Source organism: Bradyrhizobium vignae (assembly GCF_900324035.1).
GTDB classification, from domain to species: Bacteria; Pseudomonadota; Alphaproteobacteria; order Rhizobiales; family Xanthobacteraceae; genus Bradyrhizobium; species Bradyrhizobium vignae.
The window spans coordinates 5,477,714-5,534,331 of record NZ_LS398110.1 but is presented as its reverse complement, the minus strand read 5'-3'; the positions used below and the strand labels follow the sequence as shown (position 1 = coordinate 5,534,331).

The 56,618-nt window shown below is 63.8% G+C and carries 49 protein-coding genes and 1 pseudogene (1 of these 50 cut by a window edge); 32 read left to right on the top strand and 18 right to left on the bottom strand.

Annotation, left to right across the window (positions count from 1 at the left end; genetic code table 11):
• Positions 1-317, top strand: partial view of a cytochrome c biogenesis CcdA family protein gene (locus BRAD3257_RS26850; protein WP_122404380.1) — the 3' end only. Its footprint begins 415 nt before the window's first position; 317 of the gene's 732 nt are visible here — the last part of the coding sequence; the start codon falls outside the window, past its left edge; its stop codon occupies positions 315-317.
• On the opposite strand, the pseudogene BRAD3257_RS41165 reads toward BRAD3257_RS26850, so the two are convergent.
• Together BRAD3257_RS41165 and BRAD3257_RS26840 are read right to left on the bottom strand one after the other, a co-directional pair.
• A pseudogene (locus BRAD3257_RS41165) lies at positions 315-746 on the bottom strand (sensor histidine kinase); the annotation flags it as partial. The gene BRAD3257_RS26850 and the pseudogene BRAD3257_RS41165 overlap by 3 nt on opposite strands.
• A 306-nt stretch (positions 747-1,052) precedes the next feature.
• The gene (locus BRAD3257_RS26840; RefSeq protein ID WP_122404379.1) at positions 1,053-1,394 is read right to left on the bottom strand and encodes a DUF1236 domain-containing protein; all 342 of its coding nucleotides are present in this window, start codon (positions 1,392-1,394) and stop codon (positions 1,053-1,055) included.
• A gap of 137 nt (positions 1,395-1,531) precedes the next feature.
• On the opposite strand from BRAD3257_RS26840, the gene BRAD3257_RS26835 reads away from it, so the two are divergent.
• Complete coding sequence (locus tag BRAD3257_RS26835; protein WP_122404378.1) at positions 1,532-1,765, top strand: hypothetical protein; 234 nt, start codon at positions 1,532-1,534, stop codon at positions 1,763-1,765.
• A 206-nt stretch (positions 1,766-1,971) separates the two neighbouring features.
• On the opposite strand, the gene BRAD3257_RS26830 is transcribed toward BRAD3257_RS26835, so the two are convergent.
• Positions 1,972-3,246, bottom strand: coding sequence for a serine hydrolase domain-containing protein (locus BRAD3257_RS26830; RefSeq protein ID WP_122404377.1), 1,275 nt, complete (start codon positions 3,244-3,246; stop codon positions 1,972-1,974).
• Between the two features lie 163 nt (positions 3,247-3,409).
• On the opposite strand from BRAD3257_RS26830, the gene BRAD3257_RS26825 reads away from it, so the two are divergent.
• The gene (locus BRAD3257_RS26825) at positions 3,410-4,327 is read left to right on the top strand and encodes an intradiol ring-cleavage dioxygenase (protein ID WP_122404376.1); all 918 of its coding nucleotides are present in this window, start codon (positions 3,410-3,412) and stop codon (positions 4,325-4,327) included.
• Between the two features lie 15 nt (positions 4,328-4,342).
• Here BRAD3257_RS26825 and BRAD3257_RS26820 read toward each other — a convergent pair whose 3' ends face one another.
• Complete coding sequence (locus BRAD3257_RS26820) at positions 4,343-6,076, bottom strand: bifunctional protein-serine/threonine kinase/phosphatase (RefSeq protein WP_162500622.1); 1,734 nt, start codon at positions 6,074-6,076, stop codon at positions 4,343-4,345.
• Positions 6,077-6,135: 59 nt separating this feature from the next.
• Positions 6,136-6,975, bottom strand: a complete 840-nt coding sequence (locus BRAD3257_RS26815) for a formate/nitrite transporter family protein (RefSeq protein ID WP_122404375.1) — start codon at positions 6,973-6,975, stop codon at positions 6,136-6,138.
• Between the two features lie 677 nt (positions 6,976-7,652).
• Here BRAD3257_RS26815 and BRAD3257_RS26805 point away from each other — a divergent pair.
• The 11 genes from BRAD3257_RS26805 to BRAD3257_RS26755 all read left to right on the top strand — a co-directional run bounded on the left by BRAD3257_RS26805 (position 7,653) and on the right by BRAD3257_RS26755 (position 21,252).
• Positions 7,653-8,969: a CmpA/NrtA family ABC transporter substrate-binding protein gene (locus BRAD3257_RS26805; RefSeq protein ID WP_122404373.1), complete on the top strand. Its 1,317-nt coding sequence runs from the start codon at positions 7,653-7,655 to the stop codon at positions 8,967-8,969.
• Between the two features lie 59 nt (positions 8,970-9,028).
• Positions 9,029-9,925: a nitrate ABC transporter permease gene (gene ntrB / locus BRAD3257_RS26800; protein ID WP_122404372.1), complete on the top strand. Its 897-nt coding sequence runs from the start codon at positions 9,029-9,031 to the stop codon at positions 9,923-9,925.
• An 11-nt stretch (positions 9,926-9,936) separates the two neighbouring features.
• The gene (locus BRAD3257_RS26795; protein WP_122404371.1) at positions 9,937-10,731 is read left to right on the top strand and encodes an ABC transporter ATP-binding protein; all 795 of its coding nucleotides are present in this window, start codon (positions 9,937-9,939) and stop codon (positions 10,729-10,731) included.
• A gap of 340 nt (positions 10,732-11,071) precedes the next feature.
• Positions 11,072-12,451, top strand: a complete 1,380-nt coding sequence (locus BRAD3257_RS26790; protein ID WP_122404370.1) for an MFS transporter — start codon at positions 11,072-11,074, stop codon at positions 12,449-12,451.
• Between the two features lie 180 nt (positions 12,452-12,631).
• Entirely contained in the window at positions 12,632-13,060 is a 429-nt protein-coding gene (locus BRAD3257_RS26785; protein WP_122406770.1) for a globin family protein, read from the top strand.
• Between the two features lie 10 nt (positions 13,061-13,070).
• Positions 13,071-14,288 (top strand): NAD(P)/FAD-dependent oxidoreductase, encoded by a 1,218-nt coding sequence (locus BRAD3257_RS26780; RefSeq protein WP_122404369.1) that lies wholly within the window; start codon positions 13,071-13,073, stop codon positions 14,286-14,288.
• A gap of 1 nt (position 14,289) precedes the next feature.
• A complete protein-coding gene (locus BRAD3257_RS26775; RefSeq protein ID WP_122404368.1) occupies positions 14,290-16,995 on the top strand; it encodes a nitrate reductase in 2,706 nt (901 codons plus the stop codon).
• Between the two features lie 232 nt (positions 16,996-17,227).
• On the top strand, positions 17,228-18,124 hold the full coding sequence (locus BRAD3257_RS26770; protein ID WP_122404367.1) for an SMP-30/gluconolactonase/LRE family protein: 897 nt from the start codon (positions 17,228-17,230) through the stop codon (positions 18,122-18,124).
• Positions 18,125-18,143: 19 nt separating this feature from the next.
• Positions 18,144-18,983, top strand: a complete 840-nt coding sequence (locus BRAD3257_RS26765; protein WP_122404366.1) for an aldo/keto reductase — start codon at positions 18,144-18,146, stop codon at positions 18,981-18,983.
• A gap of 142 nt (positions 18,984-19,125) precedes the next feature.
• A complete protein-coding gene (locus tag BRAD3257_RS26760) occupies positions 19,126-20,112 on the top strand; it encodes a DMT family transporter (RefSeq protein WP_122404365.1) in 987 nt (328 codons plus the stop codon).
• Between the two features lie 60 nt (positions 20,113-20,172).
• A complete protein-coding gene (locus BRAD3257_RS26755; protein WP_122404364.1) occupies positions 20,173-21,252 on the top strand; it encodes a zinc-binding dehydrogenase in 1,080 nt (359 codons plus the stop codon).
• 86 nt (positions 21,253-21,338) lie between these two features.
• Here the strand turns inward: BRAD3257_RS26755 and BRAD3257_RS26750 are convergent, their stop codons facing one another.
• Positions 21,339-21,800, bottom strand: coding sequence for an Lrp/AsnC family transcriptional regulator (locus tag BRAD3257_RS26750; protein WP_027571162.1), 462 nt, complete (start codon positions 21,798-21,800; stop codon positions 21,339-21,341).
• Between the two features lie 132 nt (positions 21,801-21,932).
• Here BRAD3257_RS26750 and BRAD3257_RS26745 point away from each other — a divergent pair, with 132 nt between their 5' ends.
• On the top strand, positions 21,933-24,293 hold the full coding sequence (locus BRAD3257_RS26745; protein WP_122404363.1) for a transketolase: 2,361 nt from the start codon (positions 21,933-21,935) through the stop codon (positions 24,291-24,293).
• A gap of 320 nt (positions 24,294-24,613) precedes the next feature.
• Positions 24,614-26,044: an aldehyde dehydrogenase family protein gene (locus tag BRAD3257_RS26740; protein ID WP_122404362.1), complete on the top strand. Its 1,431-nt coding sequence runs from the start codon at positions 24,614-24,616 to the stop codon at positions 26,042-26,044.
• 273 nt (positions 26,045-26,317) lie between these two features.
• On the opposite strand, the gene BRAD3257_RS26735 is transcribed toward BRAD3257_RS26740, so the two are convergent.
• The gene (locus tag BRAD3257_RS26735) at positions 26,318-27,286 is read right to left on the bottom strand and encodes an SMP-30/gluconolactonase/LRE family protein (protein ID WP_122404361.1); all 969 of its coding nucleotides are present in this window, start codon (positions 27,284-27,286) and stop codon (positions 26,318-26,320) included.
• A 90-nt stretch (positions 27,287-27,376) separates the two neighbouring features.
• Between BRAD3257_RS26735 and BRAD3257_RS26730 the strand changes: the two genes are divergently transcribed.
• On the top strand, positions 27,377-28,198 hold the full coding sequence (locus BRAD3257_RS26730; protein WP_122404360.1) for an NAD-dependent epimerase/dehydratase family protein: 822 nt from the start codon (positions 27,377-27,379) through the stop codon (positions 28,196-28,198).
• A gap of 35 nt (positions 28,199-28,233) precedes the next feature.
• Here BRAD3257_RS26730 and BRAD3257_RS26725 read toward each other — a convergent pair whose 3' ends face one another.
• Together BRAD3257_RS26725 and BRAD3257_RS26720 are read right to left on the bottom strand one after the other, a co-directional pair.
• Entirely contained in the window at positions 28,234-28,797 is a 564-nt protein-coding gene (locus tag BRAD3257_RS26725) for a hypothetical protein (RefSeq protein WP_122406769.1), read from the bottom strand.
• A 33-nt stretch (positions 28,798-28,830) separates the two neighbouring features.
• Complete coding sequence (locus tag BRAD3257_RS26720) at positions 28,831-30,006, bottom strand: TAXI family TRAP transporter solute-binding subunit (protein WP_122404359.1); 1,176 nt, start codon at positions 30,004-30,006, stop codon at positions 28,831-28,833.
• Positions 30,007-30,314: 308 nt separating this feature from the next.
• Here BRAD3257_RS26720 and BRAD3257_RS26715 point away from each other — a divergent pair, with 308 nt between their 5' ends.
• Positions 30,315-32,027, top strand: coding sequence for an IlvD/Edd family dehydratase (locus BRAD3257_RS26715; RefSeq protein WP_162500620.1), 1,713 nt, complete (start codon positions 30,315-30,317; stop codon positions 32,025-32,027).
• 19 nt (positions 32,028-32,046) lie between these two features.
• Here BRAD3257_RS26715 and BRAD3257_RS26710 read toward each other — a convergent pair whose 3' ends face one another.
• Positions 32,047-32,841 carry an enoyl-CoA hydratase/isomerase family protein gene (locus BRAD3257_RS26710; RefSeq protein WP_162500382.1) on the bottom strand — a complete coding sequence of 265 codons (795 nt, stop codon included), beginning with the start codon at positions 32,839-32,841 and terminating at the stop codon, positions 32,047-32,049.
• A 228-nt stretch (positions 32,842-33,069) separates the two neighbouring features.
• Here BRAD3257_RS26710 and BRAD3257_RS26705 point away from each other — a divergent pair, with 228 nt between their 5' ends.
• Positions 33,070-34,290, top strand: a complete 1,221-nt coding sequence (locus tag BRAD3257_RS26705) for an NAD(P)/FAD-dependent oxidoreductase (protein ID WP_122404356.1) — start codon at positions 33,070-33,072, stop codon at positions 34,288-34,290.
• A 10-nt stretch (positions 34,291-34,300) separates the two neighbouring features.
• Here the strand turns inward: BRAD3257_RS26705 and BRAD3257_RS26700 are convergent, their stop codons facing one another.
• Both BRAD3257_RS26700 and BRAD3257_RS26695 read right to left on the bottom strand, forming a co-directional pair.
• Positions 34,301-35,209 carry a ribokinase gene (locus BRAD3257_RS26700; protein ID WP_122404355.1) on the bottom strand — a complete coding sequence of 303 codons (909 nt, stop codon included), beginning with the start codon at positions 35,207-35,209 and terminating at the stop codon, positions 34,301-34,303.
• Between the two features lie 18 nt (positions 35,210-35,227).
• Positions 35,228-36,121, bottom strand: a complete 894-nt coding sequence (locus BRAD3257_RS26695; RefSeq protein WP_122404354.1) for a sugar kinase — start codon at positions 36,119-36,121, stop codon at positions 35,228-35,230.
• A 210-nt stretch (positions 36,122-36,331) separates the two neighbouring features.
• On the opposite strand from BRAD3257_RS26695, the gene BRAD3257_RS26690 reads away from it, so the two are divergent.
• From BRAD3257_RS26690 to BRAD3257_RS26650, 9 genes are all read left to right on the top strand, one after another.
• Positions 36,332-37,180 (top strand): VOC family protein, encoded by an 849-nt coding sequence (locus tag BRAD3257_RS26690; RefSeq protein ID WP_122404353.1) that lies wholly within the window; start codon positions 36,332-36,334, stop codon positions 37,178-37,180.
• A gap of 239 nt (positions 37,181-37,419) precedes the next feature.
• Positions 37,420-38,079 carry a TetR family transcriptional regulator gene (locus BRAD3257_RS26685; protein WP_122404352.1) on the top strand — a complete coding sequence of 220 codons (660 nt, stop codon included), beginning with the start codon at positions 37,420-37,422 and terminating at the stop codon, positions 38,077-38,079.
• Positions 38,080-38,443: 364 nt separating this feature from the next.
• Positions 38,444-39,253, top strand: a complete 810-nt coding sequence (locus BRAD3257_RS26680) for an ABC transporter permease (RefSeq protein WP_122404351.1) — start codon at positions 38,444-38,446, stop codon at positions 39,251-39,253.
• Between the two features lie 51 nt (positions 39,254-39,304).
• Positions 39,305-40,297 (top strand): ABC transporter substrate-binding protein, encoded by a 993-nt coding sequence (locus tag BRAD3257_RS26675; RefSeq protein ID WP_162500381.1) that lies wholly within the window; start codon positions 39,305-39,307, stop codon positions 40,295-40,297.
• Between the two features lie 14 nt (positions 40,298-40,311).
• Positions 40,312-41,139: an ABC transporter ATP-binding protein gene (locus tag BRAD3257_RS26670; protein WP_245162990.1), complete on the top strand. Its 828-nt coding sequence runs from the start codon at positions 40,312-40,314 to the stop codon at positions 41,137-41,139.
• A 5-nt stretch (positions 41,140-41,144) separates the two neighbouring features.
• Entirely contained in the window at positions 41,145-42,542 is a 1,398-nt protein-coding gene (locus BRAD3257_RS26665; protein ID WP_122404348.1) for a hypothetical protein, read from the top strand.
• Positions 42,539-43,690: a Gfo/Idh/MocA family protein gene (locus BRAD3257_RS26660; protein WP_122404347.1), complete on the top strand. Its 1,152-nt coding sequence runs from the start codon at positions 42,539-42,541 to the stop codon at positions 43,688-43,690. Before BRAD3257_RS26665 ends, BRAD3257_RS26660 begins: the two co-directional genes overlap by 4 nt.
• Positions 43,691-43,811: 121 nt before the next feature.
• Positions 43,812-45,002, top strand: a complete 1,191-nt coding sequence (locus BRAD3257_RS26655) for a dihydrodipicolinate synthase family protein (RefSeq protein WP_122404346.1) — start codon at positions 43,812-43,814, stop codon at positions 45,000-45,002.
• On the top strand, positions 45,002-45,865 hold the full coding sequence (locus tag BRAD3257_RS26650; RefSeq protein WP_122404345.1) for a sugar phosphate isomerase/epimerase family protein: 864 nt from the start codon (positions 45,002-45,004) through the stop codon (positions 45,863-45,865). The genes BRAD3257_RS26655 and BRAD3257_RS26650 overlap by 1 nt, the downstream gene beginning before the upstream one ends.
• A 105-nt stretch (positions 45,866-45,970) precedes the next feature.
• On the opposite strand, the gene BRAD3257_RS26645 is transcribed toward BRAD3257_RS26650, so the two are convergent.
• Entirely contained in the window at positions 45,971-47,356 is a 1,386-nt protein-coding gene (locus BRAD3257_RS26645) for an FAD-binding oxidoreductase (RefSeq protein WP_122404344.1), read from the bottom strand.
• 451 nt (positions 47,357-47,807) lie between these two features.
• Here BRAD3257_RS26645 and BRAD3257_RS40115 point away from each other — a divergent pair, with 451 nt between their 5' ends.
• Together BRAD3257_RS40115 and BRAD3257_RS26640 are read left to right on the top strand one after the other, a co-directional pair.
• Positions 47,808-48,104, top strand: coding sequence for a hypothetical protein (locus tag BRAD3257_RS40115; RefSeq protein ID WP_162500380.1), 297 nt, complete (start codon positions 47,808-47,810; stop codon positions 48,102-48,104).
• Positions 48,105-48,131: 27 nt separating this feature from the next.
• Positions 48,132-48,350: a hypothetical protein gene (locus BRAD3257_RS26640; protein ID WP_122404343.1), complete on the top strand. Its 219-nt coding sequence runs from the start codon at positions 48,132-48,134 to the stop codon at positions 48,348-48,350.
• A 35-nt stretch (positions 48,351-48,385) separates the two neighbouring features.
• Here the strand turns inward: BRAD3257_RS26640 and BRAD3257_RS26635 are convergent, their stop codons facing one another.
• The gene (locus BRAD3257_RS26635; RefSeq protein WP_244607690.1) at positions 48,386-49,369 is read right to left on the bottom strand and encodes a Spy/CpxP family protein refolding chaperone; all 984 of its coding nucleotides are present in this window, start codon (positions 49,367-49,369) and stop codon (positions 48,386-48,388) included.
• 9 nt (positions 49,370-49,378) lie between these two features.
• Between BRAD3257_RS26635 and BRAD3257_RS41160 the strand changes: the two genes are divergently transcribed.
• Both BRAD3257_RS41160 and BRAD3257_RS40110 read left to right on the top strand, forming a co-directional pair.
• Positions 49,379-49,834: a hypothetical protein gene (locus BRAD3257_RS41160; RefSeq protein ID WP_244607689.1), complete on the top strand. Its 456-nt coding sequence runs from the start codon at positions 49,379-49,381 to the stop codon at positions 49,832-49,834.
• 125 nt (positions 49,835-49,959) lie between these two features.
• On the top strand, positions 49,960-50,148 hold the full coding sequence (locus BRAD3257_RS40110; protein WP_162500378.1) for a hypothetical protein: 189 nt from the start codon (positions 49,960-49,962) through the stop codon (positions 50,146-50,148).
• 220 nt (positions 50,149-50,368) lie between these two features.
• Here the strand turns inward: BRAD3257_RS40110 and BRAD3257_RS26630 are convergent, their stop codons facing one another.
• The 4 genes from BRAD3257_RS26630 to BRAD3257_RS26615 all read right to left on the bottom strand — a co-directional run bounded on the left by BRAD3257_RS26630 (position 50,369) and on the right by BRAD3257_RS26615 (position 56,313).
• Entirely contained in the window at positions 50,369-51,556 is a 1,188-nt protein-coding gene (locus tag BRAD3257_RS26630; protein ID WP_162500377.1) for a 6-phosphofructokinase, read from the bottom strand.
• Positions 51,557-51,646: 90 nt separating this feature from the next.
• The gene (locus BRAD3257_RS26625; protein ID WP_122406768.1) at positions 51,647-52,792 is read right to left on the bottom strand and encodes a fructose-1,6-bisphosphatase; all 1,146 of its coding nucleotides are present in this window, start codon (positions 52,790-52,792) and stop codon (positions 51,647-51,649) included.
• A gap of 381 nt (positions 52,793-53,173) precedes the next feature.
• A complete protein-coding gene (locus BRAD3257_RS26620) occupies positions 53,174-54,190 on the bottom strand; it encodes an ABC transporter substrate-binding protein (RefSeq protein WP_122404340.1) in 1,017 nt (338 codons plus the stop codon).
• Positions 54,187-56,313 (bottom strand): adenylate/guanylate cyclase domain-containing protein, encoded by a 2,127-nt coding sequence (locus BRAD3257_RS26615; RefSeq protein WP_122404339.1) that lies wholly within the window; start codon positions 56,311-56,313, stop codon positions 54,187-54,189. The genes BRAD3257_RS26620 and BRAD3257_RS26615 overlap by 4 nt, the downstream gene beginning before the upstream one ends.
• Between the last annotated feature and the right edge of the window lie 305 nt (positions 56,314-56,618).

The following is a 56,618-nucleotide window of genomic DNA, read 5'->3' as shown; positions in this document are numbered from 1 at the left end:
CCTTCGGCTGGACGCCTTGCATCGGTCCGATCCTCGCCGCGATCCTCTCGATCGCCGCGGCGGAAGCCACGGTGACGAAGGGCGCCGGCCTGCTCGCGGTCTACTCCGCGGGCCTCGGCATTCCCTTTCTGATCGCCGCGCTGATGATCGAAAAGTTCTCCGCGCTGTTCGCGCGCATGAAGGGGCACCTCGTCAACGTCGAGCGCGCCATGGGCGTCTTGATGGTGATCACCGGCATCGGCTTTCTCACCGGCGCTGTCTCCAATGTGAGCATCTGGCTGCTGGAGACGTTTCCGGCGCTGCAGACGATCGGGTAGGTCGGAATATTGCGGCGCCTTGCTTGCAAACACCCGCTCGACGATCTCCCGATTGTTGCGCAGTGGAAGATTCGCCGTTTCCGTCGTGACGGTCGAAAACAGCTGGCGGCCGGATCTGTCGGCCAGCAGAAGAACGCTGTCTCCGCCGTATTGGCTGATGAACCCGACTGCGAGGCGGCGGAAGCCGTCGAAATCACCGACTTGCAGGGATTCGCTGAGGGCGAGCACCTGCAAGCCGCCGGTTATCCGCTGCACTTCGGAATCGAGCGCGATGCGCATGCTGCGCACCGTCTCCAGCACCCGGCGCGTCGCCTCGCTGCGATCCTGGCGATAGTTGGAATAGGCAAGGCCAACGGCAAAGACGATCAGCGGCAACATCGTTCCCGCGACGAGGAGAGCGAGCCGGACCGGCAGGGTGAGCTTCGACAAACGCAGACGTCCCGGTGCGAGCGCGGCGGCGCCGGATCATGGCTTTGGCAGACCATACGGTCGCCAGCTACGCTGCGCCACGATTTTCGCGACTCGGCGAACAGTCCCGAACAGTCCGGAGACGGGATTTTCGCAGCGCTGTCGGCGACTCTTGCGCCTCAGCTCATGCCGGCCGCGGTCAGTAGCAGACACACGGCATAGATGGCCGCCAGGCTAAGTCCGGCGATCCGCGCCTCGCGATGCGATGTCATGCGCTCAACTCCGCGAGGACGGCCGCCGTCGCGACGGCCGTCCGTTTCGTCCTGATCAATCGATTTCCTGCACGACAGTGCGTGAGCCGGGATCCACCAGCATCACGCGATCCCCGGAATAGACGTAGCGATACTTCGTCAGCGACGGGCCCCAGTCCGCCGGAACGGCCTCGAGCTCGACGTCGCTCGGCACCGTCGCGCCGACAACGATCTTTTCCTTCGTCGTCACCGGACGGATGCGGTGCTCGGTGACGTAGGATTTGATCTTGGTTCGGTATTGCGGCTCGATCTGAACTACCGCCGCGTGACCGGTTCCGGTGGTCGTCACGGTGGATTGCGCGAATGCGCCGGTCGAAATCAGGACCGCCGTCGCGGACAGCAGGAACAGCTTTTTCATCTTGTCCTCCTCACGGGAATAAGCGCGGCAACAACACCCTCGCCATGCGCGGTGTTCCCCCGGCGTAGGAACAAATTGCTATTTTTTCCCGTTACTGAATCGACCGGGCCGAAGCCCGGGAATCTGAGGAGGAGAGAATGACGCTGAGAATAGCGAGTGCAGCGCTGATCGTTGCTGCATTGTCCTTGCCGGCGTTCGCGGCCGACGAGTTCTACGTGGTCCAGGACGTCAAGACCAAGAAGTGCACTGTCGTCGATAAGAAGCCGACAGACGCCTCGATGACCGTCGTCAGCCCTTCGGGCACGGTCTACAAGACACGCACCGAGGCTGAAAGCAGCATGAAGACCGTCAAGGTCTGCACGTCCAATTAGGGAGAGCTGTGATGCCGGTATTTATTCTCTGGGCCGTGCCCGCGATCATCGTGATCGGCGGCGGCATCTATCTGATTGGTCATATGCACTAGCTCCGTTTTCGAAGCCGAGCGGGCGTGTGCGTGCAGTGCACAGGCCCGCAAGTTTTCCGCCTTGCTCAAATGAGCGCGATCCCGCAGCCGGTGGCCGCGGGATCGCGCGATCGGTTACAGATTGCTCTCGGTGATTGCGGCGTAGACCATACTGCGCAGCTCGCGCCGGATCGGGTAGGCGCTCGACGGCAGCACCTGCGTCATGAAGATGGTGATCAGCTCCTCGGCCGGGTCGATCCAGAACGAGGTCGTGGCCGCGCCGCCCCAATTGTATTCGCCGGGGCTGCCGGCGATCAGCGTCTCGGCCGGGCGCATGGTCACGGCGAAGCCGAGGCCGAAGCCGATGCCGTTGTAGGTGGCTTCGGAGAACAGCGAGCGCGACACCTCGGGCAGCGCCCCGCCGCCCGGAATATGGTTGGTCGTCATCAGCGCCAGCGTCTTCGGCCCGATCAGCCTGACGCCGCCGAGCTCGCCGCCATTGAGCAGCGCGCGGCAGAAGGTGAGATAGTCGGCGACCGTCGAACACAGGCCGCCGCCGCCGGAGATGAAGGAGGGCGGTGACAGGAACGAGCTCGTGGTCGGATCGTCCTGGAGCGTCAGGCCCTCGCGGCGCTGGCCCGCGTGGAAGGTCATGCCCCCGCCTGGGTCCGCCGAGTAGCAGGCTGCGAAGCGATGAACCTTCGAGGCCGGCACGTGGAAGTCGGTGTCGATCATGCCGAGCGGATCGAGGATGCGTGATTTAAGGAACTGCTCGAACGGCACGCCCGAGATCTTGCCGACGAGGTAGCCGATCACGTCGGTCGCAACCGAGTAATTCCAGGCCTCGCCCGGAGAGAACTCCAGCGGGATCTTTGCGAGGCCCTCGATCATGGTCTGCAGCGTGCCTGATTTCTCGACCTCGCCGATCTTTACAGCGCGATAAGCGGCATCGACATTGGAGCGCTGCTGGAAGCCGTAGGTCAGCCCGGACGTGTGGCGCAGCAGGTCCACGATCAGCATGGGCCGCGACGGCGGCCGCGTCAGGAAGGCCGGGTACGTGCCGGCGACGAACACGCCGAGATCCTTCCATTCCGGAATGTATTTGGCGACCGGCTCGTCGATCGCGACGAGGCCTTCCTCCACCAGCATCATGAAGGCGACGCTGGTGAGCGGCTTGGTCATGGAATAGATGCGGTAGATGGTGTCGTCCTTCACCGGCACCTTGCGCTCGACATCGGCAAAGCCCTGCACCGAACTATGAACCACTTTGCCTCGACGATAGACCAAAAGCTGGGTTCCGGGGAAACGGCCGGCATCGATGTAACGGTTCTTCAGGTGCGCATCGATGCGGTCGAGCGCAGCTTGGGACATGCCGACGGATTCGGGGGAGGCTGGAGTGGGGGCTAGCATGGGAAATCCTCGGGCGGTTCTTGTCGTAAGCCTGATAGCCGAAATCGCCCCCCTCTTCCAAGCCGGTTGCGCTTAACTCCAGCTGGCCTGCTGGTGTAGCCTCTGGCTGAACGCCCCAAGGAAACCGAGAATCCGAAAGCAGAAAAACGGGAAGCACAGCATCATGACCCAGTTCAACGAGAGCGAGCTCACCGAAGCCGTGATCCGGAGCTTCGACAACACGCCGAACCCACGCGCGAAATTCCTGCTCCAGGAGCTGATCAAGTCGCTGCACGATTACGTGAGCAAGACCGGTCTCACCTTCGCGGAATGGGAATATGCCATCGATTTCCTGACCCGAACCGGCCAGAAGTGCACCGATACCCGCCAGGAATTCATCCTGCTGTCCGACGTGCTCGGCGTCTCCATGCTGGTCGACGCGGTCAATCATCGCGACCGCGAGGGCGCGACAGAGACCACCGTGCTTGGCCCGTTCTATGTCGGCGAGCACAAGGTGACCGCGCACGGCACCGACATTTCGTCGAACAATCAGACGGGCGAGCGGATGTTCGTGCAGAGCCGCGTCACCGACCTCAAGGGCAATCCGCTTGCCGGCGTTCCCGTCGATGTCTGGCATGCCGATGATGACGGCTTCTATGATTCTCAGAAGCCGAACTATGACGAGGTCGGCGCCTCGGCACGGGCGCGCTTCATCACCGATGATGATGGACGCTTCTTCTTCGGCACCATCCTGCCGTGCAGTTACCCGATCCCGACCGACGGTCCCGTTGGCGAGATGATCGTGCAGACCAATCGCCACCCGATGCGCCCGGCGCATGTGCACTTCCTGGTGAATGCGAAGGGCTATGAGCCGCTGATCACCCACGTCTTCATCGGTGGCGACAAATATCTGGATTCCGACGTGGTGTTCGGGGTCAAGGACGATCTCATCGCCAAGGTCGAGCCGCGCAACGATCCCGAGATGCCCGACGGCACCAAGACGAGCGGGCGATGGCACCTGATGAGCTACGAATTCCACCTCAAGCCGGGTGGCGGCATGGCGCCGAAGCCACTGGGCGTGAAGGCGGCAGAGCCGGCGTGATCCGGTTTTGTTCGGCTATCGCAGTCGGAGCGCTGCGAGCAGCACGATGACGGCGCAGGCCAGGATCGCCGTGGTCAGCTTCCAGAACAGCAGCGGATTGCGCTCCAGAAGTGGCGTGGTCCGCGTGGCGAGATAGGCCGGATTGGGATTTCGGAGCTCGAAGACGAACTCGGAGAGATCCTCGTGGCGCTTGTAGGGATCGGGATGCAGCGCCTTCCTGAGTGCGCCATCGATCCAGCCCGGGATGCCCCGCTCGGCATCGACCGCAGGGCGGTATCTCAATTTCCACGCGTCCGATCGTCCCCGGATCTTGGCGAGCTGGGCGCCGTAGGGCAGATGCCCGGTGAGCATCTGGTAACAGATGGCGGCCAGCGAGAACATGTCGGATCGGGGCGATCCGCCTTCGCCGAGGAAATACTCCGGCGCCGTATATTGAACGGTGCCGAGAATTTCCGTGTCGGCCGATCTCGGCGCCGCTTCGGCAACCCCTGCGACCCTGACCGATCCGAAGTCGATGATCTTCGCGGTGCCGGTCTTGTCGATCAGGACGTTGTCCGGCCTGAGATCCTGATGCAGCATCTCCATGCGATGGAAGGCGCGAAGCCCGGTGGCGATCTGCTCGACGATCCTGCGCACCGTCTCCAGATCGGGGCGCGGGTTGTCCAGCATCCACTGCCGCAGCGTCTGTCCCTCGACGAACTCGGTCGCGACGTAGAGATAGTTGCGCCGCGTCGATTTCGACCGCGGTTTGAGCACGTACGGACTGTCGATCCGCCGCGCGATCCATTCCTCCATGAGGAAACGTTTCAGATAGGCCTGGTTGTCGCGCAGGTCGATCGACGGAATCTTGAGCGCGACCGTTTCCTCGGTCTCCGTATCGACCGCGAGATAGATGTGGCTGCGGCTGCTGCCGTGGATCTCCCGGATGATCCGGTAGCCATCGAACACAGCCCGGGGCTCCAACAGAGGCGGTAGGGGCAGCGTCGAGGTCCGATCGAAGACCCCCGTTTCCTCCGGCACCGCATCGATCCGTAGGATCTGGACAGTGATGTTGTCGTCGCTGCCGCGCCGGTAAGCTTCCTCGACGATGGCTTTTGCAGCACGATCGAGGTCGCCGGCAAGTTCGGCGATGACGCCGGTCACGAAACGCTGATCGACGAATTCGTAGGCGCCGTCGGTCGCCAGCAGGAAGGTGTCGCCGGCCTGGATCTCGAGGGTCTGGTAGTCGATCTCGAGCTGCGGATTGATGCCGAGCGCACGGCCGAGATAGGTCTGCTCCGACGACACGATGATGCGGTGATCGTCGGTCAGCTGCTCGAGCGCCCTGCCGGCGACGCGGTAGATGCGGCAGTCGCCGACGTGGAAGATGTGCGCGGTGGCCGTCTTGATGACCATGGCGCTGAGCGTGCAGACATAGCCCTTGTCGCGGTCATAGGCATATTGGCTCCTGCGCGTCTGCGCATGCAGCCAGGAATTGGTCGCCTCCAGCACACGCCGGGCGGAGGTCTTCACCGTCCAGGATTCCGACGTGCAGTAATAGTCCATCAGGAAGCTCTTGACCGCCGACTCGCTGGCGATCTGGCTCACGCTGCTGCTGGAGATGCCGTCGGCGAGGACAGCTGCGATGCCCTTCAGGCTGAGCAGCGGCTCCTCCGGAATCAGGACGCCGTGAAAATCCTGATTGAGGGGCTTGCGACCCTTGTCGGAATGTTGGCCGACCGAAATCAGGAGTCCGCGGGGCATCGTCATCACCGGCAAAGGGGAGCCTCACCCTGATCGGGCGAGGCCGCCCGTCGAGACGTCTTCGATCAGGCCGCAACGCGGGGCTTCGCAGCCTTGTCGGCCTGGCGCTTCGGCAGGGTCAGGACGTGGGTGGCGTAGAGCGTCATGCCGGTGAAGGCGAGGCCGCCGACGAGGTTGCCGAGCACGGTCGGGATCTCGTTCCAGATCAGATAGTCCATGATCGAGAACTTGGCGTGCAGCATCAGGCCCGACGGGAACAGGAACATGTTCACCACGGAATGCTCGAACACCATGTAGAAGAACACCAGGATCGGCATCCACATTGCGATGACCTTGCCGGAGACCGAGCTCGAGATCATGGCGCCGACGACGCCGGTGGAGACCATCCAGTTGCAGAGCATGCCGCGCATGAACAGCGTCGCCATGCCGGCCGCACCATGCGCGGCATAGCCCAGCGTTCGGCCTTCGCCGATATTGCCGATGGCGGTGCCGATCTTGTCGGGCGCCTGTGTGAAGCCGAAGGTCGTGACGAAGGCCATCATGAAGGCCACGGTGAAGGCGCCGGCGAAATTGCCGACGAAGACGAGGCCCCAGTTGCGCAGCACGCCACCGAGCGTGACGCCCGGGCGCTTGTCGATCAAGGCGAGCGGAGAGAGCACGAACACGCCGGTCAGGAGGTCGAAGCCCAGCAGATAGAGCATGACGAAGCCGACCGGAAACAGCAGCGCGCCGACCAGCGGCTGGCCGGTGTTCACGTTGATGGTGACGGCGAACCAGGCGGCGAGCGCGAGGATGGCGCCGGCCATATAGGCCCGGATGACGGTATCCCGGGTGGACATGAAGATCTTGGACTCGCCTGCATCCACCATCTTGGTGACGAATTCCGAAGGCGCGAGATACGACATCAATGGTTCCTTTGCTTCGTAAGTGAGATCGACACGCCCCTGGCGAGAGCGCGGCTGAACGTCATCGGCCGTGCGGGCTGGCCTGCCGCGCACGAGGATTATGGAATGTCTGGAAGCCTTGGGAATCGCGTCACGAGGACTGAGCCGGGAGGGCCGCGAAGCAGTTGAGCTTCCGGGATGCAGCCGCCAGAGGCTGCAACAATGCGGCAAGCCGCAGTCTTCGTTGACGCCAATGAAGAAGCAAGTTGCGTGCCGCCGAGACGCGCAGGAAAAATAAAGTCATATCAAAGTGATGCGTCTCTCGCCGACTTCGGTCGGAGGCGCTCGGCAGCCTCCTGCTTAAGCGACTGCACAAGCTTTGTGCGTCGCACAAGGATTGAGCAGTGCGCAAATTTCGCAAGCGGGACCAGCCTGCGACAGTCTGGCACCGTGCATCTAAGTTACTAAATTTCTTGATATTTTGGCAGCGCTGAGCTTGGCACGAAGCTTGAATAGTTCCAGGCCGACGCCATTGAAGCCGTCCCGCGAGACTTCTCATCCGATTTTGCTGACGCCACCCGAACGGGGGACTCCCCCGTCATGCGTTCGCATGCGCCTTTTTCTGGCGTCACGGACGGACGGGCTGCTCGTGCGCACTGACGCAATCATTCGCAACGACGCAAAGGACGACACCACCGATGACCAAGCGCATTCGCCGGCCCTCCGAGACTGGCCTCAGCCGCCGTCAATTGTTGAAAGCCGCCGGCTCTACCGCTGCCCTTCTCGCCGCCGCCAAGTTCAATTTCCCCGCCGGCGCCTTCGCGCAGGATGCGGGCCCGGAGGTCAAGGGCGCCAAGCTCGGCTTCATTGCGCTGTCCGATGCCGGCCCGCTGTTTGTCGCCAAGGACAAGGGTCTCTTCGCCAAATACGGTATGCCTGATGTCGACGTGCAGAAGCAGGCCTCCTGGGGCACCACGCGCGACAACCTCGTGCTCGGCTCCGAGGGCAACGGCATCGACGGCGCGCATATCCTCACACCGATGCCGTATCTGATCTCGGCCGGCAAGGTGACGCAGAACAACCAGCCGACGCCGATGTACATCCTGGCGCGGCTCAATCTCGACGCCCAATGCATCTCGGTCGCCAAGGAATATGCCGATCTCAAGCTCGGCACCGATGCTGCGCCGTTCAAAGCGGCGCTGGAAAAGAAGAAGGCCTCCGGCAAGGCCGTAAAGGCCGCGATGACCTTCCCCGGCGGCACGCACGACCTCTGGATCCGGTATTGGCTCGCCGCCGGCGGTATCGACCCCGACAAGGACATCGAGACCATTGTGGTGCCGCCGCCGCAGATGGTGGCCAACATGAAGGTCGGTACCATGGACTGCTTCTGCGTTGGCGAGCCGTGGAATCTCCAGCTCGTCCACCAGGACATCGGCTACACCGCGGTCAATACCGGCGAGATCTGGAACAAGCATCCGGAGAAATCGTTCGGCATGCGCGCCGCCTTCGTCGACAAATATCCGAAGGCGACCAAGGCGATCCTGATGGCGGTACTGGAGGCCCAGCAATGGGCTGACAAGGCCGAGAACAAGCAGGAGCTCGCCACCATCATGGCCAAGCGGCAGTGGATCAACTGCCCGGTCGAGGACGTCTACGACCGTACCGCCGGCAAGTTCGACTACGGCAACGGCAAGGTGGTCGAGAACTCTCCGCACATCATGAAGTACTGGCGCGATCATGCCTCCTATCCATTCCAGAGCCACGATCTCTGGTTCCTCACCGAGGACATCCGCTGGGGCAAGTACGAGGCGAACTTCGACACCAAGGCGCTGATCGCCAAGGTCAACCGCGAGGACATGTGGCGCGATGCGGCCAAGACTCTCGGCGTCGCCGCTGCCGACATTCCCACCTCCACCTCGCGCGGCAAGGAGACCTTCTTCGACGGCAAGGTGTTCGATCCCGAAAATCCGGCTGCCTATCTGAAGTCGCTCGCGATCAAGCGCGTCGAAGTCTGATGGAGCCAGCGGCCGCCCATTGGGCGGCCGCGTCCTTGCCAAGCCGGAGAGAGATAGCGATGAACATGACTGCCACGAAGATCGAGGGTGAGACCGCGACGCCTGCCGCAACCGTCGCGCCAGTCGTCGCGCTGACGCCGAAGCGTCCTCCGCGCACTGAGGCTTACGCACGCATGGCACGCGAGACGGCCGTGCGCGTGATCCCGCCGCTGGTCGTGATCGCGCTGCTCACGCTGGTGTGGGAGCTGGTCTGCCGGAGAGCCGGCTCGGCACTGCCGCCGCCGTCAAAAGTGTTTGCGGACACCAGGGAGCTGATCTTCGATCCGTTCTTCGATCATGGCGGCATCGACAAAGGCTTGTTCTGGCATCTGTCCGCCAGTCTTCAGCGCGTCGCTTTCGGCTACTCGCTCTCGGCGGTCGCAGGCATCGCGCTCGGCGTTCTGGTCGGGCAGTCGGTCTGGGCGATGCGCGGGCTCGATCCGTTGTTCCAGGTGCTCCGCACCATTCCGCCGCTGGCCTGGCTGCCGCTCTCGCTCGCGGCATTCCGCGACGGCCAGCCCTCGGCGATCTTCGTCATCTTCATCACCTCGATCTGGCCGATCATCATCAACACCGCGGTCGGCATCCGAAACATTCCTCAGGATTACCGCAACGTCGCCGCGGTGGTGCAGCTCAACCCGCTCGAGTTCTTCGCAAAGATCATGATCCCGGCGGCGGCGCCCTACATCTTCACCGGCCTTCGCATCGGCATCGGCCTGTCGTGGCTTGCGATCGTCGCAGCCGAAATGCTGATCGGCGGCGTCGGCATCGGCTTCTTCATCTGGGACGCGTGGAACTCCTCGCATATCGGCGAGATCATCCTGGCGCTGTTCTATGTCGGCATCGTCGGCTTCGTGCTGGACCGCCTGATCGCGGGCCTCGGCAAGTTCGTCACCCGCGGCACCGCGCAGAACTGAGGAGAAGGTACATGACCGCCTATCTGAAGCTCGACCACATCGACAAGGTCTTCACCCGCGGCGTCGCCTCCACGGAGGTGCTGAAGGACATCAATCTCACGATCGAAAAGGGCGAATACGTCTCGATCATCGGCCATTCCGGCTGCGGCAAGTCGACCCTGCTCAACATCATCGCAGGGCTGACCGGCGCCACCACGGGCGGCGTGCTGCTGGAGAACCGCGAGGTGAACTCGCCGGGGCCTGATCGCGCCGTGGTGTTTCAGAACCACAGCCTGCTGCCGTGGCTGACCGTCTACGAGAACGTCAAGCTCGGCGTCGACAAAGTCTTCGCCAAGACCAAGTCGCGCGCCGAGCGCGAGGCCTGGGTGATGCACAATCTCAACCTCGTGCAGATGGCCCATGCCAGGGACAAGCGTCCTTCGGAAATCTCCGGCGGCATGAAGCAGCGCGTCGGCATCGCGCGGGCGCTGGCCATGGAGCCGAAGGTGCTGCTGCTGGACGAGCCGTTCGGCGCGCTCGACGCGCTGACCCGCGCCCATCTGCAGGACTCGGTGATGGCGCTGCATCAGAAGCTCGGCAACACCATTCTGATGATCACCCACGACGTCGACGAGGCCGTGCTGTTGTCCGACCGCATCGTGATGATGACGAACGGGCCGAGCGCGCGCATCGGCGAGGTGTTGGAGGTGCCGCTGGCGCGCCCCCGCAAGCGGCTCGAGCTCGCGACCAACACCACGTATTTGAAGTGCCGGCAGCGCGTGCTCGAATTCCTCTACGAGCGTCACCGCTTCGTAGAGGCCGCGTAAGCCAAGGTTTAATGCGCGAAACGTCCGCGCCTAAATAATCGACACCTCGCTCAATCCTTGTGCGGCGCACAAGGATTGAGCGAATCGCAAATTTTGCGAGCGAAAAAGCCCTGCAAGAATTTCGGGCAATACGAATAACATCCTGAAATCCCTGCATTTCCAGCGTGCGCGCAATTGGCACGGAAATTGAACCGTCTTTGCGCGACGCCAACGAAGACGTCCCTCAACATCATCAATCAGCATCGTGAACTCGCCACCGAGGTGAAGCCTCGGAGCGTGCCTCCGTGGCCCGGAGGCCAAGCCTGCAACGACGCAGCGGTGAGCCTAGAAGGGATACTCAATGACGAAGAATCCTACTTGGATTTCAGACTGGCGCCCCGAAGATGAGGCGTTCTGGAATGCGACTGGCAAGACCATCGCGCGACGCAACCTGATCTGGTCGATTGTGGCCGAGCATATTGGCTTCTCGGTCTGGCTGATCTGGAGCATCGTGACCACCAAACTTCCGCTGGCGGGCTTCCACTACACCACGGACCAGCTGTTCCAGCTCGTCGCGGTGCCGGGCCTGATCGGCGCCTTGATGCGCTTTCCCTACACCTTCGCGGTGACGACGTTCGGCGGCCGTAACTGGACCATCTTCAGCGCGGCGATCCTGTTCATCCCGACGCTGTCGCTCGCCTATTTCGTCAGCCAGCCCGACACGCCGTTCTGGCTGATGTTGCTGATCGCGTCGACCGCCGGTCTTGGTGGCGGCAACTTCGCCTCAAGCATGACCAACATCTCCTTCTTCTTCCCCGACCGGATGAAGGGATGGGCGCTGGGCCTCAACGCCGCCGGCGGCAATATCGGCGTTTCCAGCGTGCAGCTCTTGACCCCGATCCTGATGACGCTCGCCGTCTTCAATCTGTTCCAAGCCACTCCCGTTGACGGCATCTTCCTCCAGAATGCCGGCCTGATGTGGGTGCTGCCGATCGCGATCGCGGTGTTCGGTGCGGTGTTTTTCATGAACAATCTCACCACGGCCAAGTCTTCGGTGAAGAACCAGCTCGCCATCGTCAAGCGCAAGCACACCTGGATCATGGCGTATCTCTACATCGGTACGTTCGGGTCCTTCATCGGCTACTCCGCGGCATTTCCGCTGCTGATCAAGACGCAGTTTCCGACGGTGACGATCGCGATCGCCTTCCTCGGCCCGCTGGTCGGCTCGCTGTCGCGTCCGCTCGGCGGCTGGCTTGCCGACAGGATCGGCGGTTCGATCATCACCTTCTGGAATTTCATCGTTATGGCGGGCGCCACCATCGGCGTGCTCTACTTCGTCGGGCAGAAGGATTTCATCGGCTTCCTGTCGATGTTCCTGATCCTGTTTGTGACGACGGGCATCGGCAACGGCTCCACCTACCGCATGATCCCCTCGATCTTCCGCGAGGAGAGCCTGTTCAAGGTGCGCGGTAAGGGCGATGTCGCGCGTGCGGCTGCCCTGAAGGCCGCGGGCATCGAGAGCGGCGCGGCGGTCGGCTTCATCGGCGCGATTGGTGCCGTCGGCGGCTATCTGATCCCGAGCGGTTTCGGCAAGTCGATCGCCATGACCGGCGGGCCGCAGCTCGCGCTCGCAATCTATCTCGCCTTCTACGGATCCTGCCTCGCTCTGACCTGGTGGTTCTACCTGCGTCGCGGCCCGCAGGGGGAAGGCGCGCCAAGCCTCGCCGAAGCGCGTGTGTAGAGCATGATCCGGAAAAGTGTGAAGCGGTTTTCCGACCAGATCATGCTCAGAAGATAGACACTTGGCACGAATGTCGCTTCTCCCCGTACGCGGGGAGGAGTCCCTCTGGTGACGTTTGACCCATGAACTTTTTCCGCAATGGCGCGGACGAAGGCAGACCGAAACGGACAGGAGAACATCATGACGCCAGAACAGATCACTCTCATTCAGCAGAGCTTTTCCAAGGTTGCGCCGATGTCGGAGCAGGCCGCGGTTCTGTTCTACGATCGTCTGTTCGAGGTGGCTCCGTCCGTGCGCGCGATGTTTCCCGAGGACATGACCGAACAGCGCAAGAAGCTGATGGGCATGCTCGCCGCCGTCGTCGGCGGCCTGTCGAACCTCGAGACGATTCTTCCCGCGGCCTCGGCGCTCGCCAAGCGTCACGTCGCCTATGGCGCCAAAGCCGAGCACTACCCCGTGGTCGGCGCCACCTTGCTGTGGACCCTGGAGAAGGGGCTTGGCCAAGCCTGGACGCCCGAACTCGCCACTGCCTGGACCGACGCCTATGGCGTGTTGTCCGGTTACATGATTTCCGAGGCCTACGGCGCACAAGCGCAGGCCGCCGAATAGGAGATGCCTTGTGAGTGAACCGCTGGTCATCGTCGGTAACGGTATGGCGGCCGCGCGTCTGGTCGACGAGCTCGCCAAGACCGCGCTCGGCCGCTACGCGGTCGCCGTGATCGGTGACGAACCGCGGCTCGCTTACAACCGCGTGCTGCTCTCCTCCGTGCTGGCCGGTGAGACCGGCTCGCACGAGATCGAGCTCAGGCCGGCGGACTGGTGGCGTCATCGCGGCGTCACGGTGCGCTACGGCTATCGCGTGACCGAGATCGATGTCGGCCGCCGCGAGCTCAAGATCGCCGGCGAAGAGAGCATGGAATATTCCAAGCTGGTACTCGCCACGGGATCGACGCCGCTGCGGCTCAACGTGCCGGGCGCCGATCTCGCCGGCGTGCACACCTTTCGCGATACGCGCGACGTCGACCTGCTGTTGACGCTGGCTGCGGCGAAGAAGCGCGTCGTCGTCATCGGTGGCGGACTGCTCGGACTCGAGGCTGCCTACGGTCTCGCCAAGGCCGGTGCCCCCGTGACGCTGCTGCATCTGATGGACCGGCTGATGGAGCGCCAGCTCGATGCGCCCGCGGCCGACCTGCTCAAGATGTTGGTCGAGCGCAAGGGCATCCGCATCCTGCTCAACGCCAGCACGAAGTGCATCCACGGCGACGGTCATGTCCAGGCTGTCGAGCTCGCCGACGGCAGCCGCATCGAGGCCGATGCGGTGATCTTCGCCGCCGGCATCAAGCCGAACGTCGCGCTGGCGAAAGAGGCGGGGATCGCGGTCAATCGCGGCGTCGTCGTCAACGACGTCATGCAGACCTCCTCGTCCGACATTTTCGCGCTCGGCGAATGCGCCGAGCATCGCGGCACCTGCTACGGCCTGGTCGAGCCCGCCTATGAGCAGGCTCGCGTGCTGGCACGGCATCTCGCCGGCCGGCCCGCCGCTTATCAGGGCAGCGTGGTCTCGACCAACCTCAAGGTCTCCGGCGTCAGCGTGTTCTCCGCCGGTGACTTCATGGGCGGGGAGGGCAGCGAGAGCCTCGTGCTGTCGGACCGCAGGCGCGGCACCTACAAGAAGCTCGTCATCGCCGACGGCCGGCTCACCGGCGCGGTGCTGATCGGCGATACCGTCGATGCGCTCTGGTACCTCGAGCTGATCCGCAATCGCGACAAGGTGGCGGCGATCCGCACCGACATGATGTTCGGCCGCGCGCTGGCGCTCCCTTCGAAAGCGGCTTGATATGACGGCGATCGATCCAAATCTCCGCACCACCAAGACGACGTGCCCCTATTGCGGAGTCGGCTGCGGCGTGCTGGCGACGCCGGACGGCAGGGGCGGCGCGGCGATCGCGGGCGATCCTGATCATCCCGCCAATTTCGGCCGGCTGTGCTCCAAGGGCTCTGCGCTCGGCGAGACCGTCGGGCTCGAAAGCCGGCTGCTCTACCCGATGATCCGCTGCAAGGGCGTGCTGGAGCGGGTCGCCTGGAGCGATGCGCTCGACCATGTCGCCCACCGCATGCAGCACATCGTGGCGCGCGACGGCGCCGATGCGGTCGCCTTCTATCTCTCCGGCCAGCTCCTCACCGAGGACTATTACGTTGCCAACAAGCTGATGAAAGGCTTTGTCGGCACGGCGAACGTAGATACCAACTCGCGGCTGTGCATGTCGTCCTCGGTTGCCGGCCATCGCCGCGCCTTCGGCGCCGACACCGTGCCCGGCTGCTACGAGGATCTCGACCAGGCCGACTTGCTCGTCTTCGTCGGCTCGAATGCGGCCTGGTGCCATCCGGTGCTGTTCCAGCGCATGCTGAAGAACCGTGGGGAGCGCGGCGCGCGCATGATCGTGATCGATCCGCGCCGCACCGACACCGCGAGCGATGTCGATCTCTTCCTCGGCCTCAAGCCCGGCACCGACACCGCGCTGTTCTCCGGCCTGTTCGTCCATCTCGCCGACAACGGCGCGCTCGATCAGGATTACATCGCGCAGAACACGAGCGGATTCGACGATGCGCTGGCGCGTGCGCGGGGCATTGCCGGCAGCGTCACCGCGACGGCGCTTGCCACGGGCCTGTCCGAGCAGGACGTCGCCAACTTCTTCAAGATGTTTCGCGAGACCGCGAAGGTCGTCACGCTCTATTCGCAGGGGGTCAACCAGTCGGCGCAGGGCACCGACAAGGTCAACGCGATCCTGAACTGCCATCTTGCCACGGGCCGCATCGGCAAGCCTGGTGCCTCGCCGTTCTCGCTCACGGGCCAGCCCAACGCGATGGGCGGCCGCGAGGTCGGCGGCCTCGCCAACATGCTCGCCGCTCACATGGGTTTCACGCCGCCCGACATCGATCGTGTCAGGCGGTTCTGGAAGGCGCCGCGCATTGCGACCCATGAGGGATTGAAGGCGGTGCAGCTGTTCGAGGCGATCAACCGCGGCGAGGTCAAGGCGCTGTGGGTGATGGGCACCAACCCGGCGGTGTCGCTGCCAGATGCCGACATGGTTCGCAATGCGCTGAAGAAGCTCGAACTGTTCGTCATCTCCGAGAACGTGCTCTCCAACGACACCGTCGAGGCCGGCCCGCACGTGCTGCTCCCGGCGCTGGCCTGGGGCGAGAAATCGGGCACGGTGACGAATTCCGAGCGGCGCATCTCGCGCCAGCGCTCGTTCCTGCCGGCGCCGGGCGAGGCGCGCCCCGATTGGTGGATCTTGAGCGAGACCGCAAAGCGCCTCGGCTTCGGCGACAGTTTCAACTACAAATCCGCCGCGGACATATTCCGCGAGCATGCCGCGCTCTCGGCCTTCGAGAACGACGGCAGCCGCGATTTCGACATCGGCGCGCTGACCTCGCTGTCGGACGAAGCGTTCGATGCGTTGAGGCCGGTGCAGTGGCCGGTGCGGGAAGGCGGGCTGCCTGGCGAGCGGTTCTTCGCGCAAGGCGGCTTCTTCACCAATGACGGCAAGGGCCGCTTCGTCGCGCCGGAGGTGCCGGCGCTGCGCGGCGAGACGGGGCCGGCGCGCCCCTTGCGGCTCAACACCGGGCGCATCCGCGACCAATGGCACACCATGACGCGCACGGGTCTCAGCCAGCGGCTGGGCGCGCATCTGCCCGAGCCGTTTGTCGAGATCCATCCCGACGACGCCAGCAAATACGGCATCGCTCATGACAGCTATGCCCGGATCACCACCGATTACGGCCAGTGCATCCTGAAGGCTGTCGTCAGCGAAGGGCAGCAGCGCGGCACGCTGTTCGTGCCGATCCACTGGAGCGCGATGAACACCTCGCATGGCCGGGTTGGTGCGCTGGTGCAGTCCTTCACCGACCCGTTCTCCGGGCAGCCGGAATCCAAAGCGACGCCGGCTGCGATCGTGCCCTATGAATTCGTGTTCCGCGGGTTTGCGCTGTCGCGCAAGCAGCTGGACCTGCCGCCAAACCTGTTGTGGACCCGCGTCACGGTCGCCGGCGGCTTCGGCTATCTGTTCGCCGACAACGCAGATCTTTCGCGCTGGCCCGCCTGGCTCGAGAACGTCGCGGGCGAAGACGTTGCCGAATATCGCGACTTCGGCGGCGGGGTCTATCGCGCCGCCTCGTTCGCGGGCGACCGCATCGACACCTGCCTGTTCGTCGGGCCCGCGCACGACGCCGGCGATTGGGAGGTGGTCAAGAGCCTGTTCGTCGCCGATCAAGTCAACGACGATCAGCGCCGCATGCTGCTATCGGGCAAGTCCAGCGAAGGCGCCGCCTCGACCGGCCCGATCGTCTGCGCCTGCTTCGGCGTCGGCCGCGGCACCATCTGCGACACCATTGCTGGCGGCGCGCGCACCGCCGCCGAGATCGGCGCCAAGCTCAAGGCAGGTACCAATTGCGGCTCCTGCATCCCCGAGCTGAAGCGTTTGATTGCGGCGACGGAGGTCGTGCCGGCGAAGCAGGCGAAGGTCGCGGGCGCGGCGGGGTAGGGGCGTCGTTCCCGGTCGTCGCCGCGGACTCTGCTGTCATCGCCCGGCTTTGACCGGGTGATCCAGTACTCCGAGACGGCAGTGGGTCATCGAGAAGCTGCGGCGTACTGGATTCCCCGCCTTCGCGGGGAATGACAGTGAGGGCGGGGCGGCCATGCCCCGCCCCAATCGACGCGCCCCCCGATTGTGCCCTATGCTGCCGCGCTCCGCCTCAACATCCATAACAACAATCATGTACCTGGAAACGCCGCCGCGCCTGATCGAGACCAGGCTGTTCTCCGCAATGCCGGACAAGTTTCGCCGCAAGGGCGTGCGAACCGATTGGGCCGATGCCAACCGGCCGAACATCCCGACCGATAGTTTCATCGAGGGGCCGTCATTCGACAGGGACGGCAATCTCTACATCGTCGACATTCCCTTCGGTCGCATTTTCCGTATCGCGCCCGATGGCGATTGGTCGCTCGTAGTCGAATATGAGGGCTGGCCGAACGGGCTGAAGATCGCAGCCGGCGGCCGCATCCTGGTGGCCGACTACATGCACGGCATCATGGAGCTCGATGCCAGAGCCGGGCGCGTCAAGCCCATCCTGACCGCGCGCAATTCGGAATCGTTCCGCGGCTGCAACGACCTGCACCTTGCGTCCAATGGCGACATTTATTTCACCGACCAGGGCCAGACCGGCCTGCATGATCCCAGCGGCCGGGTCTATCGGCTCGCATCGAATGGACGGCTCGATTGCCTGATCGACACCGGCATCAGCCCGAACGGCCTCGTGCTCGACCCGACCGAGACCGTGCTGTTCGTCGCCATGACGCGCGACAACGCGGTGTGGCGGATGCCGTTCATGAAGGATGGCAGCGTGTCGAAGGTCGGTCGCTTCTGCTCGCTGTTCGGCACCAGCGGCCCCGATGGCATGACCATGGATGCCAAGGGCCGGCTGTTCGTCGGCCACGCTTCGCTCGGCCACGTCTTCGTATTCGCGCCTAACGGCGAACTGATCGCGCGGATCAAGTCCTGCGCGGGACCGAATTGCACCAATGTGGCGATTGGTGGCGAAAACAAGGATCGGCTCTATATCACGGAGTCCTCGACCGGCAGCGTGCTGGTCGCGGATATCAGCGGTCTCTAGAGCACCTGAAGGAATAAACATGAACACAAACCCTTTCGGCAAGACCGGCGCCAACGTTTCCGTCATCGGGCAGGGCACCTGGTATCTCGACCACGGCGACCGCAAGCGCGCGATCGCGGCGCTTCAGCGCGGGCTCGATCTCGGCATGACTCATATTGACACTGCCGAAATGTATGGCGATGCCGAGCTCGTCATTGCGGATGCGATTGCAGGCCGGCGCGATGAGGTGTTCCTCGTTTCAAAAGTGCTGCCGAGCAACGCCTCGCGCCGGGGAACCATCACGGCGTGCGAGCGCTCGCTGAAGCGGCTCAAGACCGATCGTCTCGATTGCTACCTGCTGCACTGGCGCGGTTCCTATCCGCTGGAAGACACCGTCGCGGCATTCGAGGAACTGGTGAAATCAGGCAAAGTCAAATCCTGGGGCGTCTCAAATTTCGATGCCGACGATCTGGACGAGATTCTCGCTGTCTCCGGCGAAGGGCGGATCGCCTGCAATCAGGTGCTCTATCATCTGAAGGAACGCGCCATCGAGCATGCCGTGATCCCGTGGTGCGTGCAGCATGGCGTGGCCGTCGTCGCCTATTCGCCATTCGGCCACGACGATTTTCCGGCGAGCAACACCAGGGGCGGCGCGGTGCTCGCGCGCATCGCGGAGGCGCGTCGTGCGACGCCGCGTCAGGTCGCGCTGAGCTTCCTCACCCGTGCGACTACGGTGTTTGCGATCCCGAAGGCGTCATCCGCGGAACACGCCGGGGAAAACGCGGAGGCTGGCGATCTCGTGCTGACGAAAGAGGAGATTGCGGCGCTCGATGCGGCGTTTCCGCGCGGGCCGCAGCCGCGCAGCCTGCCAATGTTGTAGTGCAGCAAACGCGCATTATTAATGGAGCATTGACGCGCGCGGCGATCAGCGCATATCGGCATCCTGTTTTCGGAAGTTGTGAACGCGGCGCATTTGTCGTTTTTTAGAGGCGCTCGATTCGCTTTTTTCCCGAGTTCCAGTCGTGACCCCGCCGCCAGCCGCAGCCGCAAGGCTCGACAGTATTTCCGTGCCCGTCCCCGAGAAGAAGCATGTCGGCCGCCGCGCACCTGCGCGCGTCGACCATCCCTTCAAGGGCATCGCACTGATCTTGCTTTCGACCGTGTTTCTCGGCTGCTCCGACACCGCCGCGAAATATCTCTCGACCAGCCTGCCTTCGATCGAGATCACCTGGATCCGCTTCCTCACCTTCGCGCTGATCTTCACGCCGGTGATGCTGCGGTCCTCGCCGTACTACGCGATGCGCACCGAGCGTCCCGGATTGCACGTGATGCGCGGCGCGGTGCTGCTCGGCTCCTCGTTGTTCTTCATTACGGGCCTCGGCTTCCTGCCGATCGCGGAGGCGTCCGCCACCGGCTTCGTCGCGCCGCTGTTCGTCACTGCGCTCTCGATCGTCTTCCTCGGCGAGAAGGTCGGCATGCGCCGCTGGTTCGCGACCGCGCTCGGCCTCGTCGGCGTGCTGATCATCCTGCGCCCGGGCACCAGCGCGTTTCATCCAGCGGCGTTCTTCCCCGTCGTCTCCGCGGCCTGCTGGGCCGGCACGCTGATCCTGACGCGGATGATGAGCGGGCGGGAAGCCGTCGTCACCACCATGGCCTATTCCTCGCTGACCGGCCTTGCGATCCTCACCGCAATCGTGCCGTTCGTCTGGGTGACGCCATCCTGGACCGCGATCGCACTCGGCATCTTCATCGGGGTTGCCTCGACCGCCGGTCAGTGGATCGTCGTGCTGGCCTATCGCTATGGCGATGCTTCGGTGCTGGCGCCGTTTTCCTACTCGCAGTTGTTGTGGGTCAGCATTCTCGGTTTCTTCATCTTCGGCGAGGTGCCGAGCATCTGGACCATCGTCGGCGCGGCCTTCATCGTCGCGAGCGGTCTCTACATCGCCCATCGCGAGCGCGTCCGCCGCGCCCAGCTCCTGGTTCTGGAAGAGCGCTCCCCGAACGCCTGACGCAATATCGCGGTTTCCACTTCGTGCTATCAAAGGCTCCAACGATGAGGGAGGAGCCCGATGCGCGCCGCGATTTTCAGGAACGGAGAGATTGTCGTCGATCGGATCGCTGAGCCGAAACCCGGCAATGGTCAGGTCCTGGTCAAGACGCTCGCCTGCGGCATCTGCGGCTCCGATTTGCATGCACGTCAGCACGCCCCCCGCATGGTCGAGATGGCGCGGAAAGTCGGGCGCAAGCCGATGGACCTTAGCCGTGACGTCGTGTTCGGGCACGAGTTCTGCTGCGAGATCGTCGATTACGGTCCCGGCACGGCACGCAGGCTCAAGCGGGGCACACACGTCTGCTCGCTGCCGGCGCTGGTGACACCTGGGGGTGTCGAAGGCATCGGCTATTCCAACGACAACGTCGGTGGCTATGCGGAGGCGATGCTGCTGAGTGAAGCGCTGCTGCTCGAGGTGCCCAACGGACTTGCGCCGGAGCACGCCGCGCTCACCGAGCCGCTGGCGGTCGGCGTCCACGCCGTCGCCAAAGCCAATATAAGCGGCGGCGAAGTGCCGCTCGTGATCGGCTGCGGCCCCGTCGGGCTCGCGGTGATCGCCGCACTCAAGATCAGGGGCCTGCATCCGATCGTCGCTGCCGATTATTCCCCGGCGCGTCGCGCGCTGGCGGCAAAGCTGGGTGCCGACATCGTCGTCGATCCCAGAGTTTCGCAGCCCTACGCGACCTGGGCGGAGCACGCGCAGATGTCGGAAGCCGAGAAGGCGGCGCGGTCCCCGTTCCAGGCCATGCAGCCGGCGCTCAAGCCCGCGATCATCTTCGAATGTGTCGGCGTGCCCGGGTTGCTCCAGCAGGTGTTCGAAGGTGCCCCGCGCGATGCGCGCATCGTCGTGGTCGGCGTCTGCATGGAGACCGACAGAAGCGAGCCGATGCTCGGCATCATGAAGGAGCTCAATGTGCAATACGTGCTCGGCTACACGCCGGAGGAATTCGCGGCGTCACTTCGGCTGATTGCCGAGGGGCAGGTGGATGCGGCGGCGATGGTGACGGCGAAGGTCGGCATCGACGGCGTCGCGAAAGCCTTCACGGATCTCGCCAACCCTGAAGCCCACACCAAGATCATCGTGCAGCCGTGGCGATGATGGTGTAGCCGCAGCGGCAGTGCGCTCCCTCCCCCGCATCCGTCTTCGCCAAGGCTTCGGCGGACAAGAGCGGTGACCAACGGCCATCACACCGGCAGTGCGATCGAATACTTCACCTGGCTCAGCGCAAAGCTCGATTCGATCGAGGCGATGCCGTCGAGCCGGGTCAGCTTGGTCTTCAGGAATGTCTCGTAGGAGGCGAGGTCGGCAGCGACGACGCGCAGCAGATAGTCGCGATTGCCGGTCATCAGATAGCACTCCAAGACCTCGTCCCATTTGGAGATGGCACGGGCGAAGCGGTTGAGGTCCTCCTCCTTCTGCCGCGCCAGCTTGATCGAGATGAAGACGCTGACATGCAGCCCCAGCGCCTTCTGATCCACGGTCGCGACGTAGCGCGAGATGACGCCGCGCTCCTCCAGCAGCTTGACCCGGCGGTGGCAGGGCGAGACCGAGAGCCCGACCTTGTCGGCGAGCTCCTGCATGGTCAGGCGGCTGTCGTTCTGGAGGTGGCTGAGGATCTTGCGGTCGATGGCGTCGAGCTCGGGCATTGGGATGGAACCTGCATCTCGCGGCACTACATTGGTAAAATATCCCAAAATCGGTGGGTATGGCGCGAAAAATTGAGAAGTTTGACGCGGCTCGCAGGCGTATGATCGGTGCATATTTCCCGGAGCATCGCCATGCCCGTTGATTCCGCCCGTCTCGACACGTTGACCGCGCTCGCCCGCAAGACGCTGTGGCTGTCCTCCTGGACCATCCACCACGCCAACCATGTTCGTCCCAATGCGGATGGCCTCAAGGTCGGGGGCCACCAGGCCTCGTCCGCCTCGCTCGCGACCATCATGTCGGCGCTGTATTTCCATGTGCTGCGCCCTGAGGATCGCGTCGCGGTGAAGCCGCATGCGAGCCCGGTGTTCCACGCCATCCAGTATCTGTTCGGCCGCCAGACCCGCGAGAAACTGGAGAACTTTCGCGGCTTCAAGGGCGCGCAGTCCTATCCCTCGCGCACCAAGGACGTCGACGACGTCGATTTCTCCACCGGCTCGGTCGGCCTCGGCGTCGCGCAGACGCTGTTCTCTTCGCTGGTTCAGGACTACGTCAAGGCACACGGCTGGATGAAGGATCGGCGCGAGGGGCGGATGATTGCCCTCGTCGGCGATGCCGAGATGGACGAGGGCAACATCTTCGAAGCGCTTGCCGAGGGCTGGAAGCACGGCCTGCGCAACACCTGGTGGGTGGTCGACTACAACCGCCAGTCGCTCGACGCCGTCGTGCGCGAGGGGCTCTGGGAAAAGTTCGAGACCATGTTCCGCAATTTCGGCTGGGACGTGGTGATCGTGAAATACGGCCGCCTGATGCGCGAGGCATTTGCGGAACCAGGCGGCGAGGCGCTCAAGCGCTGGATCGACAATTGCCCGAACGCACTCTATGCGGCGCTGTGCTTCCAGGGCGGTGCTGCCTTCCGAAAGCATCTGCATGACGAGATCGGCGACCAGGGCCCGATCACCAAACTGATCGACAAGCGCAGCGACGAGGAGCTGCTGGCGCTGATGTCGAATCTCGGCGGCCACGATATGGCGAGCATGCTGGAGGCTTTCGACTCCATCGACCACGATCGCCCCGTCTGCTTCATTGCCTACACCATCAAGGGCGTCGGCCTGCCATTCCAGGGCCACAAGGACAACCACGCCGGCCTGATGACCGTTGCGCAGATGGAGAAGTATCGCGACAGCCAGAACATCCGGCCCGGCCATGAATGGGACAAGTTCGAAGGGCTGACGCAGGATGCGGCCGAACTGGAAGCTTTCCTCGCGCGGGCGCCGTTCAATCAGGACGGCCGCCGGCTGACGGCTCCCGTCGTCGAGGTGCCCCAACTCACGTTCAAGCCATCGCCGCAGATGTCGACCCAGCAGGGCTTTGGCCTCGTGCTGAACGAGATCGCGCGCAGCGACAGCGAATTGGCAAAGCGTATCGTCACGACCTCGCCCGACGTCACCGTCTCCACCAATCTCGGCCCGTGGGTGAACCGGCGCGGCCTATTCGCCCGCGCGGAGAAAGCGGACTTATTCCGCAGCGAGAAAATTCCATCGACCTATAACTGGGATGCTTCGCCCAAGGGCCAGCATCTCGAGCTCGGCATTGCCGAAATGAACCTCTTCATCATGCTCTCGGCGCTCGGCCTGTCGCACCAGATGAATGGCGAGCGCCTGCTGCCGGTCGGCACGCTCTACGATCCCTTCATTGAGCGGGGTCTCGATGCGCTGAACTATGCCTGCTACCAGGATGCACGCTTCATGGTGGCGGCGACGCCGTCCGGCATCACGCTCGCGCCCGAGGGCGGCGCGCATCAGTCGATCGCAACGCCCTTGATCGGCATGGCGCAGGATGGGCTCGCCTCGTTCGAGCCGGCCTTCGTCGACGAGCTCGCCGTGATCATGGCTTTCGGCTTTGATCACATGCAGCGCGATCCAGGCGAGGGCGGCTCGGTTTACTTGCGCCTCTCCACGCGCAGCATCGAGCAGGCGCAGCGGATCGTGACGCCGGAGCTGAGGCAGGGCATCACGGATGGCGCCTATTGGCTGCGCAAGCCGGGCCCGAATGCCGAGGTCGTGATCGCCTATACCGGCGCAGTCGCGCCCGAGGCCATCGAGGCGACCGGCTTCATCGGCGAGAGCCGCCGCGACGTCGGCCTGCTCGCGATCACCTCGGCCGACCGGCTGCATGCCGGTTGGACCGCCGCACGGAAATTGCGCCGCGACCGTCGCGGTCTGCAGCATCTCAGCCACATCGAGAAACTGCTGGCGCCGCTGCCGCGCGACTGCGGCATCGTGACCGTGATCGATGGCCATCCTGCCGCGCTCGGCTGGCTCGGCAGCGTCCGCGGCCATCGCGTCGAGGCGCTCGGCATCGAGCAGTTCGGCCAGACCGGCACCATCGCTGACCTGTATCGGCATTACGGTATCGATGCCAATGCCATCATCGATGCGGCCGAGAGCCTCACCACCGGCGCGCCGGTGCTGCATCGGAAGATGGCGGTGTAGTCGAGGTAACTGCCTGCATGGGCCCCGGCTCTGCAGCGCATCACTGAACTGGACGATGCTTCGCATCGCCAGGGAAGTGCTGCGCTACGTCCGGGGCAAGCGAGTGTTTGCACGCGCTCTGATCTCGTGTCCCGGACAAGGCGCGACATGAAATGTCGCGACGCTGAGCCGAGCCGCGCTTGCCTCGCTCCCGCCATCGGCTCATATAACCTCCGCTCGCCGCAACGCTGGCCCCGCATATGGCGGGTTCAACTGCCGGCGCTTTCGTGCAAGGATGCCTGCCGAAACGCCCCCTCCAAGCCCCCAAGAAGAGGTTAACGATGGTCAATCGCATGCAATTCTACATCGACGGCGCCTGGGTCGATCCCGCCGTCAAGAAGTCCACCGCCGTGATCAATCCGGCGACGGAAGAGGCGATGTACGAGGTTGCGCTGGGCTCCAAGGCCGATGTCGACAAGGCGGTCGCGGCCGCCAAGCGCGCTTTTGCGACGTTCTCCCAGACCAGCCGCGAGGAGCGCGTCGCGCTGCTGTCTAAAATCATCGAGATCTACAAGGGCCGTCTGAAGGAAATCGGTGCCGCCGTCTCCGACGAGATGGGTGCGCCGCTGCCGATGGCCGAGAAGCTGCAGGCCGGCGCTGGCCTTGGCCATCTGATGACCACGCTCGACGTGCTCAAGAACTATCATTTCGAGGAGCCGGTCGGCACCGCCATGGTGCTGCGCGAGCCGATCGGGGTGGTCGGCATGATCACTCCCTGGAACTGGCCGCTCAACCAGATCGCCTGCAAGGTCGCGCCTGCGCTCGCCGCCGGCTGCACGATGATCCTGAAGCCGTCGGAGTTCACCCCGACCTCGGCGCTGATCTTCGCGGAAATCCTGCATGAGGCCGGCGTGCCGAAGGGCGTGTTCAATCTCATCAATGGTCTCGGGCCCGAGGTCGGCGCCGCCATGAGCGAGCACCCCGATATCGACATGATCTCCTTCACCGGCTCGACCCGCGCCGGCATCGACGTGGCAAAGCGCGCGGCTCCCACCGTGAAGCGCGTCAGTCAGGAACTCGGCGGTAAGTCGCCGAACGTCATCCTCGAAGGCGCGGACCTGCAGAAGGCAGTGACCGGCGGCGTGATGCACATGTTCAACAACTCCGGCCAGTCCTGCAACGCGCCCTCGCGCATGATCGTGCCGCTGTCGAAGATGAAGGAAGTCGCCGCGATCGCGAAGGCCGTCGCCGACAAGACCAAGGCCGGCGATCCGCGCGGCGAAGGCACCACCATCGGTCCGGTCGTCAATCGCGGCCAGTGGGACAAGATCCAGGCCTTGATCAAGAAGGGCATCGACGAGGGCGCAACGCTCGTCGCCGGCGGCCCGGGCCTGCCCGAGGGCGTCAACAAGGGCTTCTACGTCCGTCCGACCATCTTCGCCGACGTCACCAACGAGATGACGATCGCCCGCGAAGAAATCTTCGGGCCGGTGCTGACCATCATCGGCGCCAAGGACGAAGCCGACGCCGTGCGCATCGCCAACGACACGCCCTATGGTCTCGCCGGCTACGTCTCGGGCCCGACGGTCGATGACGCCAAGCGCGTCGCGCGCCAGATCCGCGCCGGCAACGTCAACCTCCAGGGCGTACCCAACGACCGCACCGCGCCGTTCGGCGGCTACAAGCAGTCCGGCAACGGCCGCGAGTGGGGCAAGTACGGCCTCGAGGACTTCCTCGAAGTGAAGGCGGTCGCCGGCTTCAACGCGGCGTAAGTTTCAGCGACCGAACGGACAAAGCGCCGGAGCGGGAAACCGCTCCGGCGTTTTTTTTCGTTTCGTCATTGCGAGCGAAGCGAAGCAATCCAGAATCCTTCCGCGGAGACAGTCTGGATTGCTTCGCTTCGCTCGCAATGACGAAAGAGGATCTCGTAAGATGGGCAAAGGCGCGCTCTTCGCGTGACGTGCCCACCATCTTTCTTGCGACGAGTAAGAAAGGTGGGCACGCTTTTCGTCTTGCCCCCCTACGAGACCGTCACGGTGGAGAGCCTATCCCCCCACCGCGCCCTGCGTGTTCACATACAGCGCATAGATCGACTGGCTCGCCGCCATGAACAGGCGGTTGCGCTTGACGCCGCCGAAGCAGAGATTGGCGCAGCGTTCGGGCAGGGCGATGCGGCCGATCATGACGCCGTCGGGCGCGAACACGACGATGCCGTCGAGCTCGGGATCGCCCATGCCCCAGCCGCACCAGAGATTGCCGTCGATGTCGCAGCGCATGCCGTCGGGCGTGCCGGGACCTGCGTCGATGTGAACGCGCTTGTTCGAGATCGTGGTGCCTTCAGGCGAGACGTCATAGGCGAGGATCTTTCGGTTCGGCACCCCACGCGATTCCACGACATAGAGGATCTTCTCGTCGGGCGAGAAGCACAGCCCATTCGGCCCCAGCACACCCTCGGCGACGATGGTCGCCTTGCCGGTCGCTGGATCGAACCGGTAGACGTTCGGCTCGATCTCGGGCTCGGCCTTGTAGCCCTCGTAATTGCCGAGCAGGCCGAAGGTCGGGTCGGTGAACCAGATCGAGCCGTCCGATTTAACGACGACATCGTTCGGCGAGTTCAACCGCTTGCCGTTGAATTGATCCATCAGCACGGTGATGCTGCCGTCATATTCGGTGCGCACCACGCGACGGCCGCCATGCTCACAGGTGATCAGCCGGCCCTGGCGATCCCTGGTGTTGCCGTTGGCGAAGTTGGAAGGTTTGCGGAACACGCTGACCGCGCCAGTTTCTTCCTCCCATTTGAGGATACGCTGGTTTGGAATATCGCTGCAGAGCAGATAACGCCCGTCGCCGAACCACACCGGCCCTTCGGCCCAGCGCAGGCCGGTCGCCAGCCGCTCCACCGCCGAAAGCTTCAGCCAGTATTTTTCGAAGCGGGGATCGAGTGCTCTTATCGCGGGGTCAGGGTAATAGGTCGCCGGGCGCCAGCCTTGGTTATGGGACGATGCATCGTTCATGTGCGGTTCTCGTTGTTGCGTTCCCTCTGTCCAAGTCTGCTAGCATCAGATATCTACGGCCGCAAATCGGTTGCAACGACGGGGAACGACATGCGCATCTTGATGACGGGAGCTTCGGGCGGGATCGGAACGCGCCTGCGCAAATTGCTGCCGCCGATCTATCCGGACCTCCTGCTCTCCGACATCAAGCCGCCGGCCGATCTCGGAGCGAACGAGCAGTTCAAGGCGGCGGATCTCGCCGATTTGGCGCAATGCGAGGCGATCTGCGAGGGCGTCGATGGCATCATCCATTTCGGCGGCTATTCGGTCGAAGGCACCTGGGATCAAATCCTCCAGGCCAACATCATCGGCGGCTACAATCTGTTCGAGGCGGCCTACCGCAAGGGCGTCAAGCGCGTGGTGTTCGCCTCGTCGAACCACGCGGTCGGCTTCTATCCGCGCCACCACAAGATCGGCACCGACGTCACGCCGCGCCCCGACGGCCGCTACGGCGTCAGCAAGGTGTTCGGCGAGGCGGTCGGTGCGCTCTACGCCGACAAGCACGGGCTGAAAGTCACGTGCCTGCGCATCGGCAATTTCGGCGACATGCCGCTCGACCAGCGCCGGCTCTCGATCTGGCTCAAGCCCGACGATTTGGTGCAGCTCTGCCGCATCGGGCTCGAACATCCCGACATCCATTTCGAAATCTTCTACGGCGCCTCCCTCAACGAGCGCGCCTGGTGGGACAACAGTCGCGCCTACGAACTTGGCTACCGCCCCACGGGACGCGCGGAGGATTTCCGCGAGCACGCGATGGCCGAGCAGGCCAAGCTGAAGCCGGATCCGGTCGGCGATTATTTCCAGGGCGGCGCGTTCTGCAGCATGGAGTTCGACGCCGATCCGAGCCGGATCATCGATTGGACTAAGCGGTAGTCGCCGGCCGGATGATCCACCGCGCGAGTTGCGCGTCATTTTGCAACGCGCGATTCCTGGTTCTTGGTCACATGCCAGAGCACCACATGGTAATGCGGCACGTCCACCCCGGGGTGACCCGCGTTGAAGTAGAGGCTGACGTGGTCAACCGGTGCTGCGGATCCCGCTCCCTCCAATGATTTGTGATCGTCGATGTCCTTGTTGGGGACCATGTACACGGTCGCCACCAGACGATCCCTGCGATCGAAGCACAGGAACGGCCCCAGCGGCAACGTGTCGGGCTTCACGAAAATGATGCCGAGGCCCGGAAAGAACTTTGGGAAATTCACGAGATCGCTGACCCGCTTGTATCCGTTTTTTTCGGCGACCTTCCGCTGATTGGGTGGCGGACGAACGGTTTCGTGCTTCCTGTGCGCCTTGGTGCTTCGGTGAGGGGCTGTCCTGATGCGCTCGGCCTTGTCGGCCGGTGGCGCGTTGGACGGTGCGAGTGTCTGCGGCGTCGGCGGAAAGAAGGGAGCAAATTGGGCGGCAGAATGCCTCACATCGGCGATCAAGGCGAGCAACGCAGCCAAGGCTGCGCTCACAAGCGCGTTGCGCATCGACACCTCCCACATTTGCCTGCCAAATCTTGGTCACTTATCCGGATTGCGTTCTCGCCAGCGCAGGAAGTCCCGGAATAATTCTTCCCGGTCTGGCGGATTGTCGCTCGGCTTTCCTTCGAGGAACCGGCCGAACGCCTTGCGAAGCGCGGCCTCGCCGCCGGATTGTTGCTGGAGCCAGCGCTCTGCCGGCCGGAATCGTCGCCATCCGGGGAGCTCCGCGGCCAGGTTCACCTCGCGCCATTTGGGGTGATGTGCGCCCGTTAGAAATTCAGGAAAGCGCGTGAACAATGTCTGGACGAAGAATTCCAGCAACCGAAACCGCTCGCTGCCGCTCGGCCAGTTGTAGGCGAAGAGAGCGGATTTGATCGCGATCGTGTCGACGCTTGCTTCGGCGGCGATCATATTCGGGTAGTCCTTATGGCGGAGCGTCGATGGCAGATAATCTTGTTGCAGCAGCTCCTTGAAGTAGGGGATTGGCAGGAGATGAATATTGTCGAGCTGCGAGACCTGAGTCAGGAAGCTGACCGGTTTTCCTGAGACGATCAGAGCGGCGGAGAGATCTCCCTTCCTCAGACCATCCAGCGCGGCCTCCGGACCCAAGTTCGTCTCGCTGATCTTGATGCCCAGACGGTTCAACACTTCGCGGCCGAGGATAGCGCCGGCACTGCCGTCGTCCCCGAGATCGACCCTCTTTCCCGAAAGCTCCGTCAGGCTTCCGATCTCCGGCCGCGCGAGAAGATGGAACTCTTCGATATGGAGCGGCGCAATGTAGGTCAGCCTGTCTGAAATATCCCCGAAGGTCCTTGTCTGCCGGAGCCGCTCGACCAGAGCGACGGGCGCGATCGCCACGTCGGCGCCTGCGAGAGTGAGCACATCGAGGACGTTGCGGACACCGCCGTTTCCCACCATTGGCAGAACCCGCAATGCGACCTGGCCCTGAGGACCGCTCTCTTGGCCGCCGGCGAGCGTGGTCGCAATGTCCTGAGCGAGCGCGAATTCAGTGCATTGTGGCGTGCCCGTTACGAAGCCCACCGTATACGGGTCCGCAGATCGCGCCGTCTCCTTTCTGGGAGTGCCTTCCTTTCTTGGAGACACTTTCGTGGATTCGCTCGGAGAAGCCGGCAGTCGCTTTTGCGCGAAAGAATCCTGGACCTGCCCGCCAAAGTAGGCCGCTGCAATCAATGCGATGAACAAACCGGCCCGCATCGCTCCGCAGACCCTCATTGTTCAAGCCGCTCGGTCAGCCGTGCGAGGTGACATGTTCCGAGAGACTGTCACCTGCCGCGTCCGAGGTGACACCGAGGCTAATGCTTGGTCTTCCAACGCGGCCGGGGCAGTGGCGTTCCGTGATGGACGCCTGCAGCAGAAGTTTGCGGACTAGCGCCCGGCCTCGCCCGCGATCCATTCCTGTGCCAGCCGGTGCCCGGAGCTGGAAGGTGCAACTCTATCGGCCGGCCTTATTGACAATCGAGGGGCACGCTGTACCACGATGGTGATCTAGAAGGAGTGGCATGATGACGAGTGGCTTGCGCAAGGGTCTGACGAGCTATGGCGATGCCGGCTTCTCGCTGTTCCTGCGTAAGGCGTTCATCAAGGCGATGGGCTATTCCGACGACGCGCTGCAGCGCCCGATCGTCGGCATCACCAACACCTATAGCGACTACAATCCCTGCCACGGCAACGTCCCGCAGATCATCGAAGCCGCCAAGCGCGGCGTGATGCTGTCGGGCGCGATGCCGTTCGTGTTCCCGACCATCTCGATCGCCGAGAGCTTTGCGCATCCGACCTCGATGTACCTGCGCAACCTGATGGCGATGGACACCGAGGAGATGATCCGGGCACAGCCAATGGATGCGGTGATCGTGATCGGCGGCTGCGACAAGACGCTGCCGGCGCAGGTGATGGCGGCGATCAGCGCCGACCTGCCGACGGTGGTCATTCCGGTCGGTCCCATGGTGGTCGGCCATCACAAGGGCGAGGTGCTGGGCGCCTGCACCGATTGTCGCCGTCTCTGGGCGAAATATCGCGCCGGCGACATGGACGATGCCGAGATCGAGGCGGTGAACGGCCGCCTCGCGCCATCGGTCGGCACGTGCATGGTGATGGGAACGGCCTCGACCATGGCCTGCATGATCGAGGCGATGGGCCTGTCGCTGCCGATGAGCGCGACGATTCCCGCGCCGCATGCCGAGCGCTTCCGCCTGGCGGAGGCCAGCGGCAAGGTTGCCGCGCAGATGGCCAAGGCCAAGGGGCCGAAGCCGAGCGAAATCTTGACGCCGGCATCGTTCAAGAACGCACAGGTCGTGCTCCAGGCGATCGGCGGCTCGACCAACGGCCTGATCCATCTGACCGCGATGGCGCACCGCTCTCCGCACCGGCTCGATCTCGAAGCGTTCGACCAGATCGGTCGCGAGGTGCCGGTGCTGGTCGATCTCAAGCCGTCCGGCGAGCACTACATGGAGCACTTCCACCACGCCGGCGGCGTGCCGAAATTGCTCGCGCAGCTCGGCGACCTCGTCGATCTCGATGCCAAGACCATCACCGGCCAGACGCTGCGCGATGTCGCGGCGAATGCGGAGGACGTGCCAGGCCAGGATGCGATCCGCCCGCGCAATAATCCGATCAAGAAAGAGGGCGGCCTCGCCATCCTGCACGGCAATCTCGCGCCGCGCGGCGCAGTGATCAAGCAATCGGCTGCGAGCCCGAAATTGTTGCAGCACACCGGGCGCGCGGTGGTGTTCGAATCCGTCGAGGACATGACCTTGCGAGTCGACGATCCCGATCTCGACGTCACCGCCGACGACGTGCTGGTGCTGCGCAATGCCGGCCCCAAAGGTGCGCCGGGCATGCCGGAAGCCGGCTATCTGCCGATTCCGAAGAAGCTCGCGCGCGGCGGCACCAAGGACATGGTGCGCATCTCGGACGCGCGCATGAGCGGCACCGCGTTCGGCACCATCGTGCTGCACATCACCCCGGAATCCGCCGTCGGCGGGCCGCTCGCGCTGGTGCAGAGCGGCGACATGATCCGCCTCGATGTGGCCAAGCGCAGCATCGAGCTGCTGGTCGACGCTGCCGAACTGGAGCGGCGTCGCGCTGGCTTGAAGCCGGTTGCTGCGTCCGAGGAGGCACGGCGCGGCTACGCCTGGCTGTTCAACGAGACCATCTTGCAGGCCGACGAGGGCTGCGATTTCGATTTCATGCAGAGGAATGGCCCGTTGAAGGGCTGAGCCAGCGGCCGCGTGGCGGCTATTTCCCCTTGCTGGTGAACTTCTTCACCGCAGTGCGGAACGCCTCCGAATTCATGGCCATGATGATCTTGTGCTCCTCGGCATCGAGCTGCTGTTTCACTGGCGTGGTGGCGGCCTGGTAGACCAGCTGCTTGGTGCCGGCGATCGCCGCCGGCGGGTTCTGCGCCAGACGCTCGGCCAGCTGTCGGGTGGCCGCCTTCAGCTCGGTCGCCGGAACGGTCTTGGCGACGAGGCCCCATTGATAGGCCTGCTGCGCGGTAAAATTGTCCTCGCCGAGAAAGATCTGCAGCGCCCGGCGCGATCCGACCGTGCCGACGATGCCGACGGTCGAGCCGCCGTCCGGCGACACCCCGATCTTGGCATAGGCCGGCGTGAACTTGGCATCGTCAGCGGCGATGCAGAGGTCGGTGACGAAGGCGAGGCCCATGCCGGCGCCGGCGGCGGAGCCGTGCACGCTGGACAGCGATATCTTCGGCATCCGCCGGAGGATCTCGATGAAAGCGTGATAGTGCTTGAGCAGTTCGCCGACCACCGGCGTCACCGTGCCCCCTTCGGCGGCAGCTCCGATCGTCTGCAAATCGCCGCCGGCGCAGAACGCGCGGCCTTCGCCTTCAAGGACGAGGACGCGGATGTCGTCCGCGCCTTCGATGTAGGCCGCGAGCTGTTCGAGCTTCTGCGCGATCGCAAGATTGATCGCGTTGAACGCGGCAGGCCGGTTGAGCGTGATGGTCGCGATCGGGCCGTCGATCCGCAGCAGGGCGGGATCATCGGGCTTTGAGACGGGAGCTGGCATCTTGAAATCCCCGGCAAGAGGTTCGTAGCTGAAACTAAATCGCAGAAGGCGAGGGGAGACAATCCCCGCGTGGTGCTCTTGCGCCGGGCGGACCGATAGGCTCAAATGAGCCCGCCTTCGCCAAGGGACGGACACGAGCGCCGGCTCCTCGTAAGGCCCGCAACCAAAATCAGCGAGAGAGGGAGACGGCATGGGTCACGCTCGTGTCTTCCGGAAATGGGCTGTCCGATGACCGGCGGTCCGGTGATCATCGTCGGGGCCGGCCATGGCGGCTATCAGGTCGCGGCATCCCTGCGTCAGGCGGGCTTTTCCGAGCGCATCTGCCTGATCAACGACGAGGCGCATCTGCCCTATCAGCGGCCGCCCTTGTCCAAGGCCTACATCAAGGGTTCGGCCGGGCCGGAGAGCCTGATGTTCCGCCCCGAGAAGTTCTACCAGGACCAGACGATCGAGCTGATCGCCGGCCGCGCCGCCTCAATCGACCGCACGGGGCGCAAGCTGCATCTCGCGTCGGACGAAACGCTGCCTTACGGCCACCTCGTGCTGGCAACCGGCGCGCGCAACCGCCTGCTCGATCTGCCCAATGCCAACCTGCCCGACGTGAAATATTTGCGTATCCTCGACGACAGCGAGGCGCTGCGGCTGGTCATGCCGTCGAAGAAGCGCGCCGTGATCATCGGCGCCGGTTTCATCGGCCTCGAATTCGCCGCCACCGCCCGGATCAAGGGCCTCGAGGTCGACGTGCTCGAGCTCGCTCCGCGCGTGATGGCGCGCGCCGTGACGGCCGAGGTCTCCGAGTATTTTCAGGAGCGCCACCGCGAGGCCGGCATCCGCATCCATCTCGGCGTGCAGGCCACCTCGATTGAGGCCGAGGGCGGCAAGGTAACCGGCGTCTCCTTGAGCGACGGACGGCATCTGCCGGCCGACCTCGTCGTGGTCGGCGTCGGCGTGCTGCCGAACATCGAGCTCGCAGCCGAGGCCGGGCTTCCGGTCGCGGCCGGCATCATCGTCGACGAATATCTCGCGACGGCTGATCCTGATATTTCGGCGATCGGCGATTGCGCGCTGTTCGCAAGCCCGCGCTTCGGCGGCTCACTGCGGCTGGAATCGGTGCAGAATGCCACCGATCACGCCCGCTGCCTCGCGGCGCGGCTGACCGGTGACAGGAAGCCTTATGACAGCCATCCCTGGTTCTGGAGCGACCAGGGCGACGACAAGCTCCAGATCGCAGGGCTGACGACCGGCTACGATCGCGTTGTGCTGCGCGGTGATCCCGCGAAGAAGGCGTTTTCCGCATTCTGCTACAAGGGCGATAAGCTGCTCGGCATCGAATCCATCAACCGCGCCGGCGATCACATGTTCGGCCGCCGCTTGCAGGCCATGGATCGCACCATCACGCCGGAGCAGGCCGCAGACGAGAGCTTTGATCTGAAGGGCGCGTTGGCATAAGTGCTTAGCGCTACAACACCGCCGCCACTTCCTTCGCAGTCGGCATCGACGGCCCCGCGCCCATGCGCTGCACGCTGATGGAGGCGGCGGTGTTGGCGAAGGCGAGGGCGGCGCGCAAGGACACATCGTCGGCCAATTGCGCGGCCAGCGCGCCGACGAAACAATCGCCGGCGCCTGTGGTGTCGAGCGCCTTCACCGCGCGCCCCGGCACGGCAATCTCCTCGCGCCCCGCCAGCGCGAGCACGCCGCGCTTGCCGAGCGTGACGCAGATGGTCTGGTCCTCCCGCGCTTGGACCTGCCGCGCCACAGCGATGATCTGTGCGGCCCCGTCGCTCTCGGAGAGCTCGTGGCCGGCGAGGAAGCCGAGCTCCGTCTCGTTCAGCACGAGGATGTCGACGAGTGCAAGCAGCTCGCGGGGCATTGCCTGCGCCGGTGCGGGGTTGAGCAGCGTCGTGGCCGCGGCGGCGCGGGCACGCCGGAAGAACGCGGCGATGGCCGGCAGTGGAATCTCGAACTGGCTGACGGCGACGTCGCCGGCCAGCAGCGGCACGACCTCGACGTCGTCAGCGCCGACCAGCCCGTTCACCCCGGGAATGACGACGATGGTGTTGTCGGCCTCGGCCACGGTGATGATGGCCGTGCCGGTGTGCGCCTCCGCCGTTTCCACGACATAGCCGAGATCGATGCCCTGCCCGCCGAGAAAGGCCTTCAGCTCGCGTCCAAACGAATCCGTCCCCAGCCGTCCGATCAGCGTAGTCCGCGCCCCAAGCCGTGACGCCGCGACCGCCTGGTTGGCGCCCTTGCCGCCCGGAAAATACAGCACCTGGCGGCCGGCGACGGTCTCGCCGACCCTGGGATGGCGATCGGCGGTCGCCACCACATCCATGTTGATGCTGCCGGCGACGAAGACGCGCCCCATGACACACCCTTCCGACGTCTACACCCTGACCTCGAACTCGTGCCTGACCTTGGCGATGTCGACGAGCGTCGGCAGGCCGGCCTCATTGCCGAGGCGCTGGATCTTGAAGGTCGAGGCGGCGCGGGCGAAATCGAAATGCTCGCGCCAGCTTTTGCCGGGATGGGCGAGGTAGGAATAGACATAGGCGCCGTGGAACACGTCGCCGGCGCCGTTGGTGTCGATCACGCGCTCGCGCGGGATCGGCATCGCCGGCATCACCTGCACCGTCCCTGTTTCGTCGTACCAAAGCAGGCCCTTCTCGCCCATGGTGACGCCGCCGATCTTGCAGCCGCGGCCCTTGAGGTAGTCGAGCATCTTCTCCGGCGTCAGGTCCATCTGCTCGCACAACCGCTCGGCGACGATCGCGACGTCGATGAATTCGAGCAGTTCATGCGTGTTGGTGCGCAGCCCGCCGCCATCGAGCGAAGTCAGGATGCCGGCTTCGCGACACACTTTGGCGTAATGGATTGCAGCATCGGGCTGGTGACCGTCGACATGCAGCGCGCGGCAGCCGCCGAGATTGAGCATCGGAAACGGATGGATGTGCGAGTCATCGCGGCAGCGGACGATGGCGCGCTTGCCGTCCTTGGGCATGATGAACGAGAGCGAGGACTGGTTGACCTTGCGCCCGTGCAGCGAGATGCCGTACTTCGCGCACATGTCCTGGAACATGCGCCCGAGCCAGTCATTGGCTGCCGTGGCGATCAGATCCGGCACGATGCCGAGCTTGGCGCAGCAGAATGCCGCCGTCACCGCGTTGCCGCCAAAGGAGACCGCGTAGTCCGAGGCCACGTGCTTCTCGTCGCCCGTCGGCATGTGGTCGGTGATGAAGACGACGTCGATATAAGTCTGTCCGATGAAGAGAGCCTGCATTGCTTGTCCGTGATGCGCTTGTGGTCCCGGCCGGCGGAATTACTCTAACACCGGTTCCGCTCCGGAGGGACGCTGAAATTATTCGCAAAACCGCCCCGAAGCGCTTGAGGTCAGCATGGTGGGGGAATACGACCATCACGGGCCAATGCCAAGCCCGGGCAAACGCCGTCTTTCGGTCTGTGGGTTCCATGTCGATCAGAAGGGTACAGGATGATCGCCGGTCTCGATCACATCGTCGTTCTCGTGAGCGATATCGGTGCGGCCAAGACGGCGTATCAGACGCTGCTCGCACGCGCGCCGGCCTGGCAGAACTCGGGCGAGGGCGCTGACCGGGTGCTGTTCACCCTCGACAACATGACCATCGAGCTGATGGCGCCGAGCGGCTTCAGCGTCACCGCCGACCGTATGCGCGCATTGCTCGACGGCCAGGAGGGCGTGCTCGCCAGCCTGTGCTTTCGTGTCGCAGACATCGGCAGGATGCACCGCCGGCTGGAGCGGGTGGCCTTGCGGCCGGACCCGGTCGCCGAGGTCGAAAGCAGCGATGCCGTCACCGAAGCCGTGCTGCATTGGAAGCGCACCCGCGCCGCCACCGAGCTGACGCGCGGCGTGCGCTTGTTCTTCCTCGAACTCGCCGACGAGCGTCCCAAGTCGGTCGCGACCGACATCGCGCCGATCGACGGGCTCGACCACGTCGTCATCACCACCGAGGATTCCGAGCGCGCCGCCGCGCTCTACGGCGCGCGGCTCGGGCTCGATCTCGCGCTCGACCGTTCGCACCAGGATTGGGGACAGCTGATGTTCTTCCGCTGCGGCGACCTCATCGTCGAGGTGGTCCGCCGCCCCGTGGCGGGCGGCGATGCCGCGCATGACCGTCTCTGGGGCCTGAGCTGGCGCGTCGCCGACATCGACGCCACCCGCGCCCGCCTGATCGCGAGCGGACTCGATGTCTCCGAGGTGCGCAACGGCCGCAAGCCGGGCACGCGGATCATGACGGTGCGGAGCGGGACGTGCGGGATCCAGACGGTGCTGCTGGAACGGTCGCCGAAGCCGGTGGATTAGGGCGGTCTCTCCTCCGTCATTGCGAGGAGCCCTTGCGACGAAGCAATCCAGACTGTTGCCGGGGCGGCATGGATTGCCTCGCTTCGCTCGCAATGACGGTGTTGAGGCAGATGCCCGCTTCACTTCTATGCGGCGGGCTGGGCGCGTGTTACACGCGTACCTGGACCACCCAGCGAGCACCCGGTTTGGCGACAGCAAAGGCAAAGCGACCCCTGAAATGGCAGCGCGACCCCGAGGGGATGCGGCTGCGCATTCTCGAAGCCGCCAAGCAGGAGTTTTCCGCCCATGGGCTCGCCGGCGCGCGCGTCGACCGTATCGCGGCCAAGGCCGGCGCCAACAAGCGCATGCTGTACTATCACGTCGGCAACAAGGACGAGCTGTATCTCGCCGTGCTCGAGGGCGCCTATGACAAGATCCGCAGCGAGGAGCGCGGGCTCGATCTCGAACATCTCGATCCGCCCGAGGCGATCCGCCGCCTGATCGAGTTCACCTGGAATTACTTCCTGCGCAATCCGGAATTCCTGTCGTTGCTCCAGACAGAGAACCTTGCCCGCGCAAAGCACCTGAAGAAATCGACCAAGGTCAAGTCGATGCACTCGCCCTTCGTCGAGATGATCCGCACCGTGGTGCGCCGCGGCGTCGCGTCTGGCGACTTCCAGGTCGCCGTCGACCCGGTGCAGCTCTACATCTCGATCGCGGCGCTGAGCTTCTTCTATCTCTCCAACTCGGCGACGCTCAGCGTGATCTTCGGCCGCGATCTCTTGGACAAGAAGGCCAAGGATGAGCGGCTGGCCCATATGGTCGGCCTCGTGCTCGCGGCGCTGACGGGACGCTCGGCAGAACTGTTCGAGATTGCGAAGGCGCCGAACCCGCGCACGGCCGTGGTGCAGACGGTGTAGCCAAATCCTCCGCTGTCATCGCCCAAGGCGATCCAGTACTCGAGAGGCCGCCGCGTACTGGATTTCTCGCTTTCGCGGGGAATGACACCGAGGGTGGGCGGTCTCGTGCCCCGGACGCAGCGCAGCACGCAAGGGATGCGCTGCAGAGCCGGGGCCCACGCAACTGCGGAGCGCGGGGCCTCTGGATCCCGGCTTTGCGGGGCAACGCCAAAGAGCGTTGCAGCGCGTCCGGGACAGGAGAGCGCCGGCGCCACTCTCCCCAAACACCCGGAACCCGCCGCAAACGTCACAGGGAATCCTCTGGACAGTATTTATCCAACGGGTTAATTTCTCCCCGCAACGAAGAAAATGCCGGGAGTGAAAATTGGCCGAGCCAAAGCCGCAAGGTGCGGTGTCCAAGATGCTGAATGCGGCCTGGGTTCGGCCGTTCTTGTTCCTGGTCTTCATCGTCGTGGCCTGGGATCTTTCGATCCGCCTGTTCAAGATCCCGGCCTACCAGATCCCGTCGCCGGCCGACGTCGTCGCGGTGCTGCGCACTGAATGGCCGGAGCTGCTGCGCCAGTCCTGGCCGACCACCTATGCGACCGTCTGCGGCTTCCTGCTGTCGGCGCTGTTCGGCATTCCCGTCGCGATGCTGATCGCGGGCTCGAAGACGGTGGAGAGCTACGTTTATCCGTTGCTGGTATTCTCGCAATCCGTGCCGAAGATCGCGATCGCGCCGCTGTTCGTGGTGTGGTTCGGCTTCGGCATCATTCCCAAGGTGATCTCGGCCTTCCTGCTCGGCTTCTTCCCCGTGGTGGTTTCGGCCGTGCAGGGCTTCAAATCAGTCGATCCTGACATGGTCGATCTCGCCCGCGCGATGCAGGGCAGCCGCTTCCAGGTGTTCCGCACGGTGAACCTGCCGCATGCGCTGCCGGCGATCTTCTCCGGCCTCAAGGTGTCGGTGACGCTCGCCGTGGTCGGCGCCGTCGTCGGCGAGTTCGTCGGCTCCAATTCCGGCATCGGCTACGTCATGCAGCGTTCGATCGGCACGTTCGACCTGCCGACGATGTTCGCGGCGCTGGTGATCCTGGCGCTGCTCGGCGTGATCCTGTTCTGGATGGTCGACCGGATCGAGAAGCTGGTCATTCCCTGGCATGTCAGCCAGCGCGAGGACGTGATTTTCGCGTCTTAATTCAAGCAACGGTCACCAACGGCCGAAACATAACGACGAGGGAGAGTGACGATGAAGCGGTGGATTGGGGCTGCATCAGTGGCGCTGCTGGCGTTTGCAGCCGTGCCGGCGCAGGCGGCCGACAAGGTCGTGCTGATGCTGAACTGGTACGTCTATGGCGAGCACGCGCCGTTCTACTACGGCAGGGCCAAGGGCATCTATGCCGCCGAAGGCATCGACCTCGAGATCCAGGAAGGCCGCGGCTCCGCGGCGACCACGCAGGCCGTCGCCGCCAAGACTGCGGACTTCGGCTATGTCGACGTGCCCACCATGATGCGCGCGGCGATCAAGGGCGCGCCTGTGGTCGCGACCGGCGTGCTGCTGCAGACCAGCCCGATGTCCGCGATGGGCTTCGTCGACAAGAACATCAAAAAGCCCGAAGACATCAAGGGTAAGACGGTGGCGATCACGCCGGCCGACTCCATGACGCAGATCTGGCCACTGTTCCTGAAGAAGACCGGCCTGAAGGAGAGCGACTTCAAGACCGTCGCCGGCGACGGCCAGACCAAGCTCAACGCCGTCATCAACGGCCAGGCCGATCTCCTGCTCGGCTACGTCATGGACCAGTCGATGAAGATCAAGGACGCCACCGGCAAGGAGGTCTATCCGATCAAGTTCGCCGACTACGGCATCAACATGGTTTCCTCCGGCATCATCGCCAATTCCGACTATGTGAAAGCCAATGCCGATCTCGTCCGCCGCTTCATGTCGGCGACGACCAAGGCGGTCGAAGCTGCCGAGAAGGAGCCGAAGGCCGCGGCGCAATCGATCCTCGATGCCAATCCGAAGGGCGGCAAGATCGATACGCTGACTGAGGGATTTGAGCTGACCATCCCGCTCTACCGGACCGCGGAAACAAAGAGCAAGCGGCCGTTCCAGGTCACCGACCAGAACATGACCGAGACCGTCAATCTGCTGGTCGAATATGGCGGTCTCGATGCCAAGGCCAAGGAGAACCCCAGGGCATTCTACACCAACGATTACCTGCCCAAGAGTGGCTCGTGAAACCTGCGACAGTCATGAACGAAGCCGTGCAGCCGGCCGCGCATCTGAGATTGGTGAGCGACCGGGCCGGCGATGCGTCTGGTATCAATCTATCAGGCGTGTCCAAAACCTACCGGACGCGCGACGGCGATGTGCCGTCGCTGCGGCCGCTCGACTTCCACATCAATGACGGCGAGTTCTTCGTCGTGGTCGGCCCCTCCGGCTGCGGCAAGTCCACGCTGCTCAAGCTGATCTCGGGCCTGCTGCCGCCGACCACGGGCGAGATCCTGGTCGAAGGTGAGAAGGTCACGACGCCGCACGGCAATGTCGGCATCGTGTTCCAGAACGCGCTGCTCTTGCCTTGGCGCAACATCCTCAACAACGTGATGCTGCCGATCGACATGAAGCGCCTGGCCCGGGACAAATACCTCGCCCGCGCCAAGGAGCTCTTGAAGCTGGTCGGCCTCGAAGGCTTCGAGAAGAAGCTGCCGTGGCAACTCTCCGGCGGGATGCAGCAACGCGCCTCGATCTGCCGTGCGCTGGTACACGATCCCAAGATCATGCTGATGGACGAGCCGTTCGGCGCGCTCGATGCGCTGACCCGCGAGCGCATGAACGTCGAGCTGATGCGGATCCAGCGCGAGACGAAGAAGACGGTGCTGCTGATCACGCACTCGATTCCCGAGGCCGTGTTTCTCGCCGACCGCGTGCTGGTCATGACCGAACGTCCCGGCGCGGTCGCCGCGATCTACGACGTGCCGCTGCCGCGCCCGCGCTCGCTCGATGTGATGGCCGATCCTGTTTTCACCGAGCTCGTGCAACGCATCCGCAAGCATTTCTTCTCGCAAGGTGCACTGGACTGACGATCATGTCACCCCGCCTGAAGCTGCGAGACATCGCCTTTTTCGAACGCCCCGTGCATTTCGCGCGGCCGTTCCGCTTCGGCGCCGTCACCATCAACGCGACACCGCAGCTGTTCGTCCGGGTCGAGATCGAGGTCGAGGGCAGGGGGAGCGCGGTCGGCGCCAGTGCCGAGCTGCTGGTGCCGAAATGGTTCGACAAGCGGCCGGAGCTGTCGCCGGCGCAGACGGTAGATGGGCTGCGACGGTCGCTCGAGATTGCGCGCGGGCTCTATCTGGCGCGCAGCCTGTATCAGACCGCCTTCGATCTGCATGCCTCGTGCATCGGCGCGCAGATCGCGACGTGTGCGAATAAGAACATTCCGGCGCTTGCTGCGGCTTATGGCCCCGCCGAGATCGACAAGGCCATTCTCGATGCGCTGCTCCGCGCCCTCGCGACCAACTTCTTTGATGGCATGGCCGGCAATATCGCCGGCATTGATACGCGGCTGTCTCCTGATCTGAGCGAGAGGGACATCAGGACGTTTCTCTCCGGCCGTGTGCCGCTGGAGCGTGTTGCCGTCAGGCACACCGTCGGCCTTGATGATGCGGTGGAAGGTGAGGGCGGTGTTGCCGATCCACGCGAGAACGCCGGTGCTCGCTACTTCAAGCTCAAGCTGTCGGGCGAGCCTGCAGCCGATGCCGCGCGTCTGGCCCGTATCGGCAAGGAGCTCGACACGCTCGGGCGCGACTCCAAGGTGACGCTCGACGCCAACGAGCAGTATGCGGATCTCGCTGCGTTGGAGGCGCTGATGGACCGGCTCGATCATGACGCCGCGTTACGCCCGATCGCCGCGCGCCTGCTCTATGTCGAGCAGCCGATGCCGCGCGATATCACGCGACAATCGCCGCTGGGACCGCTGGCCTCGCACGGCTTCATCATCGACGAGGCCGACGATTCCTACGATGCCTTCGCCGCCGCGCGTGCGCTGGGCTATTGCGGCATTTCGTCAAAATCCTGCAAGGGACTCTATAAGTCGGTGGTCAACGCGACACGCGCGGCGAAATGGAGCGCGGACGGCGTGCGGTTCTTCGTGACTGGTGAAGATCTAACCTGTCAGGCCGGCCTCGCCGTGCAGCAGGATCTCGCGCTCGCTGCGTTCATCGGCGCCACCCATGCCGAACGCAACGGCCACCACTATGTCGATGGCTTCGGCGACACGCCGGCCGCGGAAGCGCAAGCCTTCGCGGCCGCGCATCCCGATCTCTATGCCGACGCCGGGCAGGGCATCAGGCTCAAAATTCACGACGGCGATCTCCTGACGGGATCGCTTCACGCAACGGGCTTTGCGTCCTCGGTCCATCCGGAGTGGTCGGCGCTCCGTCCGCTCGAACAGCCAAAATCACTTCAGGAGTATCTGGCATGACCACCCAACGCCTCGGCCTCATCATGAACGGCGTCACCGGCCGAATGGGGCTCAACCAGCATCTGATCCGCTCGATCGTGGCGATCCGCGACCAGGGCGGTGTCCGCCTGAAGAACGGCGACCGCGTCATGCCCGATCCGATCCTGGTCGGCCGCAACGCCGAGAAGGTCGAGGCGCTTGCGAAGCGCTACAACATCACGCGCTGGACCACCGACCTCGATGCCGCGCTTGCCGACAAGAACGACACCATGTTCTTCGACGCCGCGACCACGCAGGCCCGGCCGGGCCTGCTGACCCAGGCCATCAATGCCGGCAAGCACGTCTATTGCGAGAAGCCGATCGCGACCAATTTCGAGGAAGCCGTCGAGGTCGTGAAGCTCGCGAACGCCAAGGGCGTCAAGCACGGCACGGTGCAGGACAAGCTGTTCCTGCCCGGCCTGAAGAAGATCGCCTTCCTGCGCGACTCCGGCTTCTTCGGCCGTATCCTGTCGGTACGCGGCGAGTTCGGCTATTGGGTATTCGAAGGCGGCTGGCAGGAGGCGCAGCGGCCGTCCTGGAATTATCGCAGCGAGGACGGCGGCGGCATCATCCTGGATATGGTCTGCCACTGGCGCTACGTGCTCGACAACCTCTTCGGCAATGTTCAGAGCGTCAGCTGCATCGGCAACACCGATATCCTCGAACGCTTCGACGAGCAGGGCAAGAAGTACAAGGCGACTGCGGATGATTCCGCTTACGCGACGTTCCAGCTCGAGGGCGGCATCATCGCTCACATCAACATGTCCTGGGTGACGCGGGTCTACCGCGACGACCTCGTCACCTTCCAGGTCGACGGCACGCTGGGCTCGGCCGTCGCGGGGCTCACCGACTGCATGATCCAGGCGCGGCAGGCGACGCCTCGTCCGGTGTGGAATCCCGACGAGAAGCGGCTGCACGATTTCTACGGCGACTGGCAGAAGATGCCCGATAACGTCACCTACGATAACGGCTTCAAGGAACAGTGGGAAATGTTCATTCGCCACGTCTACGAGGGCGCTCCTTACAAGTTCACGCTGCTCGAAGGCGCCAAGGGCGTGCAGCTTGCCGAATGCGCGCTGAAGAGCTGGAAGGAGCGGCGCTGGGTCGATGTCGCCCCGATCAAAGTGTAAGGTCAGAAATCTGCTAAGCCGTCATTGCGAGCGGAGCGAAGCAATCCAGATCTTTCTGCAGAGTCAGTCTGGATTGCTTCGTCGCTTCGTTCCTCGCAATGACGGGGAGAGGTCAGAAATCATGAACAAGCCCGTCCAGCCGATGTCGTCATTGTCGCTGAAGCTGCCGAAGGCCGATCGCTCGCTTGAGACCTACCGGCTCGCGGCCTCGCGCACGTTCCCCAAAAAGCTCGAGGGGCCGCTCAACCGCATCGCCTTCTCGGCCGTGCACACGGTGGCCGATCCCTTCGCCGACAATGATCCCTGGCTGTCGGTTGCCGTCGACTGGGACAAGACCATTGCCTTCCGCGAGCATGTCTGGGACCTCGGTCTCGGCGTTGCCGAAGCCATGGACACCGCGCAGCGTGGCATGGGGCTGGACTGGCCAACCTCGCTGGAGCTGATCACCCGCTCGGTCGGCGCCGCCAAGCGGCGCAATGCGCTGGTGTTCTCCGGTGCAGGCACGGATCATCTCGCCGTGGAGGATGCCAGGAGTCTCGACGACGTCATCCGCGCCTATGAGGAGCAGATCTCGGCGGTCGAGAAGGTCGGTGGCCGCATCATCCTGATGGCCTCGCGCGCGCTGGCCAAACTGGGGCGCAACGCCGAGGATTACGCCAGGGTCTATGACCGCGTGCTCTCGCAAGTCCGTGAGCCCGTCATCATCCACTGGCTCGGCGACATGTTCGATCCGGCGCTGACGGGATACTGGGGCACCAAGGATATCGACAAGGCGATGGACACGGCGGTCGCCATCATCAACGGCAATGCCGCCAAGGTCGACGGCGTCAAGGTCTCGCTGCTCGACAAGCAGCGCGAGATCGACATGCGCCGTCGCCTCGACGAGCGCATCAAGATGTACACCGGCGACGATTTCAATTACGCGGAGCTGATTGCCGGCGATAGCCAAGGCTTTTCGCACGCGCTGCTCGGCATCTTCGATGCCATCGCTCCGGCGGCGTCCTATGCATTGTCACGGCTGGCGGCCGGGGACGAGGCTGGCTTCCACGATGTGCTGGGACCGACGGTGCCGCTGTCGCGTCACATCTTCAAGGCGCCGACGCGCTTTTACAAGACCGGCGTGGTGTTCATGGCGTATCTCAACGGCCATCAGGATCATTTCACCATGGTCGGGGGACAGGAGAGCACGCGCTCCACGTTGCATCTGGCCGAGCTGTTCCGTCTCGCCGACAGGGCCGGCTTGCTCGCCAATCCCGAACTCGCGACGCAGCGGATGAAGACCGTGCTCGCCACCCACGGTATCGAACCCTGATGCGCGACTTTTCGTCCGACCATCGCTGGCTGTCGCTGAACACGGCGACAGTCCGCAAGCAGGGAGATCTCGTCGAGATCATCGATGCCTGTGCGAAGCATGGCATCCGCGCCATCGATCCCTGGCGCGACCAGGTCGCGACCATCGGGCTCGACCGTGCCGCGCGCGCGGTGCGCGATGCCGGCCTTGATCTCTCAGGCTATTGCCGCGGCGGCATGTTCACCTCGGACGCCTCGCGCCGGGGCGAGGTGCGCGACGACAATCGCCGCTGCGTCGACGAGGCCAAGGCGCTGGGCGCCTCCTGCATCGTCCTCGTCGTCGGCGGCCTGCCGCAATATTCGCGGCCGGGCAGCGAGGCGTCGAAGGACATCGCCGCGGCGCGCGGGCAGGTCGAGGAAGCGCTCGCCGAGATGCTCGACTACGCGAGACAGGCAAAGCTGCCGCTGGCGATCGAGCCCTTGCACCCTGCCTATGCGGCCGACCGTGCTTGCGTGAACACCACGAAACAGGCGCTCGACATCTGCGACCGGCTCGATCCCGGCCGCAGCGGCATGCTCGGGGTCGCGCTCGACGTCTATCACATCTGGTGGGACCCGGAGCTGATGGGCCAGATCGCGCGCGCCGGCCGGGATCGATTGCTCGCCTTCCACGTCTGCGACTGGCTGGTGCCGACCAAAGACATCCTCAACGACCGCGGCATGATGGGCGACGGCGTCATCGACATCAAAGCGGTGCGTCAGGCAGTCGAGGCGCAGGGCTATGCCGGCTTTTCGGAGATCGAGATCTTCTCCAACGACTGGTGGAGCAAGCCGATGGACGAGGTGCTCCGGACCTGCATTTCGCGGCACAAGACGGTGGTTTAGATTACGATCTCGGTGACTCAGGGGAGCGCTCCCTCGATTTTCGATGCGACAGAGCGCTCCGACACGTCATTAGGCGCGACCGATCCGTGTAGCAGGTGTGATCGTCTACGAGTGCAGCGGTCTGATGTTCTGGTTCATGTGGAAGAAGTTCGTCGGATCGTACTTGGTCTTCAAGGCGACGAGGCGGTCGTAGTTGTCACCGTAAGTAGCCCTAAGTCTGCTGTCGTCTCCATCCTCCATCATGAAATTCACATAGCCGCCGTCGGCCGAGTAAGGATGCACGGCCTCCCAATAGCCCTTGGTCCAGCGCGTGATTTCGCCTGCTTTTTGCGGATTGGGATCGATGCCGGCGATGACCATCGACCAGGTCGCGTCGCGCGTGTTCCAGGCGGTGTCGCTCTTGCCGACGCGGTGGACGGCGCCATCGATCGGATAGAGATGCATGAGCGACAGCGGGCTCGGTGCTTTCCGGGCCTGCTCGATATGGGCGTCAATTGCTTCGTCGGTCAGTTCTTTCACGAAATCGCCGCGCCAGTACCACTGCAGACCTTTCGGGAAGAACGGATCGAACATGGACTGGAGCGCCGGATAGGGCATCTCGCCCATCCAATTGAAGAGCGGCGGGGGCAGCTCACCGAGCAACCCCGCTATGATCGCCTTGCCGTCTTCTGCCGGACCATTATAGCACGCAATGATGGCGCAGGCATGCTTGCCCTGATGATCCGGCGGGAACGGGTCCATCGGCGGAACGGTCTTCAAGCCAACAAAGGCCCCGAGCTCCTCGGGAGCGCTGCGGAGGAAATCCCTGTACTTCTGCATCACGGTCCGGGCATTTTCGAGACTCCAGAAGATTGGACCGGCATATACCATCTTCACGGGATGAGCCTGGAACAGGAAGCTCGTCACGATGCCGAAATTGCCGCCGCCCCCGCGCAGGCCCCAATAAAGGTCGGCGTTCTCCGACTTGTTGGCGGTGACGATGCGTCCATCGGCGAGCACGACATCAGCCTCAAGGAGATTGTCGATGGTGAGGCCATACTTGCGGGTGAGGTATCCTGTGCCGCCGCCGAGCGTAAGGCCGGCGATCCCAGTGGTCGATACAATGCCGGCCGGCACGGCAAGCCCGTAGATATGCGTGGCGTGGTCGACATCGCCTTGCGAGCAGCCGGGACCGACGCGGACGGTACGAGCGCCGGGATCGACCCGCACGCCTTTCATCATCGACATGTCGATCATCAGTCCGTCTTCGACACTGCTGAGGCCCGGCCCATTGTGGCCGCCTCCGCGGATCGCGACCTGAAGATCATTGTCCCTTGCAAAATTGACCGCTGCGACGACATCAGCAACGTCGGCGCACCGTGCGATCATCATTGGACTCTTGTCGATCATTCCGTTGTAGAGGCTCCGCACGGCGTCGTAGTCGGCATCCATTCGCCTGATAACCGGGCCGCGCATATTGCCGATGAAGGTTTCGGTGGCCATGCTCTGCATGATGTCCTCCTATTCCACCCATGATCGGTCATTGGGTCGGAGGTTGCTCGCAGGGCTCCTCGAACGTTCTCCGCCCCTCATGAAAAGATAGATCAAGCGCAGCGCGATGGCTATCGCAAATCGACTACGCGTATGCGTCTATTCGGAGATCGAGATCTTCTCCAACGACTGGTGGGGCAAGCCGATGAACGAGGTGCTGCGCACCTGCATCGAACGGTAGAACGGACATTGGTTGGACTTGCTGCCCGCTCGACCCGGTCGCGAATGCCCCATCGCGAGCCAGAACACAGGCGAAGCAGCGAGCTGGTCGGAGTACCACCGATGATGATGCGGACCATCAGCTTTCAGGCAGAATAACATCATCCCGATGCCGCAGCCGCGCCACAGTCTGTGCCAGATCGGATGCGGTAATCAATGGCATCAACGATCAGCAGGCACGGCGGATGTACCCATGCCTGTTGATCTTGAATGGCCCCGACGTGCAACCGTCGGGGCCATTGTTGTAGTAAGCGTGACAAGGCCGGCAAGCTTTGCCGAGGGCACCGGCGTGATTTATTGCGGCGAAAGCCGCCAGGGACGATCCTACGATTCAATGCGCTGGGCCAAGCCAGTGTTGCGATTAAATTCGCTGGCGCGACCGATCGGTGAAAAGTCAGACGATTGCGCTATCATGGATTCACCGGCGAATCCCGGACTATCACTCGTCAATTCGATCTGCGAAGCTCTGACCACACAAATGCGCTTGTGAACAAGCAGGCGCGAAGGGAGGTTCGCAGTGGAGAAAGTGCGACGCTTGCGTGCGATGAGCTCTCTGTGCCGCCAACAGGCCGCGTACAACAGCATGAACAAGTGGAAGCTGCTCGCAAAAGCAGAATACTGGGATCATCTGGCTGATCTCGAGCTGTCTTCTCACTACCAACAATGCAACGCCATTGGCTCGAATGAGATCGAGCAGCCTCAAGCGATCACAAGCACGAATGATGCTGGGCGGTAGACGATTTCCGCATGAGATCAGAGCGCGACGCTGCCCTACGGGCCTGCGACCTGCTGCAGCGTGTTGAAGCGCGCCTTCTGCTCGCTGCTCAGCGTGGCGTAGAACTCGTCCAGCGCCGGTTCGACCAGCTTGGCGGCCGTCAGCATGGCCTCGAGCCGGCTCTGCATCGCCTCGAGCCGTCCGACCGGCGTCAGGGGCACATCGTTCGGACAGGCAGCCTGCAGGCCTTCAACTCCCTTCGCGGTCGCTTCGCTGAGGCGGTCGAGCGCGTCCTTCTGCTTGCCTGCGGGGTGAAGTACGGCCTCGATCCTCTGGATCGGCAATTGGGTCAGGCTGGACTTGGGATCACCGCAGGTCTCGCTACTCGCTTCCTGCTGCTGGGACGAGCGGTCGCCGACATTGGGGCCGAGCGCGTTGAAGCGCGCCTGCTGTTCGTCGCTGAGCGAGTTGTAGAAATTCTCCAGGGCCGGTCGCACGATCTTGACGGCTTCCAGCGTCGCGCTGATGCGGTTCATCATCGCGCGCAGGCGGCCGGGCGGAGTAAGTGCATAGGTCTCCGCGCAGGTATCCTTGAATACATCGGCAGCCTTGGCCGCTGCGGTCTTCAACTCGTCGAGCAGCGCGCGTTGCTCCGGCGTCGGCTGCACGGCTCGCGCGATATCGGCGAGCGGCCAGGCTGTGACGCCCCTGTCCGGCGTGCTGCACAATTGCTGGAGCGTTTGCGGACTCGCGCTGGCGCGCGACCGTGCGCGGTAGCCGCCGCCGGCTTGCGGATAGTCATACGGATTGGTGCTGGCATAGGCGGAATAGGGGCTGCCACTGCCCCAGAATACGGTATCGACGAAGTCGTCATAGGCGTAGGCCCAATAGCCGGGCTCGTAAGCATAGGACCAGAACGTGTAGTCAAAAATGTCGGAGTAAGCGTATGGCCAGAACACCGGGCCGAGCCACGCCACGAACACCGCGGGATGGCGGTGACGCCAGGCCTGCCGGGGAGCCCAGCCGCTCTCGCGGGTCACGAGCGCCGCTTGAGTCTGCGCAGTTGCCTGCTCGCGGAACCGCTCCGCGAACCGCCCGCGCTGGGCGGCCTCCACGGCGGCCGCAGCCGCCGGCGTCCGCCCGGCCGGAGCCTGGAGCCCAAGCCGCTGCTGGCGCGCCAGGTCACTCTGCTGGGCGCGCTGCTCACGTTCAAGCAAGCGGTTCTGCGTCTGGAGTGTCCGTTGCTGCTCGCGCAGCGCCCGCGCCCCTTCCGGCTTCTGCGACTGGAGTTGCTGCACGCGCTGCTGGAGGCGATCGATGCGGGCCTGACGCTCCGTCGTCTGGCGCGACAGCATCTCGCGCTGCCGCTGCTGCACCATTTGCTGGCGCTGCTGGATTTGCTGCTGGCGCTGTTGCGCGCGCTGTTCGATCTGATCGTGCCGCGACAGCCGCTCGCTCGCGGCGGGCGGTGCGCTGGGCCGCGACGGGGCGGCGATGTGCGGTGACGGCCGCGGTGCCATGGCCGGGCGTTGCGGTGCGGCCGGCGCCCGATGGAATTCAGGCCGCGGCGCTGCCACACGCGGGGCCGCTCGCGGCGGTGCAGCGAAGTGCGGGGCCGGGCGAGGTGGCGGTGAGGCCATATGCGGCGCCGGACGTGGCGCCATGGCCGGCGGATGGAATGCCGGCGCGGCGGGACGTGCCATGGCTGGCGGCGCCGCCGGACGTGACATGGCCGGTGGTGCTGCTGGCCGCGCTGCGGCTGGGCCGGGTGGCCCGCCCCTTCCATGTCCCTGGCCGGGTCCTTGGGCGAGCGCACTGATGCTCGCCGTCAGCATCGAGACACCAACTAAAGCAGCCGTCAGGCAAACGCCACGCGGAAGCATGATTGTCGCTCCCACTTCGTAATCGCCCACGACGTTCAACGCACAGCCGGCGGAATCGTTCGTTCTCGGCCACGACCGGCATTGCGATCTTCCGACGCAGGCTCTCGAGATTCTGCGTCAGGTGGTGGCGAGCCACTCCAGCGCCCAGTCGACGCGCTAGGACGCGCGGTTGAGAAAGATCGGCAGCCCCTGCTTGTTGGCGTAGATGGGGCGGTAGCGCTCCGTGTTGTAGCTGCTCGCAACGTCCAATTTGCGCGGACCGAGCTTGGCGTCAGGGATGGGCACGAGGTCGTAGCGGCCCTCGACCAGCGCCGACATGAGGCCGGTCTTGCTTTCCAGCATGGCATCGTAGGCCATGTTACCGAAAGTCAGGGCCACAAGCTTGTCGATGAAGTCCGGATCGCCCGATCGCAAATCGTAGGTGAGATCGGAGATGATCGTCTCCTCGCCGGTGCGCTGCTTGATCTCGTCGGCAAGCGATTCCGCCACGTTGGCCTTCTTGCGGTGACCGTAGGCGTCGGGCTCGCCGTATTCCCGCAGCTTGTAGCCTTCCCACTGAGCTCCCTCGCTGAGTACGATCAGCGCGTAGTTGCTTGGATTGGCGCGCTTGTCCTCGATGAGCAACCGGATCAGCTTGTCGAGGTCGACCTTATACTCCGGTATGACGCATCGTATCGAGGTCGCATACGCGGTGTAGAGTGCCGTAAATCCGGCATCGCGGCCAAAGACGCGGAAAATGCCAATTCGCTCATGCGAGCCGACTGTCGTGCGCTGCCGCTGGATGGCATCGCTGGCGCGGGTGATCGCGGTCGAGAAGCCGATGCAGTACTCGGTGTTGCGGACGTCATTATCCATCGTCTTCGGGATGGCGATGATCTTGACGCCGAGTTCGTTGAGCTTGGCCGCATAACTGAGTGTGTCGTCGCCGCCGATGGCGATCAGGTGTTCGATGCCGAGTCCCGAGAGGTTGGCGAGCACCCGGCTGGTGAGGTCCCACGTCTTTGTCGCGATGCCGCCGTTGGTGCTCAGCGAGACCGGAACATCATTGCCGACGAGATGATAGGGCAGCTTTTGTATTTTGGAGGGATTGACGCGGCTCGAGTGCAGCACGGTGCCGCCGCGCCGGTCGATGGTTCGAGTGTTTTCACGGTTCAGCGGGATGACGTAGTGGGACCTGCTGTTTGGGTCGTCGAGGTTCAGGTGCGTGAGCGCCTCCCAACCACGGCGCAGACCGACAACCTCGATGTCGTCCTCACTGCCGCGATAAGTCACGCTCTTGATGACTGCATTGAGGCCGGCGACGTCGCCGCCGCCCGTGAGAATGCCGATGCGTTTTTTGGTCATATCCACCTCCCGGATCGGCATGTCGTCATAGCGACTGCATCTGTCGATTGAACGGTGAACGACGCTCCAGCTTCTGATTGAAGACGGTCGCTACTCGGCCGCTTCCGGCTTGCGGTCGTCGCGCAGTCGAAAACGCTTCAGCAGTCCGGATACGGTGTCGCGGAAGCCGCCATATTCCAGTTCGGAATAGGGCAGCATGGCGGCGCCAGACCAACCTTGGCTGCGCATCTCGATGGCCTTGCGCTGGGCGCGCCGGCGGACCTCATCCCACGCCGGGTTGTCGAAGAAATCGGTGTAGGACTCGGCAAACCGGCCTTCCCTGTCGATCGAAAAGCCGACGCAAGAAACGATCGGCAGGCAGTACATGCCGGTAACGGGGGTGTTGAGTGGCACCGGCATGAGCGGCATCACATGCGAGCCGCGTGCATCGCCGCCCACGAAGTGCGCTTTGGCGAACGGCGAGATTATCTCCTCCGGAGCTGGAAAAATCCCCTGGTTCCTGACGATCGCGACTGGATCATCCTTGCCGGTGTACTTGCCTGCGATCGCGTGGAGGCGCTGTGCCGAAACGGCCGCGGCGACTTCGCCATGGGTTCGAGAAACGATGCGATCGATGCCAAAGCGCTCGTTGTCGCGAAGCAGGGCGGCAATGTGGTAGCTGTCGGCGGGCGCGTCGAGCTCGAGCAGGCTGTCGCCGGCTGTGTTGTCCATGTCGATGATATGGAAACGGAATCCCTGGATCATCGGAGGCAGCATCAACCCAGCGCAGTACATGGGGTCGGCAAAGGCGAGATAGAGCGGCAGGTTGTAGGCGCCGGGGCCGCATTTGTCGGCCGCGAACACCATAAAGGATTCCGCGGGTCGCAGGCCGGAGAGGCTGTGGTCGAAGCTGAGCTCGGCGACGCCTGGGCCGGCGCCGCGAATGTTCCCGGAAGGCGCGTCGGCGAGAAGATCCTGGCCAGCACCGTAGAGCCCGGAGGTCTTCGCGACCGAGGTGGCCGCCAGGAACGTCTTCCAGGCGAGTTGATGGACCTCGGAGCTTCCTTCACCCCGCGTGTGCGTCATGATGATCGCAATGTCATCGCCGGTGTGGCAGATGAAGCCGTCGATCAGCAGACCATTGCAGATCGCCTTGGCAACCTCGCCCTCGACAGTCGCGATCATGCGTGAAGACGGTTTCGTGTGCCCGCCAATGGAGCCAACGTCAGCTTTGATGACTGAAAGAGTGAGTCTCATGAGCATTACTCCGATCCGCGCAGCTCTGCGCCTCCGGCCTCGGCGCTTGCTGCGCCGGGCACGGCGCTGCTCATTCGCGGACAAAAACGTCCGTCGCTCCGATAGGTTCCACGCACCCCGTTCGTCCGGTTGCCGGGATCACGCACAGTCTTGCCTTAGGACCATGCGTCACTATTGCTGCGCTGCACGAGTCCGGTTCTGGCCGGACCGCTAACTCGTGGTTGGCCGCCGCCGGCATGCGATCTTCCGACACAGCCTCAAGAGAAATCCTGCGTTAGGGTGGCGGCGAGCCGCTCCAGCGCCCAGTCGATTTGATCGCTGGTGATCACTGGCGCCTCCTGCCGCAACAGCGAGCCGGCCGGCTGGACTGGCGGATGAGGCTCATTTGATCTCGGCCAGATAAAGGCTGGGGTCGAAATAGTCGGCCGCGGGGACTGGATTGGGGATACGGCCCTCTGCAATGAAGAAGTCGCTGACTTGCTGGAGCCATTTGACCACGGTCCCATCCGTGTAGAGCCGTTTCCATTCTCTCGACGTGAACATCTTCTCGGCCTTGAAAGCCTCGCTGACGTCCGAGAGCTTCGCCTGGCTGTAGTGATTGTCATGCAGCGTCTGAGCCGCCGGCCCGGGATTGCGCACCATGTAGTCGTTGGCTTCCGCCCAGGCGCGGATGATCCGGACCAGCACCTCCTTGTTGTCCGCGTAATAGTCTGGTCTCGCTACCCATCCGCCGAGGACGGCGGATTGGGGATAGAAGGCGGAGGCGTCTACCAGCTTGATGGCGTCCGGTATTTCCTCGCGGACCGTGATGTTGAATGGCACCCAGAGCGCTACGGCCGGCACCTCGCCGGACATGAAGGCCCGCACCGCGCCGGACATGTTGCGATCGACGATCTCGACTTGCGACGGATCCACGTTGTTGGCGCGGAGCGCCCGGTCCAGGAAGATGTGCGCCGTGGTCCTGGTCGTCGTCGCGATCCGCTTTCCCTTGAGATCGGCGAACGTGCTGACGCCGAGGGCTGGCCTCACCCAGAGCTGAGCCGTTGCGACCTCGATATCGTTCATGACGAAGGCGCGTCCCCGCCCGAGTGCGAGATAATTGGAGATCACGCCGCCGGCGGACAGCACGTCCAACCGACCGTCAGCCATGGCCTCGAAAACCTCCGGCCCCGTGTTGAACTCATGCAGCTCGAAATCGAGGCCTTGCTTGTCGAAGGAGCCACGATCCAGCCCGGTCCAGATATGCCCGTCGACCGCGACCACGTGAAGGTAGCCCAGCCGCAACTTCGTTCTGGCTTGCGCCACCGATGGCGCAGCGAGCATCGAGCCGATCGCGACACCTGCCGCGCGCTTCAGAACCTGCCGCCGATCGAGGCGTTGTGACAGGGCAGCGCTCATGTGTGATGCCTCCCCGCCTGACGGGGCAGCGGAATGACATCAGCCGAGCGGAGACGCTCCGCATGAAGCTGAGCGACGCGATCTTCGGGATGGTTCGACAGAAACTCCGACACCATACCGAGAGCGGCCGCGTCATCGCGGCGTTCGACAATGGCGTAGACGGCATCCCATCGCCGGCAGAACTCCAGTTCGGAGCTGATATCGCCCGTCCGCTCGCATCGGAGCTCAAATAGCGGAAAGGATTCCGCGAATCCCTTCGGCTGAATGCGATCGACGCAGCGGAAGACGAAGTGAGTTTCCGCGCGATCTTTCACGGCCGCGGAAACCAGCACGCGCGTGCCGTAGCTCTTGTTCAGCCCCTCGAGCCGCGAGGCCAGGTTGATCGTGGCACCGAGAGCCGTGTAGTTCATTCGATCGGCCGAGCCGACGTTTCCGACGACGGCGTCGCCCGAATGCAGGCCAAAGCGCGTGGCGAAGGGCGGCCAGCCCTCCGCTTCGAACGTCGCGTTCAACTGCTCGTTCCTGCGCAAACACGCGAGCACGGCCCGGCAAGCGTTGACGGCGTGCTCTGCATCATCAGCCGGTGCATTCCAAAATGCCATGACGGCGTCGCCAATGAATTTGTCGACCGTGCCCTGGTTGGCCATGATGACTTCCGACAGGGCCGCAAAATATCGCGAGGTATAGATCATGACCTGCGACGGATCCGCCTTCTCGGTCTTCGCAGTGAAATCGGCCACGTCGGTGAACAAGACGGTGATCTCGCGCCGCGTGCCGCCGAGCGCGAGCGATGCGCCGGATTCGATCAGTTGGCGCACGATCTGCTTTGGTACGAAGCTCGAAAAATTGCGGATCACGGTGCGCATGGTGAAGACCGAACGGGCCAGGTCGTCGATCTCCTGGATCATCGAGCGAAGCTTCGGGCGCTCCGTGAGCTGGAAATGCTGGATCTCGTCGGTCTGCCGGGCGAGTTCGCGCAACGATCGCGCCAGCAGCGAACCGATCCAGAATGCCAGCGGCACCATGGCGGCGACGAACCCAAGCGCCGTGACGAACAGGGTGCGACGTTCGGCGATGATCTCGGCGAAGAACTCGTCCAGCGGGGCGACCACGGCGAGCCTGACATTGGCTGCACCCGCGCTCTCGACCTTCTGGAACGCCGCAACGTAGGTCCGTCCCGCCTTGTCCGACAGGAACTGGTGAGCGTGCCCACCTGCCTCTGCCGCCCGCACCGCCTGGGAGAGGCCCCCAAGATTTGTCGCCTCGATCTTCGGCAGCTCGTCTCCGCGACCTCGGAAATCCGTCATCAGCTTGCTCATCTCCGGATGGGCCACGATCCGTCCGTCATCGTTGAACAGGAAGGCCGTTCCGGAGCCGAGCTGCTGCCGCCGGAGGAGCGCCTCGGACTGGCTGAGCAGGATGTCGCCCGCGACGACACCGCGCCGTCCCTCCTTCAGCGGAATGCGCAGCGTGTAGCCGGGAAGCCCTGTCGCGAAAAACACGTAAGGGCCGGTGAGAAGAGTGCCTTCCCTCCTGAAAGCGTCGGTATACCAACGCCGCTGCCGCGGATCGTAATCGCCTGGCCCCGGCTTCTCTTCGAGTGGGATGAGGTTGTCCGACAGGAGCATCGTGGTGGCAGGGTGAGCCGCCGGGCCGGTCCGGGAAATCGCAACGAGGCGGAATGTCGCGTCCTCCGGGGCGTTCAGGCTCGACCGGAAGGCGGGGCCAGCGCGATCGATCATGTCCATCTCGAGGAACGAGCCGTCTTCGTAGCCGACATAGAGGTTGAACAGCGGCTCGTTGTTGCGCAGCATTGCCGCCATCAGGCCATAGAGCTTCGTGTTGTCGTCGATGTCCGCGGACTGGACTGAGGGAAGTCCGCCCAGGATATCGAGGCAATCGCGAACATTCTTGAACTGCGAGTCGATCCGGTCCGCCCCGAGCTGTGCGACCTTATCGATGAAGGTGCCGGCTGCGCTCCGGGTGATGTCGGTGACGCGCGCGAAGCTCAAATAGACGAGCGTCAGCCCGACCAGCAGCACGACCGCAATGAACACGGTGATGATCGACGTCCGGAAGCCGACGCGAAGGGAACGCTGACCGTTGGAGACGCTTGCGCTCATTGAAGGTGCCTTGCTGTTGCTCTCCCACTGGTATTTCCGGACGATCGGCTTGGCCGACGTCGTGTCCGGCGTCAGCGAGATCGCGAACGTCAGCCAAGTGTTCCAGCCCTGCGGTCTGTTCTAGGCCGGCAAAGACGTAGCTTGGACCGACAGAGCAAGATCGGCCTTACCGCTGATGCCGACATCCAGACTGCCGCCGCGGGGAAACTGTGCTCCTGGCGCCGCCGAAACGTCGGTGTGATAGTAGATCGTGGCCCAGGCCCAACCGCATAGGCGTTAAGGTAGCGCGAGCATCGATTGATACG

Excerpts from the sequence above, each read along its gene's own strand:
- BRAD3257_RS26840 (WP_122404379.1), bottom strand. The coding sequence starts at position 1,394 with ATGAAAAAGCTGTTCCTGCTGTCCGCGACGGCGGTCCTGATTTCGACC.
- BRAD3257_RS26835 (WP_122404378.1), top strand. The coding sequence starts at position 1,532 with ATGACGCTGAGAATAGCGAGTGCAGCGCTGATCGTTGCTGCATTGTCC.
- BRAD3257_RS26830 (WP_122404377.1), bottom strand. The coding sequence starts at position 3,246 with ATGCTAGCCCCCACTCCAGCCTCCCCCGAATCCGTCGGCATGTCCCAA.
- BRAD3257_RS26825 (WP_122404376.1), top strand. The coding sequence starts at position 3,410 with ATGACCCAGTTCAACGAGAGCGAGCTCACCGAAGCCGTGATCCGGAGC.
- BRAD3257_RS26820 (WP_162500622.1), bottom strand. The coding sequence starts at position 6,076 with ATGACGATGCCCCGCGGACTCCTGATTTCGGTCGGCCAACATTCCGAC.
- BRAD3257_RS26815 (WP_122404375.1), bottom strand. The coding sequence starts at position 6,975 with ATGTCGTATCTCGCGCCTTCGGAATTCGTCACCAAGATGGTGGATGCA.
- BRAD3257_RS26805 (WP_122404373.1), top strand. The coding sequence starts at position 7,653 with ATGACCAAGCGCATTCGCCGGCCCTCCGAGACTGGCCTCAGCCGCCGT.
- ntrB (WP_122404372.1), top strand. The coding sequence starts at position 9,029 with ATGAACATGACTGCCACGAAGATCGAGGGTGAGACCGCGACGCCTGCC.
- BRAD3257_RS26795 (WP_122404371.1), top strand. The coding sequence starts at position 9,937 with ATGACCGCCTATCTGAAGCTCGACCACATCGACAAGGTCTTCACCCGC.
- BRAD3257_RS26790 (WP_122404370.1), top strand. The coding sequence starts at position 11,072 with ATGACGAAGAATCCTACTTGGATTTCAGACTGGCGCCCCGAAGATGAG.
- BRAD3257_RS26785 (WP_122406770.1), top strand. The coding sequence starts at position 12,632 with ATGACGCCAGAACAGATCACTCTCATTCAGCAGAGCTTTTCCAAGGTT.
- BRAD3257_RS26775 (WP_122404368.1), top strand. The coding sequence starts at position 14,290 with ATGACGGCGATCGATCCAAATCTCCGCACCACCAAGACGACGTGCCCC.
- BRAD3257_RS26770 (WP_122404367.1), top strand. The coding sequence starts at position 17,228 with ATGTACCTGGAAACGCCGCCGCGCCTGATCGAGACCAGGCTGTTCTCC.
- BRAD3257_RS26765 (WP_122404366.1), top strand. The coding sequence starts at position 18,144 with ATGAACACAAACCCTTTCGGCAAGACCGGCGCCAACGTTTCCGTCATC.
- BRAD3257_RS26755 (WP_122404364.1), top strand. The coding sequence starts at position 20,173 with ATGCGCGCCGCGATTTTCAGGAACGGAGAGATTGTCGTCGATCGGATC.
- BRAD3257_RS26750 (WP_027571162.1), bottom strand. The coding sequence starts at position 21,800 with ATGCCCGAGCTCGACGCCATCGACCGCAAGATCCTCAGCCACCTCCAG.
- BRAD3257_RS26745 (WP_122404363.1), top strand. The coding sequence starts at position 21,933 with ATGCCCGTTGATTCCGCCCGTCTCGACACGTTGACCGCGCTCGCCCGC.
- BRAD3257_RS26740 (WP_122404362.1), top strand. The coding sequence starts at position 24,614 with ATGGTCAATCGCATGCAATTCTACATCGACGGCGCCTGGGTCGATCCC.
- BRAD3257_RS26735 (WP_122404361.1), bottom strand. The coding sequence starts at position 27,286 with ATGAACGATGCATCGTCCCATAACCAAGGCTGGCGCCCGGCGACCTAT.
- BRAD3257_RS26730 (WP_122404360.1), top strand. The coding sequence starts at position 27,377 with ATGCGCATCTTGATGACGGGAGCTTCGGGCGGGATCGGAACGCGCCTG.
- BRAD3257_RS26725 (WP_122406769.1), bottom strand. The coding sequence starts at position 28,797 with ATGCGCAACGCGCTTGTGAGCGCAGCCTTGGCTGCGTTGCTCGCCTTG.
- BRAD3257_RS26720 (WP_122404359.1), bottom strand. The coding sequence starts at position 30,006 with ATGCGGGCCGGTTTGTTCATCGCATTGATTGCAGCGGCCTACTTTGGC.
- BRAD3257_RS26715 (WP_162500620.1), top strand. The coding sequence starts at position 30,315 with ATGACGAGTGGCTTGCGCAAGGGTCTGACGAGCTATGGCGATGCCGGC.
- BRAD3257_RS26710 (WP_162500382.1), bottom strand. The coding sequence starts at position 32,841 with ATGCCAGCTCCCGTCTCAAAGCCCGATGATCCCGCCCTGCTGCGGATC.
- BRAD3257_RS26705 (WP_122404356.1), top strand. The coding sequence starts at position 33,070 with ATGACCGGCGGTCCGGTGATCATCGTCGGGGCCGGCCATGGCGGCTAT.
- BRAD3257_RS26700 (WP_122404355.1), bottom strand. The coding sequence starts at position 35,209 with ATGGGGCGCGTCTTCGTCGCCGGCAGCATCAACATGGATGTGGTGGCG.
- BRAD3257_RS26695 (WP_122404354.1), bottom strand. The coding sequence starts at position 36,121 with ATGCAGGCTCTCTTCATCGGACAGACTTATATCGACGTCGTCTTCATC.
- BRAD3257_RS26690 (WP_122404353.1), top strand. The coding sequence starts at position 36,332 with ATGATCGCCGGTCTCGATCACATCGTCGTTCTCGTGAGCGATATCGGT.
- BRAD3257_RS26685 (WP_122404352.1), top strand. The coding sequence starts at position 37,420 with ATGCGGCTGCGCATTCTCGAAGCCGCCAAGCAGGAGTTTTCCGCCCAT.
- BRAD3257_RS26675 (WP_162500381.1), top strand. The coding sequence starts at position 39,305 with ATGAAGCGGTGGATTGGGGCTGCATCAGTGGCGCTGCTGGCGTTTGCA.
- BRAD3257_RS26670 (WP_245162990.1), top strand. The coding sequence starts at position 40,312 with ATGAACGAAGCCGTGCAGCCGGCCGCGCATCTGAGATTGGTGAGCGAC.
- BRAD3257_RS26665 (WP_122404348.1), top strand. The coding sequence starts at position 41,145 with ATGTCACCCCGCCTGAAGCTGCGAGACATCGCCTTTTTCGAACGCCCC.
- BRAD3257_RS26660 (WP_122404347.1), top strand. The coding sequence starts at position 42,539 with ATGACCACCCAACGCCTCGGCCTCATCATGAACGGCGTCACCGGCCGA.
- BRAD3257_RS26655 (WP_122404346.1), top strand. The coding sequence starts at position 43,812 with ATGAACAAGCCCGTCCAGCCGATGTCGTCATTGTCGCTGAAGCTGCCG.
- BRAD3257_RS26650 (WP_122404345.1), top strand. The coding sequence starts at position 45,002 with ATGCGCGACTTTTCGTCCGACCATCGCTGGCTGTCGCTGAACACGGCG.
- BRAD3257_RS26645 (WP_122404344.1), bottom strand. The coding sequence starts at position 47,356 with ATGCAGAGCATGGCCACCGAAACCTTCATCGGCAATATGCGCGGCCCG.
- BRAD3257_RS40115 (WP_162500380.1), top strand. The coding sequence starts at position 47,808 with ATGCCTGTTGATCTTGAATGGCCCCGACGTGCAACCGTCGGGGCCATT.
- BRAD3257_RS26630 (WP_162500377.1), bottom strand. The coding sequence starts at position 51,556 with ATGACCAAAAAACGCATCGGCATTCTCACGGGCGGCGGCGACGTCGCC.
- BRAD3257_RS26625 (WP_122406768.1), bottom strand. The coding sequence starts at position 52,792 with ATGAGACTCACTCTTTCAGTCATCAAAGCTGACGTTGGCTCCATTGGC.
- BRAD3257_RS26620 (WP_122404340.1), bottom strand. The coding sequence starts at position 54,190 with ATGAGCGCTGCCCTGTCACAACGCCTCGATCGGCGGCAGGTTCTGAAG.
- BRAD3257_RS26615 (WP_122404339.1), bottom strand. The coding sequence starts at position 56,313 with ATGAGCGCAAGCGTCTCCAACGGTCAGCGTTCCCTTCGCGTCGGCTTC.